Source organism: Pseudomonas sp. B21-021, from assembly GCF_024749205.1.
In the GTDB taxonomy this organism is placed as follows: domain Bacteria; phylum Pseudomonadota; class Gammaproteobacteria; order Pseudomonadales; family Pseudomonadaceae; genus Aquipseudomonas; species Aquipseudomonas paraglycinae.
Window position 1 is genome coordinate 3,622,144 of record NZ_CP087192.1, and the last position, 57,671, is coordinate 3,679,814.

Annotated in this window: 49 protein-coding genes and 1 pseudogene (2 of these 50 only partly in view); 24 read left to right on the forward strand and 26 right to left on the reverse strand. The window is 62.4% G+C overall.

Going from position 1 to position 57,671, the window contains the following annotated elements; all coding sequences use genetic code 11:
* From LOY31_RS16095 to LOY31_RS16110, 4 genes are all read left to right on the forward strand, one after another.
* Nucleotides 1-1,218, forward strand: the 3' portion of a protein-coding gene (locus LOY31_RS16095) for a hydrogenase maturation protein (protein WP_085603214.1). It extends 501 nt beyond the left edge of the window; 1,218 of the gene's 1,719 nt are visible here — the last part of the coding sequence; the start codon falls outside the window, past its left edge; its stop codon occupies nt 1,216-1,218.
* Nucleotides 1,219-1,278: 60 nt separating this feature from the next.
* Nucleotides 1,279-2,142: a LysR family transcriptional regulator gene (locus LOY31_RS16100; protein WP_085603211.1), complete on the forward strand. Its 864-nt coding sequence runs from the start codon at nt 1,279-1,281 to the stop codon at nt 2,140-2,142.
* A 109-nt stretch (nt 2,143-2,251) separates the two neighbouring features.
* Nucleotides 2,252-3,397: a sterol desaturase family protein gene (locus LOY31_RS16105; protein ID WP_258711844.1), complete on the forward strand. Its 1,146-nt coding sequence runs from the start codon at nt 2,252-2,254 to the stop codon at nt 3,395-3,397.
* A 56-nt stretch (nt 3,398-3,453) separates the two neighbouring features.
* Nucleotides 3,454-4,470, forward strand: coding sequence for an SMP-30/gluconolactonase/LRE family protein (locus tag LOY31_RS16110; RefSeq protein WP_256578423.1), 1,017 nt, complete (start codon nt 3,454-3,456; stop codon nt 4,468-4,470).
* Nucleotides 4,471-4,532: 62 nt separating this feature from the next.
* Here LOY31_RS16110 and LOY31_RS16115 read toward each other — a convergent pair whose 3' ends face one another.
* Together LOY31_RS16115 and LOY31_RS16120 are read right to left on the reverse strand one after the other, a co-directional pair.
* The gene (locus tag LOY31_RS16115) at nt 4,533-4,703 is read right to left on the reverse strand and encodes a hypothetical protein (protein WP_007959467.1); all 171 of its coding nucleotides are present in this window, start codon (nt 4,701-4,703) and stop codon (nt 4,533-4,535) included.
* A gap of 109 nt (nt 4,704-4,812) precedes the next feature.
* Nucleotides 4,813-5,055 (reverse strand): YdcH family protein, encoded by a 243-nt coding sequence (locus tag LOY31_RS16120; RefSeq protein ID WP_007959466.1) that lies wholly within the window; start codon nt 5,053-5,055, stop codon nt 4,813-4,815.
* Nucleotides 5,056-5,260: 205 nt separating this feature from the next.
* Between LOY31_RS16120 and LOY31_RS16125 the strand changes: the two genes are divergently transcribed.
* The 7 genes from LOY31_RS16125 to LOY31_RS16155 all read left to right on the forward strand — a co-directional run bounded on the left by LOY31_RS16125 (nt 5,261) and on the right by LOY31_RS16155 (nt 11,438).
* Nucleotides 5,261-5,782 carry a DUF4142 domain-containing protein gene (locus LOY31_RS16125; RefSeq protein ID WP_221534878.1) on the forward strand — a complete coding sequence of 174 codons (522 nt, stop codon included), beginning with the start codon at nt 5,261-5,263 and terminating at the stop codon, nt 5,780-5,782.
* A gap of 229 nt (nt 5,783-6,011) precedes the next feature.
* Nucleotides 6,012-6,863, forward strand: coding sequence for an STAS domain-containing protein (locus LOY31_RS16130; RefSeq protein ID WP_085603203.1), 852 nt, complete (start codon nt 6,012-6,014; stop codon nt 6,861-6,863).
* 3 nt (nt 6,864-6,866) lie between these two features.
* Nucleotides 6,867-7,229 carry an STAS domain-containing protein gene (locus tag LOY31_RS16135; RefSeq protein WP_007959463.1) on the forward strand — a complete coding sequence of 121 codons (363 nt, stop codon included), beginning with the start codon at nt 6,867-6,869 and terminating at the stop codon, nt 7,227-7,229.
* On the forward strand, nt 7,226-7,630 hold the full coding sequence (locus LOY31_RS16140; RefSeq protein ID WP_085603201.1) for an anti-sigma regulatory factor: 405 nt from the start codon (nt 7,226-7,228) through the stop codon (nt 7,628-7,630). The genes LOY31_RS16135 and LOY31_RS16140 overlap by 4 nt, the downstream gene beginning before the upstream one ends.
* The gene (locus LOY31_RS16145; RefSeq protein ID WP_085605127.1) at nt 7,627-8,637 is read left to right on the forward strand and encodes an ATP-binding protein; all 1,011 of its coding nucleotides are present in this window, start codon (nt 7,627-7,629) and stop codon (nt 8,635-8,637) included. The genes LOY31_RS16140 and LOY31_RS16145 overlap by 4 nt, the downstream gene beginning before the upstream one ends.
* Nucleotides 8,630-9,505 (forward strand): sensor histidine kinase KdpD, encoded by an 876-nt coding sequence (locus tag LOY31_RS16150; protein ID WP_085603199.1) that lies wholly within the window; start codon nt 8,630-8,632, stop codon nt 9,503-9,505. Before LOY31_RS16145 ends, LOY31_RS16150 begins: the two co-directional genes overlap by 8 nt.
* Entirely contained in the window at nt 9,495-11,438 is a 1,944-nt protein-coding gene (locus tag LOY31_RS16155; protein ID WP_221534875.1) for a response regulator, read from the forward strand. Before LOY31_RS16150 ends, LOY31_RS16155 begins: the two co-directional genes overlap by 11 nt.
* A 120-nt stretch (nt 11,439-11,558) precedes the next feature.
* Here LOY31_RS16155 and LOY31_RS16160 read toward each other — a convergent pair whose 3' ends face one another.
* The 3 genes from LOY31_RS16160 to LOY31_RS16170 form a co-directional block, all read right to left on the reverse strand.
* Complete coding sequence (locus LOY31_RS16160) at nt 11,559-14,192, reverse strand: excinuclease ABC subunit UvrA (RefSeq protein WP_258711845.1); 2,634 nt, start codon at nt 14,190-14,192, stop codon at nt 11,559-11,561.
* A 28-nt stretch (nt 14,193-14,220) separates the two neighbouring features.
* Nucleotides 14,221-16,332: a PAS domain-containing sensor histidine kinase gene (locus LOY31_RS16165; protein WP_258711846.1), complete on the reverse strand. Its 2,112-nt coding sequence runs from the start codon at nt 16,330-16,332 to the stop codon at nt 14,221-14,223.
* A gap of 132 nt (nt 16,333-16,464) precedes the next feature.
* Nucleotides 16,465-17,154, reverse strand: a complete 690-nt coding sequence (locus LOY31_RS16170) for a GntR family transcriptional regulator (RefSeq protein ID WP_085603191.1) — start codon at nt 17,152-17,154, stop codon at nt 16,465-16,467.
* Between the two features lie 140 nt (nt 17,155-17,294).
* Here LOY31_RS16170 and LOY31_RS16175 point away from each other — a divergent pair, with 140 nt between their 5' ends.
* From LOY31_RS16175 to LOY31_RS16205, 7 genes are all read left to right on the forward strand, one after another.
* Nucleotides 17,295-18,380: an ABC transporter ATP-binding protein gene (locus LOY31_RS16175; RefSeq protein WP_096819984.1), complete on the forward strand. Its 1,086-nt coding sequence runs from the start codon at nt 17,295-17,297 to the stop codon at nt 18,378-18,380.
* A 1-nt stretch (nt 18,381) separates the two neighbouring features.
* Nucleotides 18,382-19,299, forward strand: a complete 918-nt coding sequence (locus LOY31_RS16180) for an ABC transporter permease (RefSeq protein WP_007959454.1) — start codon at nt 18,382-18,384, stop codon at nt 19,297-19,299.
* A complete protein-coding gene (locus tag LOY31_RS16185) occupies nt 19,296-20,084 on the forward strand; it encodes an ABC transporter permease (protein ID WP_007959453.1) in 789 nt (262 codons plus the stop codon). Before LOY31_RS16180 ends, LOY31_RS16185 begins: the two co-directional genes overlap by 4 nt.
* A gap of 18 nt (nt 20,085-20,102) precedes the next feature.
* Nucleotides 20,103-21,155 carry an extracellular solute-binding protein gene (locus LOY31_RS16190; RefSeq protein ID WP_221534872.1) on the forward strand — a complete coding sequence of 351 codons (1,053 nt, stop codon included), beginning with the start codon at nt 20,103-20,105 and terminating at the stop codon, nt 21,153-21,155.
* Nucleotides 21,156-21,464: 309 nt separating this feature from the next.
* Complete coding sequence (locus tag LOY31_RS16195; protein WP_221534871.1) at nt 21,465-22,661, forward strand: amidohydrolase family protein; 1,197 nt, start codon at nt 21,465-21,467, stop codon at nt 22,659-22,661.
* Nucleotides 22,658-24,145, forward strand: a complete 1,488-nt coding sequence (locus LOY31_RS16200) for an amidohydrolase family protein (protein ID WP_221534870.1) — start codon at nt 22,658-22,660, stop codon at nt 24,143-24,145. Before LOY31_RS16195 ends, LOY31_RS16200 begins: the two co-directional genes overlap by 4 nt.
* Nucleotides 24,146-24,156: 11 nt before the next feature.
* A complete protein-coding gene (locus tag LOY31_RS16205; RefSeq protein WP_085603179.1) occupies nt 24,157-24,819 on the forward strand; it encodes a flavin reductase family protein in 663 nt (220 codons plus the stop codon).
* 132 nt (nt 24,820-24,951) lie between these two features.
* On the opposite strand, the gene LOY31_RS16210 is transcribed toward LOY31_RS16205, so the two are convergent.
* The 8 genes from LOY31_RS16210 to LOY31_RS16245 form a co-directional block, all read right to left on the reverse strand.
* Nucleotides 24,952-25,611 (reverse strand): DUF799 domain-containing protein, encoded by a 660-nt coding sequence (locus LOY31_RS16210; RefSeq protein WP_258711847.1) that lies wholly within the window; start codon nt 25,609-25,611, stop codon nt 24,952-24,954.
* Nucleotides 25,608-25,976: a DUF4810 domain-containing protein gene (locus tag LOY31_RS16215; protein WP_258711848.1), complete on the reverse strand. Its 369-nt coding sequence runs from the start codon at nt 25,974-25,976 to the stop codon at nt 25,608-25,610. The genes LOY31_RS16210 and LOY31_RS16215 overlap by 4 nt, the downstream gene beginning before the upstream one ends.
* A gap of 29 nt (nt 25,977-26,005) precedes the next feature.
* Nucleotides 26,006-26,692, reverse strand: a complete 687-nt coding sequence (locus LOY31_RS16220; RefSeq protein WP_162130490.1) for a CsgG/HfaB family protein — start codon at nt 26,690-26,692, stop codon at nt 26,006-26,008.
* A 294-nt stretch (nt 26,693-26,986) separates the two neighbouring features.
* Nucleotides 26,987-30,085, reverse strand: coding sequence for an error-prone DNA polymerase (locus tag LOY31_RS16225; protein WP_221534868.1), 3,099 nt, complete (start codon nt 30,083-30,085; stop codon nt 26,987-26,989).
* Nucleotides 30,061-31,476 carry a DNA polymerase Y family protein gene (locus tag LOY31_RS16230; RefSeq protein WP_085603173.1) on the reverse strand — a complete coding sequence of 472 codons (1,416 nt, stop codon included), beginning with the start codon at nt 31,474-31,476 and terminating at the stop codon, nt 30,061-30,063. The genes LOY31_RS16225 and LOY31_RS16230 overlap by 25 nt, the downstream gene beginning before the upstream one ends.
* A 7-nt stretch (nt 31,477-31,483) precedes the next feature.
* Entirely contained in the window at nt 31,484-32,101 is a 618-nt protein-coding gene (gene imuA, locus LOY31_RS16235; protein ID WP_011334534.1) for a translesion DNA synthesis-associated protein ImuA, read from the reverse strand.
* Complete coding sequence (gene lexA, locus LOY31_RS16240; RefSeq protein WP_039768874.1) at nt 32,101-32,718, reverse strand: transcriptional repressor LexA; 618 nt, start codon at nt 32,716-32,718, stop codon at nt 32,101-32,103. Before lexA ends, imuA begins: the two co-directional genes overlap by 1 nt.
* Before the next feature lie 206 nt (nt 32,719-32,924).
* On the reverse strand, nt 32,925-33,842 hold the full coding sequence (locus LOY31_RS16245) for a LysR family transcriptional regulator (RefSeq protein WP_207982940.1): 918 nt from the start codon (nt 33,840-33,842) through the stop codon (nt 32,925-32,927).
* A 103-nt stretch (nt 33,843-33,945) separates the two neighbouring features.
* On the opposite strand from LOY31_RS16245, the gene LOY31_RS16250 reads away from it, so the two are divergent.
* The 3 genes from LOY31_RS16250 (at nt 33,946) to LOY31_RS16260 (ending at nt 38,405) form a co-directional block, all read left to right on the forward strand.
* On the forward strand, nt 33,946-35,700 hold the full coding sequence (locus LOY31_RS16250) for an amidohydrolase (protein ID WP_258711849.1): 1,755 nt from the start codon (nt 33,946-33,948) through the stop codon (nt 35,698-35,700).
* Between the two features lie 147 nt (nt 35,701-35,847).
* Complete coding sequence (locus LOY31_RS16255; protein ID WP_258711850.1) at nt 35,848-36,585, forward strand: TorF family putative porin; 738 nt, start codon at nt 35,848-35,850, stop codon at nt 36,583-36,585.
* Between the two features lie 161 nt (nt 36,586-36,746).
* Nucleotides 36,747-38,405, forward strand: a complete 1,659-nt coding sequence (locus LOY31_RS16260) for a phosphoethanolamine transferase (RefSeq protein ID WP_258711851.1) — start codon at nt 36,747-36,749, stop codon at nt 38,403-38,405.
* A 7-nt stretch (nt 38,406-38,412) separates the two neighbouring features.
* Here the strand turns inward: LOY31_RS16260 and LOY31_RS16265 are convergent.
* From LOY31_RS16265 to LOY31_RS16320, 12 genes and pseudogenes are all read right to left on the reverse strand, one after another.
* A pseudogene (locus LOY31_RS16265) lies at nt 38,413-38,682 on the reverse strand (DUF971 domain-containing protein); the annotation flags it as partial.
* Nucleotides 38,679-39,641 (reverse strand): HEAT repeat domain-containing protein, encoded by a 963-nt coding sequence (locus tag LOY31_RS16270; protein WP_085603155.1) that lies wholly within the window; start codon nt 39,639-39,641, stop codon nt 38,679-38,681. The gene LOY31_RS16270 and the pseudogene LOY31_RS16265, both read right to left, overlap by 4 nt.
* Nucleotides 39,638-40,486, reverse strand: coding sequence for an ABC transporter ATP-binding protein (locus tag LOY31_RS16275; protein ID WP_085603153.1), 849 nt, complete (start codon nt 40,484-40,486; stop codon nt 39,638-39,640). Before LOY31_RS16275 ends, LOY31_RS16270 begins: the two co-directional genes overlap by 4 nt.
* A complete protein-coding gene (locus tag LOY31_RS16280; protein ID WP_085654177.1) occupies nt 40,486-41,259 on the reverse strand; it encodes an ABC transporter permease in 774 nt (257 codons plus the stop codon). The genes LOY31_RS16275 and LOY31_RS16280 overlap by 1 nt, the downstream gene beginning before the upstream one ends.
* 67 nt (nt 41,260-41,326) lie before the next feature.
* Nucleotides 41,327-42,730, reverse strand: a complete 1,404-nt coding sequence (locus tag LOY31_RS16285; RefSeq protein WP_258711852.1) for an ABC transporter substrate-binding protein — start codon at nt 42,728-42,730, stop codon at nt 41,327-41,329.
* Nucleotides 42,731-42,872: 142 nt separating this feature from the next.
* The gene (locus tag LOY31_RS16290) at nt 42,873-43,835 is read right to left on the reverse strand and encodes an IS110 family transposase (protein WP_064378582.1); all 963 of its coding nucleotides are present in this window, start codon (nt 43,833-43,835) and stop codon (nt 42,873-42,875) included.
* A gap of 297 nt (nt 43,836-44,132) precedes the next feature.
* Nucleotides 44,133-44,378, reverse strand: coding sequence for a ferredoxin family protein (locus tag LOY31_RS16295; RefSeq protein ID WP_007959413.1), 246 nt, complete (start codon nt 44,376-44,378; stop codon nt 44,133-44,135).
* Between the two features lie 25 nt (nt 44,379-44,403).
* Nucleotides 44,404-46,134 carry a fumarate reductase/succinate dehydrogenase flavoprotein subunit gene (locus LOY31_RS16300; protein ID WP_258711853.1) on the reverse strand — a complete coding sequence of 577 codons (1,731 nt, stop codon included), beginning with the start codon at nt 46,132-46,134 and terminating at the stop codon, nt 44,404-44,406.
* A 2-nt stretch (nt 46,135-46,136) separates the two neighbouring features.
* Entirely contained in the window at nt 46,137-46,883 is a 747-nt protein-coding gene (locus LOY31_RS16305; protein WP_085603142.1) for a GntR family transcriptional regulator, read from the reverse strand.
* 95 nt (nt 46,884-46,978) lie between these two features.
* Nucleotides 46,979-47,947, reverse strand: a complete 969-nt coding sequence (locus LOY31_RS16310) for a Gfo/Idh/MocA family protein (protein WP_258711854.1) — start codon at nt 47,945-47,947, stop codon at nt 46,979-46,981.
* Between the two features lie 9 nt (nt 47,948-47,956).
* Entirely contained in the window at nt 47,957-48,844 is an 888-nt protein-coding gene (locus LOY31_RS16315) for a Dyp-type peroxidase (protein ID WP_085710144.1), read from the reverse strand.
* Nucleotides 48,845-48,900: 56 nt separating this feature from the next.
* Nucleotides 48,901-49,935 (reverse strand): AraC family transcriptional regulator, encoded by a 1,035-nt coding sequence (locus tag LOY31_RS16320; protein ID WP_258711855.1) that lies wholly within the window; start codon nt 49,933-49,935, stop codon nt 48,901-48,903.
* A 211-nt stretch (nt 49,936-50,146) separates the two neighbouring features.
* Between LOY31_RS16320 and LOY31_RS16325 the strand changes: the two genes are divergently transcribed.
* The 3 genes from LOY31_RS16325 (at nt 50,147) to LOY31_RS16335 (ending at nt 51,816) form a co-directional block, all read left to right on the forward strand.
* On the forward strand, nt 50,147-51,094 hold the full coding sequence (locus tag LOY31_RS16325; RefSeq protein ID WP_085603133.1) for a transporter: 948 nt from the start codon (nt 50,147-50,149) through the stop codon (nt 51,092-51,094).
* Nucleotides 51,095-51,347: 253 nt separating this feature from the next.
* Nucleotides 51,348-51,542: a stability determinant gene (locus LOY31_RS16330; protein WP_085745848.1), complete on the forward strand. Its 195-nt coding sequence runs from the start codon at nt 51,348-51,350 to the stop codon at nt 51,540-51,542.
* Nucleotides 51,475-51,816, forward strand: a complete 342-nt coding sequence (locus LOY31_RS16335; protein ID WP_258713614.1) for a type II toxin-antitoxin system RelE/ParE family toxin — start codon at nt 51,475-51,477, stop codon at nt 51,814-51,816. Before LOY31_RS16330 ends, LOY31_RS16335 begins: the two co-directional genes overlap by 68 nt.
* A gap of 49 nt (nt 51,817-51,865) precedes the next feature.
* On the opposite strand, the gene LOY31_RS16340 is transcribed toward LOY31_RS16335, so the two are convergent.
* On the reverse strand, nt 51,866-57,671 hold the 3' end of the coding sequence (locus tag LOY31_RS16340) for a filamentous haemagglutinin family protein (protein ID WP_258711856.1). 6,683 nt of this gene lie beyond the right edge of the window; only the last 5,806 of its 12,489 coding nucleotides appear in the window; its start codon lies beyond the right edge, outside the window; its stop codon occupies nt 51,866-51,868.

A 57,671-nucleotide genomic window follows, 5' to 3' on the forward strand; every position in this document is an offset into this window, starting at 1 on the left:
GATCCGACAGTGCGCGGGCGATTGCAGCCGAACATGAAGCAGGACGACCGCACCTTCAGCTGGCACGACTGCTCGCGCTTCATCAAACGCTGCATCGACGCGGCGGACGGTCAGCCCGGCGTACTCGCCAGCCTCGCTGGCGGGCAGTATTACGTGTACGACGCGCACCTCGATCAGCGCACCGGAATGCCCGGCGAGATTCTCGCGGTGCATGACGACGCGGTGTTGGTGGCGACCGGTGATCACAGCCTGTGGATCGGCTCGCTGCGGCGCAAACCGCAACCGGGCGAAGAAACCTTCAAACGTCCGGCGCGGCATGTGCTGGCCGGGCAGTTGTCTGGCGTGCCGGTGCTGGACTGGTCGATTGCCAACGCGCCGTTCAGCGACGAGACGTATCAGCCGATCCGGTATCGCGAGTCCGGACAGGTCGGCGAGCTGACGCTGGAGTTCTACAACGGCGCCATGAGCACCGAGCAATGCCGGCGCATGGTCGAGGCCCTGCGCTGGGCCAAATCCCGCGACACTCAGGTGCTGTTGATCAAGGGCGGACGCGGCAGCTTTTCCAACGGCGTACACCTGAACGTGATTCAGGCTGCCGAAGATCCGGGCGCCGAAGCCTGGGCCAATATCCAGGCCATCGATGATGTGTGCGAAGAATTGCTCAGCGCACGGCAACTGGTGGTCAGCGGCGTTACCGGCAATGCCGGGGCCGGTGGCGTGATGCTCGCTCTGGCGGCTGACATCGTGTTTGCCCGCGCCGATATCGTGCTCAATCCGCACTACAAGAGCATGGGGCTGTACGGCTCGGAATACTGGACTTACAGCCTGCCCCGCGCCGTCGGCCCGGCCATGGCGGAACAACTGACCCAAGCCTGTCTGCCGGTCAGCGCTGCGCAGGCGCTGCAACTGGGCATGGTCCAGGAAATCGGCCCGCGCTGCCCGGACGAGTTCTCGCTGTGGTTGCTGCAACGGGCCAACAGTGTGCTGAGTGATCCGACTTATGCGGCGGTGCGGGAGCGCAAGCTGCGGGTCGATCATGTGTTGATTCGTCAGTGCCGCGAGGCGGAGTTGCAGGAGATGCAGGAAGACATGCTGTACAACCGCAATCAGTTTGCCGAGAAGTGCCGCAACTTCGTCTACAAGCGCAAGACCTGCTGCACGCCGGCGCGGTTGGTGGAGGATTGGGCTCGGGTGCGTGAAGTCGAAGTGGCTGACTGAACAATGACGCGGTCCCGGGGCTGCCCGTACAATGCGGGCACCTCAACCACCGGCCCGCCCATGGACATCGACCTCGCCCGCACCTTTCTGGAAATCGTCCGCCACGGCAGCCTCGCCGCGGCGGCTGAAAAGCTGTTCGTCACGCAAACGGCAATCACCGCCCGCGTCCAGAAACTCGAAAGCCAGTTGGGCAGCACGCTGTTCGTGCGCAACCGTGCCGGTGCGCGGCTGACCGCCAATGGCGAGGCTTTCGTGGTCTACGCCAATCAGCTGGTGCAGACCTGGGAAGCGGCGCGCCGCGACCTGCCCTTGCCCGAGGGCTATCACAATGTGCTGCACATCGGCGGCGAGGTCAGTCTGTGCAACCCGCTGATGCTCAGTTGGGCCGCCGAGTTGCGGGAGAAAATCCCAGGTCATGCGTTGCGCATGGAGATCCGCGACGGCGAAAACCTGCTGCGTCAGCTCGAACTGGGCGTACTCGATGCGGCGCTGGTCTATCAACCGGAATACTGGCCGGGGCTGCAGGTCGAGCAGGTGCTCGAAGAGAAACTGATTCTGGTCACCACGCCCGGCCGCCCTTCCCCCTACGTGTACATCGACTGGGGACCGGACTTCCGTCGACAGCACGACGCGGCCCTGCCGGAAAAGGCCAAGGCTGCCCTGAGTTTCAACCTCGGCCCGCTGGCCCTGCAATACATCCTGGAGAACGGCGGCAGCGGCTATTTCCGGACCCGGGTGGTGCGCACTTATCTGGAAAGCGGCGCGCTGGAGCCGGTGACCAAAGCCCCGGAATTCGGCTATCCGACCTACCTCGTCTACTCTCGCGACCGCGACTCGGCGATCCTGCAACAGGCGTTCGATCTGCTGCGCGAAGTGATCAAGGCCGATGACGACTGGTCGCAGCGCTGGAACCCGTTGAGCTGACGGCCGCTATGCACCGGAGCATGGCACTTGTGACCTGAAGGTTGCCCCTGCACAAACGGCGGGATCGGCTACTCTGCCGGGATAACGACAATATCCGCAGGTGACCGCAGTGAGGCAGACCACCGAGGCATTTCGCAGCCGCTACCGTGCGGCGATTCATCCCCGCTACAACCCGTGGCTGCACGGCGCGTTCGTGCTGCTGTTCGGCGTGCTGGCCATCGGCGCGTTCTGGAGCAGCGTGCACCAGGTGCGGCCGCTGGAATGGCTGGCCGTGCCGCTGACCCTGCTGTTCTTCAATTTCGGCGTGTACATGGTGCACCGCCACCTCGGCCATCATAAAAAGAGCTTCGCGCGGATGTTTTACGCCCGGCATGCCGGCGATCATCACAGCTTCTTCACCCCCGGCCACATGACCTACGACGGCGCCCGCGACTGGCGGGTGATCCTGTTTCCCGCCTGGCTGATCGTGCTGCACACGCTGGCGATCACCCTGCCCTTGTGGTGGCTGTTCGCGCAGGTCAACAGCAACGTCGCCGGCTTGTTCGGCGGCTGCATGGTGTTCGGTTACCTGACCTATGAAGTGTTTCACGCCTGCGAGCATCTGCCGCCGCAGAACCCGCTGACCCGCCTGCCGTGGATCCGCCAGATGCGCCGTCTGCACGAGCTGCATCACCGTCGCGAGCGCATGCAGGAGCGTAATTTCAATATCGTTTTTCCGCTGATGGACTACCTGTTCGGCACCCTTTACTGGGAGCCGGAAACCGCCCCTCTGACCGATTCGAGAACGCCCATGACCCGCATGCAGCACACAGTCGACATCGTCGGTGATCCGATCGCCGTCCTCGCCTACGCCGCCACCGTCAGTCGCTGGCCGGAGTGGCATCCGTCATCGCTGAAGATCGACGGCCCGAGCGGTGCGTTGCATGCCGGTGCGCGATTCGACGAGGACATTCATGCCGGTGGGCGCGAGGGGCATTTGCGCTGGGAAGTCACCGAATACCTGCCCGGCCGGCGCTGGTGCGCGCGGGCCCAGAGTGATCAGGGTCTGTCGTTGCTGCTGACCTATGAATGCTCGGCGCAAAACGATGCCACGCGGTTCGTGCGCACCCTCGATTATCAGTTCGAGGGCATCGGCCTGCGCATCGCCAACCACCTGCTGCTCAAGCGGCGCATCGATCGCGAATCGGCGGCTTCGATGCTGGCCCTTCGTGACATGGCGACCCGGCACCTGGCACTCGCGGGAGCCCACGTGTGAGATGGCGTTATCTGCTGTTGCTGCTGGTTATCGGGCTTCTGGGCTTTTTGCTCTTGATGCCGACCAAGGTCAAGCCCGTGGCCTGGACACCGCAACCGGCGCCCTCGCTGACCGAAGGCCAATTCGCTGACAACCAGCGACTCAAGGGCGCGGCACAAGTCGGCCCGAGCGACATCGAAGGCCCGGAAGCGCTGCTGCTGGAAAACGACTTTCTGATCACCGGACTGCATGACGGACGCCTGCTGCGCACCAGCCTCGACGGCCAGCAGCGCAAGGTGCTGGCGGATACCGGCGGCCGGCCGCTGGGGCTGGCGCGGCACCCCAACGGTTTGCTGGTGATCGCTGACGGGGTCAAGGGTTTGCTGTCCCTTGATGCACAGGGGCAACTGGTGGCGCTGACCACCGAAGCCAATGGCTTGCCGTTCGGGTTTACCGATGACGTGGCCATCGACAAGTCCGGGCATTACGCCTACTTCAGCGATGCCTCGAGTCGCTGGGGTTACGGTCACGATGGCGAAGCGATCATCGAGCACGGCGGCGACGGACGCCTGCTGCGTTATGACTTCCAGACCGGCAAGACCGTCGTGCTGCTCGACAAACTGGAATTCGCCAACGGTGTGACCCTCGGCCCGGAAGACGCCTATGTGCTGGTCAACGAAACCGGCGCCTATCGCATCAGCCGCTATTGGCTGACCGGGCCCAAGGCCGGCACCCAAGACCTGTTCATCGACAACCTGCCGGGGCTGCCGGACAACCTCGCCTTCAATGGCCGGGATCGCTTCTGGGTGGCGCTATACACGCCGCGCAATCCGCTGCTGGATCGCACCGCTGAACACCCGTTCGTACGCAAGATGATCGTGCGGGCCATGACCGTGCTGCCCAAACCGGTGGAGAAGCGCGGGTTCGTGCTGGGGCTGGACCTGGATGGCAAAGTGATCGCCAATCTGCAGGATGCCAGCGCCGGCAATTACTCGCCGATCACCACGGTGCGCGAGTATGGCGAGTGGTTGTATTTCGGCTCGCTGAAGGCCACGCACATGGCGCGGATGCCATTGGACGCCGCCTTGAAGTGAGGCTTTGAGATTTGTGATGAATCGGCTGACGTCATCGCTGGCAAGCCAGCGATGGCGGACGATCAGTTACTGGACCGATCGAACTTGTCCGGATCCTCATCCTCCGGCACTTCCTCGCTCTTGCGTTCCTCTTCAGGATTACGGACGGTGTGCGCCGGACTGTTCGGCTCGGGATGCGTCGGAACCGGGTCGAATGCCCCCTGCTCTTCACTAGGAAATTTTGGATCTTTCATAAGGCACCTCGCTGAGAGTCGCTATGTGAAGACTCTGAACATTCGAGGTGCCGGTCGGGGCTGTCGTTCCAGTCGCTTCACCACCAAAGGCCGGTGGCGCGACTGACGGTCAGGTTCGGGCCTGCAACTGCTCGACGATCTTGTCTTTGACCTGCAGGCGTTTCTCTTTGAGTTTCTTCAGGGTGTCGTCGCTGGGTGCATCCGAGGTCGCCGTCTCGGCCTTGACGACTTCGGCGTCCGCCTGGGAATACTTGTTGATCAGTGCATCCAGATGTGGATCCGCGGTGCGTCGTTGCTGGATCTCTTCCTTCGTAAGTTTCAAGTCCTGTAACAAATCATGAGTCACCGGCATGGAACACCTCCGTCAGTTGATCGGCAGCCAACGCGACCGATTGCGCTGGCCAGGTATCAGAATGGCCTCGGTTGGCAGGTTCTGTCGACCACCTGTCAGACCAGCGGTGCCCGTTCGTCGCCCTTTCGCGAATGCGATAAAACCTTTGTTCGGCCAATTCCCTCCATTGAATAACGCTCACAAAAACCTGCGTGGAGAAACACCAATGGACGGATTCAAACTGCGTCATCTTTTTCTGGCCGTTGCGTTGAGCACCGGCATGGGCTCGGCCTTTGCCGCCACCGACAATGACTTCGTCGACAACGCTGCGGCCGGCGGCATTGCCGAGATCGAGACCAGCCGCCTGGCGCTGGAGAAGAGCCAGTCGGCCGACATCAAGGCCTTTGCCAACATGATGATCACCGACCACGGCAAGGCCAACGATGAACTGGCTACCATCGCCAAGGCTCACGACATCGAGGTGCCGGACACCACGACCCTGGTCAAACAAGCCAAAGAAAAAATACTCGAAGTCCGCGATGAGTCCTTCGATGCGGCGTACGCCAACAATCAGGTCAAGGCCCACGAAGAAACCATTGAACTGTTCAAGAAACAAGCCAATACCGTGACCGACGACAAAGTCAAAGGCGCCACTGAACTCAAAGCCTTTGCCCAGAAAATGTTGCCGGGGCTGGAAAAACACTTGGCTGCCGCCAAGGAATTGCAGGCCAAGCACCCGAGCAAGTAACCGCAACACAACTCAAGAGGCCGCCTCCATTGGACGCGGCCTCTTTGCATTGCACGCGAAAGATCAGCATTCCCGGCCACGCCGACTAGAGTTACCGGTGCGTTCCTTGCGGTAGATCAAAAATATCCTCGCGGGGACAAACAACTATTTCGAACGGCCAAGGTCATTCACTTCGCGCCGGTCATTTTCCGAAGAACCGGCCCCCAATTCGCAATGGAGCAACAGGCACATGGCAGCACTGCAGAACAGCACACTCGATGCGATGAAAAACAAACAGGCACAACTGCTGGGCGAATGGATCAACGGACTGCAAACCAGCGGTGCTACCCGCAACCTCAAAGAACACGACATACAGCAACAGACCGGCGAATTCCTGCAACTGGTGGTCAGTGGCCTGGAAAACGACAGCGGCACCAACATCACCGCGCAGGGCTGGGAAGGCATGCGCCAGTTCCTCGAAAAACTGTCTCAAAGTCGTGCCCAGCTCGGTCAGGATTCGCAACAGACCGCCAGCTTCATATTCTCGCTCAAGGGCCCGTTGTTCGCCCTGCTGCAAAACCATTATCAGGACCAGCCCGCCCTGCTCGCCGAACAGCTTTGGGAAATCTCCGAGCTGTTCGATGCCTTCGGTCTGTACACCATCCGTACCTTCCAGAAATCCCGTGAAGCGGTGATCAAGCGCCAGCAGGAAGAACTGCTGGAACTGTCGACCCCCGTGGTCAAGCTGTGGGACGGCGTGCTCGCGCTGCCGATGATCGGCACCCTCGACTCGCAACGCACCCAGGTGGTGATGGAATCGCTGCTTCAACGCATCGTCGACACCGGTTCGGAAATCGCCATCATCGACATCACCGGCGTGCCGACCGTCGACACCCTCGTGGCCCAGCACCTGCTGAAAACCGTGACTGCGATTCGCCTGATGGGTGCCGATTGCATCATCAGCGGCGTGCGTCCGCAGATTGCCCAGACCATCGTCCACCTGGGCCTCGACCTGCAAGGCGTGGTGACCAAAGCCAATCTGGCCGATGCGTTGAAACTGGCGCTGACCCGCCTGGGCATCACCCTCGCCAAGACGGTTTAACCAATGGAACGTATCCCGATTCTTCAGATGGGCGACTTCCTGCTGGTGACCATCCAGGTCGACATGCATGACCAGCTCGCCCTCACCCTCCAGGACGATCTGTCCGAACGCATCAGCAAAACCTCGGCGCGCGGGGTGCTGATCGACATCTCGGCGCTGGACATGGTCGATTCGTTCATCGGCCGGATGATCGGCACCATTTCCGGCCTGTCGAAAATCATGGACGCCGAAACCATGCTCGTCGGCATGCAACCGGCGGTGGCGATCACGCTGGTCGAGCTCGGCCTGAACCTGCCGGGCGTCAGCACCGCGCTGAACGTCGAGCGCGGCATGAAACTGCTGCAGGAACGAGTACGCCAGCAATGACCGTGCGCAGCAGCGGTACCCAACCGATCAACATCGAGCAGGACGTGGTGCTGGCCCGGCAACAGGCGCGAAAGCTGGCCACCGAATGCGGCATGCGCCTGATCGACCTGACCAAACTGGTGACCGCCGTCAGCGAGCTGGCGCGCAACACCATGGTCTACGGTGGTGGCGGCGACATGGACTGGGAGATCCTCGATGACAACCACAAGGTCGGCCTGCGCCTGACCTTTCGCGATGAAGGCCCGGGTATTCCCGACATCAAACTGGCGATGACCGACGGCTGGACCTCCGGCAGCGGTCTGGGCCTGGGCCTGACCGGGGCCAAGCGGCTGGTGGACGAGTTCGAACTGGACACAGAGCCCGGCAAAGGCACTCGCATAACGATCACCCGATGGACATGAACATCAGCGGGACATTGACCCAAGTGTTGGTGATCGAGGACAGCAGCCAGATCGGCCATGCCCGGCGCACAGCGCAGCGGCTGGCCGAACAGCACGGTTTCGGTGACAGCGACGCCGGCCGCGTGGCGCTGGTAGCCACTGAACTGGCGAGCAATGTGCTCAAGCATGCCGGGCACGGGGAATTGCACCTGCGCCTGGTGCCCCGTCAGGGTGACGACGGCATCGAGATGATTGCAGTCGACCGTGCCCAGGGGTTTGATCTGGACGCGTGTCTGGCGGACGGTTTCTCCACCGGCGGCACCCAAGGCATTGGTCTGGGTGCGGTCGCACGACAGGCGGATGTATTCGATGTGTTTGCCGATCATCGCGGCGCGGTGCTGCTGGCTCGCCTGTATCCGCGCAGCGACCGCCAGGCGGATCTGCCGTATGGTGTCAGCCAGCACTCGCTGCACAACGATCCCGCCTGCGGCGACGTCTGGCATCTGGCGATTCACGGCAGTGACATCAGCGCCCTGATCGTCGATGGTCTGGGCCATGGCGAGGACGCCGAGCGTGCGGCCCGTGCCGGGGAAAAGGCCTTTGCCCTGAGCCCGTTCGGCGCGCCAACGGTCCTGATGGAAGACATGCACCGCGAAATGATCGGGACACGTGGCGGGGCAGTGGCATTCGCACAGTTTCACGCTGACCGGGCCAGCCTGACGTTTGCCGGGATCGGCAACATCGGTGCAAGCCTGATCGCCTCCGACAAATCCCGCGGACTGGCCTCGCACCCGGGGATCGTCGGCGGCCAATACCGAAAAGCCCAGCCCTTTGACTATGCTCACGTGAACGGACATCTATTGATCATGTACAGCGACGGCTTGCAGTCCCGTTGGAACCTTCAAGACTACCCCGGTCTGGTGCATCGCCATCCCGCCGTGATAGCCACCGTCCTGCACCGCGATTTCTGTCGCGGGCGCGACGATGTAACGGTGCTGGTCGTTGCCCTGGAGGCCGCCCATGGCTGAGTCCCCGACCTTGAACAGCGCTGAACAATCAGCGCTGATCGCTCAGTTGCAGAGCGAAACCGCCGCGCTGCGCGAAGAGCTCGACGAGACCAATCAGGGCGTGCTCGCCCTGTACGCCGAACTCGACACCCAAGCCGAACAACTGCGCCAGGCCTCCGACCTGAAAAGCCGCTTCCTGTCGTACATGAGCCACGAGTTCCGTACACCGCTGGGTTCGATCCTGAGCATCAACAGCCTGCTGGCCGACGAACTCGACGGCCCGCTCAGCCCCGAACAACACAAGCAGGTCGCGTTCGTCAGCAGCGCCGCCCGTGAACTCAGCGACATGGTCGACGACCTGCTCGATCTGGCGAAGATCGAGGCCGGGCGCATCAGCATTTCCCCGGCGTGGTTCGACATGTTCGATCTGTTCGCCGCACTGCGCGGGATGTTCCGGCCGATTGTCGACGCCACGGCCGTAGACCTGATTTTCGAAGAGCCGGTGGGCCTGCCACGTCTCTTCACCGACGACAAGAAGCTGGCGCAGATCCTGCGCAACTTCATTTCCAACTCGCTGAAATTCACCACCCGTGGCGAAGTCCGGGTCTCGGCGCGCCTTGAGGGTCAGGACAAGGTGCGATTTGCGGTCAGCGACACCGGCATCGGTATCGCCCCGGAGCTGCACGGCACCCTGTTCGAAGACTTTTCACAGGTCGACTCACCACTGCAAAAACGCCTGCGCGGCACCGGGCTCGGCCTGTCGCTGTGCAAGCGTTTCGCCGAATTGCTCGGTGGCGAGGTCGGTGTCGAAAGTACGCCGGGTGTGGGTTCAAGCTTTTTCGTGATCATTCCGCTGGCGATTGCCCAGGAGAACGTCGATGAAACATGACATCCGTCTGTTGATCGTCGATGACAACGTCGCCACCCGCTACGCCTTGCGCCGACGCCTGGAGCGACACGGTTACGAAGTGCTCGAGGCCGGCACCGGCGGCGACGGCCTGGCCCTGATCGCCAGCGAACCGCTCGATGCGCTGATTCTCGACGTCAACCTGCCGGACATGAGCGGATTCGACATCGTGCGTAAACTGCGCACCGACCCGGGCACTGCGTTGCTCCCGGTGATCCACGTGTCGGCGGCGTCGATCCAGACCGGCGACATCATCACCGGCCTCGATGCCGGTGCCGATGCGTATCTGATTCACCCGGTCGATCCCGATGTGCTGCTGGCAACGTTGCGCACCTTGCTGCGAGTCCGCGACACGGAGAACGCGTTGCGCGAAAGTGAGGCGCGTTTTCGCGAGATCTTCGTCAACATTTCCGCGCCCATCGCGGTGCTCGACGCCGACCTGAAAGTCCACGAGTGCAATCACGCCTTCTCCCAACTGATCCAGGACAACCGCGACCCGCAGACCCTCAGTGAGTGCTTCGCCGAGGATCAGAGCGCGATCCTCGACGAACTACGCTTGCGACTGGTGGACGGCGAACGCTGGAAAGGCACACTGAACATGCGTGTGCAGGGCGAGATCCGCGAAACCCAGTGGCAGATATCGCCGTACCGAACGCCAGAGCTCAGCCTGGTGTTCGTCGAAGACGTCACCGAACACCGCCATCGCGAACGCTCGCACCTGGCGCGGCTGGACGACACCACCACGCAACTGGCCAAGGAAGTCGCTGACCGGGTGCGTGCCGAATCGCAGCTGCTGCAAGTGCAGAAAATGGATGCGCTGGGCAAACTCACCGGCGGCATCGCCCATGACTTCAACAACCTGCTGACCGGGATCATCACCAGCCTTGAGCTGATCCAGAAACGCGTCGCCGATGCCCGCCCGGACAAGGTTCAGTTCTACGCCGAAGCCGCCCTGAACTCGGCGATGAGCGCAGCCTCGCTCACCCATCGCCTGTTGGCTTTTGCCCGCCAGCAACCGCTCGACACCCGCCCGGTGGACATCAACGAACACGTGCGTTCGCTCGAAGAACTGTTGGTGCGCACCATCGGCGAACGCATCGCCCTCAAGCTTGAACTGACCACTAAACCTGCGATTGCGCTGGTCGACCCGATTCAACTGGAAAGCGCGGTGCTCAACCTGGTAATCAATGCCCGGGACGCGTTGCCCAAGGGCGGCAATATCTGGGTCAGCACCTACGCTGCGTACTCCCACGGCGATCCAAACCTCACCGATGGTTCCTACGTGGCGCTGTCGGTGCGCGATGACGGTACCGGCATTGAGCACAGCGTCATCGACAAAGTGTTCGAACCGTTCTTCACCACCAAACCACTGGGCCAGGGCACCGGGCTGGGGCTGTCGACGATCTACGGCTTCGCCCGCCAGTCCGGCGGCGATGCGCACATCCGCAGCGTGGCGCGGCGCGGCACCGAAGTGACGATCATGTTGCCGGCGACCACCGATCCGACCGCCGCCGATCTGGTGCCTCCCGTGATCGACCCGCAGGGGGCCGGCGAGCATGTGCTGATCGTCGAAGACATGCCGTCGGTGCGGCTGTTCGTCACCGAAGTGCTGGAGGACGCCGGTTACCGCTGCACCCAGGCTGGCGATATCGAAACGGCGCTGGAACGCTTGCAGAACGATCCGTCGATCAACCTGCTGCTGACCGACGTCGGTCTGCCGCGCATGAACGGTCGCGAACTGGCGGACGTTGCCCGGGGCTGGCGTGAGGGGTTGCCGATCCTGTTCATGACCGGTTACGCGGAAACCGCGATCAACCGCCAGGTGTTCCTCGGTGCGGGCATGGAGATGCTGGTCAAGCCGTTCCAGATCCGTGAGTTGCTGGACAAGGTACGCCGCACGCTCGACGGCGCCTGATACTCCGCCATCGCGGGCAAGCCCGCTCCCACAGTTTTTTGTGCCGTACACAAATTCGTGAACACATCAGACTCTGTGGGAGCGGGCTTGCCCGCGATGAGGCCGGCCCTGGCGACGTAGTTAGCGGCTCAAGGCACGGGCAAGAAACGGCGCAGTCCGGCTCTTCTTGCTCGCCGCCACTTTCTGCGGCGTCCCGGCCACGACGATCTTGCCGCCCTGATCCCCGGCGCCCGGACCAATGTCGATCACCCAGTCGCTCTGCGCCACCACGCGCATTTCATGCTCGACCACGATCACCGTGTGCCCTGCCGTCACCAGCGTATCCAGTTGTTCCAGCAAGCGGTCAACGTCTCGCGGGTGCAACCCGGTGGTCGGCTCATCCAGCACATACAACGTCGCACCGCGCTGGTTGCGTTGCAGTTCGGTGGCCAGTTTGATGCGCTGGGCTTCGCCGCCGGACAACTCGGTCGCCGGTTGCCCGAGGCGCAGGTAACCAAGTCCGATGTCGCGCAGCACCTCCAGCGAACGGCGGATCGCCGGCTGCTCGGCAAACACCGTCACCGCCTCGTCCACCGTCAGTTGCAGCACCTGCGCGATGCTCAAGCCCTGCCAGAGGATGGCCAACGTCTCGGGGTTGTAACGCGCGCCGTGGCAGGTCGGGCACGGCGCATACACGCTGGGCATGAACAGCAATTCGACACTGACAAACCCCTCGCCTTCACAGGTCGGGCAACGGCCCTTGGCGACGTTGAAGGAAAACTGCCCGGCGTCGTAACCCGCCGCTTTCGCCTCGCTGGTTGCGGCGAACAACTTGCGCACGTTGTCGAACAGCCCGGTGTAGGTCGCCAGATTCGAACGCGGGGTGCGACCGATGGGTTTCTGATCGACCTGCACCAGACGTTTTATCGACTCCAGCCCGGCGCTGACCTGGCCGGTGCTGGCGGTCGGGGTATCGTCTTCCAGATTGAGTTCTTCCGGCTCGGCGTCACTGACGCTGCGCCCGAGTTGTGCGCCGACCAGTTCCAGCAGCGCCTGGCTGACCAGGCTCGATTTGCCGGAACCGGAGACGCCGGTGACCGAGGTAAAGCAACCCAACGGAAATTCGGCGCTGAGGTTATTCAGGTTGTTGCGGGTGACGCCATCTAGCTTCAGCCACCCAGAAGGCTTGCGCGCGGCACGGGTCGACCGTTGCTGTTCGGCGAACAGGTAGGCGCGGGTCTGCGAGTGTTCGATCGCCGCCAGCCCCGGCGGCGGGCCGCTGTAGAGAATCTGCCCGCCCTTTTCGCCCGCCGCCGGGCCGACGTCGATCAGCCAGTCGGCGCGGCGCATGGTGTCCAGGTCGTGCTCGACCACAAACACACTGTTGCCGTCAGCCTTGAGTCGCTGCAAGGCCTCGAACAGCGCCTCGCCGTCCGCCGGGTGCAGGCCGGCGGAAGGTTCGTCGAGCACGTAGATCACGCCGAACAACTGCGAACCCAGTTGGGTGGCCAGTCGCAGGCGCTGCAACTCGCCGGACGACAGGGTCGGCGTGCTGCGCTCCAGGGCCAGATAACCAAGGCCAAGATCGGTCAGGGTGCTGACCCGGTCCAGCAAGTCCTCGGCAATGCGCTGCGCGGCCAGGCGTTTTTCCAGCGACAGGTTCGGCGTATGGCGCACGTCCGGCGCGTTGGCGTGGCCGCTGGCGCCATGGGCCACGCGCTGCTGGCGGGCTTCGCGGGTCTGGCTGTGGGTCAGGGTTTCGCCGGTTTCATCGGCGTGTTCCAGCCAGCTCGCGTCCGCCACCGGCTTCAAGACTTCGGCGACTTGCAGCAGCGGCATCCGCGACAACTCGCCGATGTCATGCCCGGCAAACGTCACCGACAACGCCTCGCGCTTGAGGCGCTTGCCATCGCACAACGGACACAGGCTGCCGAGCATGAATTGCGACACGCGCTTCTTCATCAGCGCGCTTTGCGAATGGGTGAAGGTGTGCAGGATGTAGCGCCGGGCGCCGGTGAAGGTGCCTTGATAACTCGGCTCCATGTTGCGCTTGAGGGCGACGCGGGTTTCTTCCGGCGTCAGCCCGGCGTACACCGGAACCGTCGGTGTTTCCTCAGTGAAGAGGATCCAGTCGCGCTGCTTTTTCGGCAGTTTGCGCCATGGAATGTCGACGTCGATGCCCATGGTCACCAGGATGTCGCGCAGGTTCTGCCCCTGCCAGGCCAGCGGCCAGGAGGCCACGGCGCGTTGGCGGATGGTCAGATTCGGATCCGGCACCATCAACGCCTCGGTGACCTCATAGACCCGGCCCAGCCCATGGCACTCCGGGCAGGCGCCTTGCGGCGTATTCGGTGAGAAGTCCTCGGCGTAGAGCATCGGCTGCCCCGGCGGATAGCTGCCGGCACGCGAGTACAGCATGCGGACCAGACTCGACAACGTGGTGACGCTGCCCACCGACGAGCGCGTGCTCGGCGTGCCGCGCTGTTGCTGCAAGGCCACGGCCGGCGGCAGGCCTTCGATCGAATCAACGTCCGGCACGCCGACCTGATCGATCAGCCGCCGCGCATAGGGCGCCACCGATTCGAAATAGCGCCGCTGGGCTTCGGCATACAACGTTGAAAACGCCAGCGACGACTTGCCCGACCCCGACACCCCGGTGAACACCACCAGCGCATCACGGGGGATATCGACGTCAACGTTCTTCAGGTTGTGTTCACGAGCACCGCGCACGCGAACCATGCCGGCGGCAGAACTGGAATTGCGTCTGGAAGTCATCGGCCAGCCTTGGTCAGGGGATTGGAGCTCAGGTGCTGAGCACGGAACGGATCATCTGCAGCAGTGCTTCGGGGCCATAGGGCTTGCCGAGCAAATGGGTGTCGGGGCTTAGCTGGTGGTTGCGCGAGATGATGTCGCGGGTGTGGCCCGAGGTGAACAGCACGGCCACCGGCGGCATTTGCACCTTGGCCCACGCCGCCAGATCGGAGCTCTTGATAAGACCGGGCATGACCACGTCGGTGAAGATCAGGTCGACCCGAGCGCCTTCCATCAACATCTGCATGGCTGCGTCACCATTACCGGCGGTCAGCACGCGATAACCTTCCTCGCGCAGTAGCTCAACTGCCGAGGTGCGCACCGCTTCGTTGTCCTCGACCACCAGGATTGTCTCGTGACCGCCCGCCTGCTGGTGATTGACGCTCGGCGAGTCATCGAGCACGGGGCGCAGGCTGCGTGGAAAGTACAACTGCACCCGCGTGCCTTCGCCGATCCGACTGTCGATCTCCACATGCCCGCCGCTTTGCTTGACGAAGCCGAACACCATGCTCAAACCGAGGCCGGTGCCCTGACCGTCAGCCTTGGTGGTGAAGAACGGTTCGAACACCTGCTCCAGCATGTGCGGGGCTATGCCGACGCCGCTGTCACTGACCGAAACCCGGACGAAATCCCCCGGCACGATGCCTTTGCCCGAACAGAACGCCCGGTCCAGTGAAAGGTTGGAGGCGCCAAGCACAATCGTGCCCTCGCCCTTCATGGCGTCCCGGGCGTTGATTGCCAGATTGAGAATGGCGTTTTCCAGTTGATTGCGGTCGACGTTGATGTGCCACGGTTCGTCCGGCAGTTGCACGTCGATCTGAATGGTTTCGCCCAGCGCCCGTTGCAGCAACTCACCGACGCCTTCGAAGATCTGCCGGGGATTACACACCGCCGGCGACAGCGGCTGGCGACGGGCAAACGCGAGCAGTTGCGAGGACAGCTTGGCGCCCCGCTCCACCGCCGCCAGCGAGGCGCTGACCCGACGCTGGACGTTGGCATTGTCCGGTTCATGCCGCGCCAGCAGATGCAGGTTGCCGGCGATCACTTGCAGCAGGTTGTTGAAGTCATGGGCCACGCCACCGGTAAGCCCGCCGATGGCTTCGAGTTTCTGCGACTGGCGTAGTTGCTCTTCGGCACTGAGCCGCGCCTCGACCTCATTCGCCACACGCTGTTCGAGGTTACGGGTGAACTTGAGCAGGGACTCCTCGGCGATCTTGCGCTCGTGAATGTCGATCAGCACGCCGGGAAAACGGAACGGCTGACCCTGCTCGTCGAACTCGCAGCAACCGCTGGCCAGCACCCAGAGGAAGCTGCCATCAGCGCGGATCACCCGGTATTCGGCGTTGTATGGCTCGCCGGTGCGCACCGAGTTCTCGACGCATTCCTGCACCCAGCTGCGGTCGTCGGGATGAATGTGCGCCTCGGCGATGTGCTGCGGCAGGTTGGTCAGGTCCTGGTCCGGCGGGAAGGAGAATGTGCGGGCAAATCGCTCGTCGGCGGACAGCACGTTGTTTCTGACGTCCCAGACAAACGAGCCGAGCAATGCCCCTGCATTCAGTGCCAGGCGCACCCGCTCGTTGTCGGCGCGGTAGGCGTCTTCGGCAGCCTGGCGCAACCGTTCGGACTGCACCAGTTCGGTGGTTTCAACCACCATCGCCATCACGCCCGAAGGGATCCCGGCATCGTTGGCCACCGGGCTGTAATACAAATCGAGCCAGACGTCCTCGGGTACGCCATCGCGCAGCAGCACCAGCACCTTGTTGCGGTATTCCAGAGTGCCGCCCGCCAGACAGGTGTCGACCACATGCCGGTTGAAATCGGCAACCTCCGGCCAGCCCAGCTCCACCGGTGATCCGAGCAGGTACGGATGCCGGCCGCCGGCGAATCGCGAATAGGCGTCGTTGTAGATCATGTAACCGGCATGGCCCCAGAGCATGACCATCGGCAGCGGCGAAGCCAGCATCAGCTGGACCGTGCTGCACAGGCTGGCCGGCCAGGTCTCGAGCGGGCCCAGATCAGTCCTGCTCCAGTCAAACGCACGAATGCGCCCGGCCATCTCGCCTTGCCAGCCGTCACACCCATGGCTATCGGATAAAAACTGCATCAGCTGCTTCAACGCCTTGTAGTGGTTCCGGTCCTATCGCCGCGCGTTCAAACGCCACGCCCGTCTGTTTCGAGCGTGTCGGGCAGCGATGGTTTCATTAGAGGTATAGCCGATTTCACCCTGGCTCGACGCTCACACTCCGATCAGGTGTTTGAGCGGATGGTAGCCGGTCTTCATTTTCGCAGCGACGTCGAGGATCGCCTTCTGGATGCCGTCCAGGTGCATGCAGGTCAGCTCGATCGCCGCGCTTTGGTTGCCGGCTTCGATGTACTCGATCAGCCGCAGGTGTTCGTCGTCGCGGCAGGCTTCGTGGCTGTCGTCATCCAGCGCGGCGGCGTACAGCGAGGCGCGGGAGATCAGCTTCTGGAACCAGTCGAGCAACACCGGATTGTTGAGGCTGCGGGCCAGTTTGATGTGGAACTCGCCGAGCAAATGAATCAGCCGCTCGTGATCGCCGGCTTCGTGGGCTTCGTCTTCCAGCAGCAGGTGATCGCGCAGGTCCTGCATCACCGCAGAGTCCTTGCGTCGGCACAGTTCGGTGACGATGCCGATCTCGATCAGGCGCCGGGTTTCGAACAGCGATCGGATCTCTTCATCGCTGGGCAACGACACCGACGCACCTTTATTGGGCTCGGTGGTGACCAGTCCGTCGGCCTCCAATTGCTTGAGCGCGGCACGAACCGACGTGCGGCTGACATTGAACAATTCCGCCAGCGACGCCTCGCCCAGCTTCATCCCCGGACGCAGCGAACGCTTGCTGATTGCCTCGTAAACCCCTTGGTAGACGCGGTCGACCGTGGTTTCCGTTTTCTTCTCGGTCATTCAAAAACTCCTTCAATGCTGGCAACGCTGCCCGACGAACGACTCAGTCAGGGAAATGGGGGGTTGCGCAAGCAGATTAATCCGGGTATTTCTAAATTGCATTCAGATATTGCATACAATAATTAGAGGATTGCACCATTATGGGTCAGCCAATAGCCATTGAAGTGCGTAACGTATCCAAGCGGTATTCTGATGATCCTGGCCTGGCGCCTGCCCTCGACAACGTATCGGTGAACATCGCCGACAACGAGTTTTTCACCCTCCTCGGCCCCTCGGGCTGCGGCAAGACCACCCTGCTGCGCACCATCGCCGGTTTCGAACACGTCAGCGACGGCGAGATCCGTCTGGCGGGCGAAACGGTCAATCACCTGCCGCCGTTCAAGCGTCGGGTCAACACGGTGTTCCAGAGTTACGCGCTGTTTCCGCACATGAGTGTCGCGCAGAATATCGCCTTCGGCCTCGAGATGCAGGGTCTTGATCGCAAGACAATTCCGGGACGGGTCGATGAAATGCTCGCGCTGGTGCAGATGGAGCACCTGGCCGGGCGCAAACCGGCGGAATTATCCGGCGGCCAGCAACAACGCGTGGCTCTGGCCCGGGCCCTGGCGCCGAAGCCGAAAGTGCTGTTGCTCGACGAGCCGCTGTCGGCACTGGACCTGAAGCTGCGCAAGGAAATGCAGGTCGAACTCAAACGCGTGCAGCAAGAAGCCGGCATCACCTTCATCTTCGTCACCCACGATCAGGAAGAAGCCCTGACCCTGTCCGACCGAATCGCGGTGATGTCCGCCGGCAAGATCCTGCAGATCGGCACCCCGACCGACATCTATGAACGTCCTCAGCACCGCTTCGTCGCCCAGTTCATCGGCGACATCAATTTTCTCCCCGGCCAGCTCAAGCGCGGCGAGCACAACGAAAACATCTTCGTGCCGAACGGCATGCCAGTGGAAATCCCCTGCCCGCCGCAAGGCGTCAATGGCAGCAGCGTGCAACTGGCATTTCGGCCCGAGCGCTCGCAACTGGTCACAGCGGATCAGCCACATCATCTGCGCGGGGTAATCGAGGCGGTGCTGTATGTCGGCACCGCGACGCTGTACCAGTGCCGCTTGAACAACGACATCAAAGTCATGCTGCGGGAAAACAACGAAGGCCTGAACCGTGGTCGTGCCGTCGGCGAGCGCGTGGCGGTGCATCTGCCGCCCCAGGCCTGCCTGTTGATGGAGGCCTGAGATGAGCGTCAGCAGCACTTCCCCCTCCCTCAACCGCGCGCTGTTGCTCAGCCCGGTGGTGTTGACCCTGCTCGCCCTGATCGCCATTCCGCTGGGCATCATGGGCTACATCAGCCTGCTGCCGCGCAACACCTACGGCGGCGTCGACTGGCAGGCCCAATGGCAACTGCAGAGTTACGTGCAGCTGTTTTTCCAGGAAGGTTTCGACGGTGAACTGGAACTGAACTGGGTCTACGCCCAGGCGCTGTTGCGTTCGGTGTTCCAGGCCGGCGGCACCACGGTGCTGTGCTTTCTGTTCGGATTTCCGGTGGCGCTGTGGATGTCGAGCCTGACCCCGCGTCGGCGCAACCTGATGGTGTTGCTCATCACCATTCCGTTCTGGACCAACCTGCTGATCCGCAACTACGCGTGGCTGATCATCCTGCGCGAACAGGGCTGGGTCGCTCAAAGCCTCAACGCGCTGTTCCCGAGTGCCGGCGGCATCACCCTGCTCTACAACGACTTCGCGGTCAGCGTCGGTCTGGTCTACAGCTTCCTGCCGTTCATGATTCTGCCGATCTACTCGACCCTGGAAAAACTCGACTGGCGTCTGGTGGAAGCCGCCTATGACCTGGGCGCCAACCGCTGGCATGCGCTGCGCCGGATCATCCTGCCGCTGTCGATGCCCGGGGTGATTGCCGGCGCGTTGCTGGTGTTCGTGCCGAGCCTCGGCGCCTTCATCACCCCGGCGATCCTCGGCGGCGGCAAGACCCTGATGATCGGCAACCTGATCCAGCAGCAATTCGGCACCGCCCGCAACTGGCCGCTGGGCAGTTCGCTGTCGTTCCTGCTGCTGGGGATTCTGCTGTTGTCACTGGTGCTCTACGCCCTCTACAGCCGCAGCGCGGCGAAAACCCTGAACCGGGGAGCGAAAGCATGATCTCTCTGCACCTGAAAAAACTCCCGGCGACCCGGGAAATCAGCCTGCTGATCCTCGCCTACCTGTACGTGCCGATCCTGGTGTTGATCGCCTACAGCTTCAACGCCAACCGCTCGGCGACGGTATGGACCGAGTTTTCGTTCGCCTGGTACGGACGGATCCTGGCCAACCCGTCGATCCAGACGGCGGCGCTGAACTCGATCATCGTCGCGACCATCGCCACCGTGTGCGCCACGACGATTGCACTGCTGGCGGCGCTGGCGACTTACCGGCCGTTCTACGGACAGAAAATGGTCGAAGGCGGGATCAACCTGCCGCTGATCCTGCCGGAAATCGTCACCGCCGTGGCTACCCTGCTGCTGTTCATGGCGCTGGGAATCAAGCTCGGGCTGATGACAGTGATCGTCGCGCACATCGGCTTCTGCATTCCGTTCGCCTACCTGCCGATCCGCGCACGCCTGAACGATCTGGACAAGAGCCTGCTGGAAGCCGCCAACGATCTGTACGCCAACCCGTGGCAGGTGTTCCGCCGCGTGACCTTGCCGCTGTTGTGGCCGGCGGTGTTGTCCGGTTCGGTGCTGGCGTTCGTGGTCAGCCTCGACGATTTCATCATGACCTTCTTCGTCGCCGGGCCCGGTTCGACCACGTTGCCGGTGTACATCTTCTCGGCGATCAAGGCCGGCGTAACGCCTGAGATCAACGCGATTTCGACCCTGATGCTGGTGATTTCCATCGTGCTGGTGGTGCTGGCCTTCTGGCTCGGCCAACGCGGCAAACAACAATAAACCTGGAGCGCTCTGTTCATGAAAACCAAAAGCATGCGTTTGGCTATTTCCGGTCTGGCCCTGAGTTGTTTCACCGCGTTCAGCGCCCACGCCGCCGAGCCCAAGCAATTGTTCTTCTACAACTGGACCGATTACTACCCGGTGGACCTGCTGGCCAAGTTTGAAAAGGAGACCGGGATCAAGGTCACCATGGACGGCTACGACAGCAACGAAACCCTGCTCGCCAAGTTGCAGGCCGGCGGCGCCGCGTATGACGTGATCGTGCCGTCGCAGTCGATCATGCAGACGCTGATCAAGCAGGACCTGCTGCTGGAAATCGACGCCCCGACCCTGAACAACTTCCAGTACGTCAAAGGCCCGTTCCGCGACCCGAGCTTCGACCCCGGCCGCAAGTTTTCGGCACCGTACCTGTGGGGCACCACCGGGTTCTCTTATGACAGCGCCCGGGTGCCGGGCGGCAAGCTCGACGACTCGTGGAAAGAATTCTTCGAACCGCGCAAGGAACTGCAAGGCCAGCTCGCCGCCCTCGACACTTCCAGCAGCGTGATCAACGCCGCCAGCCATTACCTGAACGTCGACGAATGCACGGAAAACCCGCAGGACGCCAAGCGCATCCTCGAACTGCTGCAAAAGCAGAAACCGTTTTTGAAGATGTACAGCTCCGACAACACCGTCGACCGCATGGCCTCGGGCGAAGTGATCATGATGCAGAACTGGAACGGCTCGACGGCCCGCGCCACGTTGCAGAAGAGCACCATCAAGTACGTGTATCCGAAAGAAGGCCTGGCGATGTTCCAGGACAACTTCGCCGTACCGAAAAGCGCGCCGCATCCGGGCAACGCGAAGATTTTTATCGACTGGATGATGAAACCGGAAAACGCGGCGGCCGTGTCCAACGCGATTGCCTATGCCAACGGGATTCAGAGCGATCAGTTGCTGGATGCGAAATGGAAGGTCATGGACGCGATCAACATGCCCGAGGAATACGCCTCGCGACTGCGGCCGGAGAAGGAATGCAGCAACAAGGCGCGGGAGCTGCAGGATCGGATTTGGTCGAAGCTCAAAGGCTGATCGTGGATCGCTGGTTTTATCTGAACGCCGACAACCCAGACCGACCTGGAGAGCCCCCTCACCCTAGCCCTCTCCCGGAGGAAGAGGGGACTGACCGAGGTGTCTTGGGCCGTCCGCCGACCTGAGAGACCTGGTCGATTATGGATTCAGAGACCTGGTCGATTATGGATTCAGAGATCGAGTCGATTATGGATTCGAAGTAGATCGTTCACGTCGGCGTAGCTCTTCAATATCCCCCATTCGGTCCCCTCTCCCTCCGGGAGAGGGCTAGGGTGAGGGAAAAAAATTTCAAAGAACACCGAGGTTCCCATGTCCCACCCCCGCTGGCTCAGAAACATCCGCCCCTACGGCGCCCCCGCCGAAGACCTGCTGATCGAAAACGGCAAGTTCACCCAACGCCGCCCGGCCTCGAACACCCCGCTGGCCGCCACCGACATCGACGGCCAGAACCAGCTCCTGACCGCCCCGCTGGTGGAAAGCCACGTCCACCTCGACAAAACCCTGTACGGCCAACCCTGGCGCCCGAACAGCGCCGGCCCGACGCTCAAGGACTACATCAGCAACGAGCGCCGCGTATTGCGCGAAGTGAAAGCGCCGATCGCCGAACGCGCCGGCGCCCTGCTGGAAAACTGCATCGCCCGGGGTTCGCTGACCATGCGTTGCCACGTCGACATCGACCCGGAATTCGGCCTGCGCCATGTCGAGGCCATGCAACAACTGCGCGAAACCTACAACGACCTGATCGACCTGCAACTGGTGGTGTTCCCGCAAACCGGCCTGATCAGCCGCCCCGGCACCGCCGAACTGATGCGCGAAGCCATGGCCCTGGGCGTGGAAAACGTCGGCGGGCTCGACCCGTGCGGCATCGACAACGACCCGATCGCGCAACTGGATTTCGTATTCAAGCTGGCCAGTGAATTCCAGCGTGGCGTCGACATTCACCTGCATGACAAGGGTGAACTGGGCCTCTGGCAGATCGCACGGATCGCCGATTACACCGAGCGTTTCAACCTGCAGAACCGGGTGATGATCAGCCACGCCTATTGCCTCGGCATGTTGCCGTGGAGCCAGGTCAAACCGGTCGCCGAACGCCTCGCGGCGCTGGGGATTTCGCTGATGAGTTCGGCGCCGGCCGATTGCGCGGTTCCACCGTTTCTGGCGCTGCGTGAAACCGGCGTCAACGTGTGCCTCGGCTCCGACGGCATTCGTGATGCATGGTCGCCGATGGGCAATGGCGACATGCTGGAACGGGCGATGTTGCTGGCATTCCGTTTTGATTTGGGCAAGGACGATGAACTGGCGGCGGCGTTCGACGCGGCGACTGTGAACGGTGCCCGCGCATTGGGTGTTGAAGAGTATGGTTTTGGAATCGGCCGGCCGGCAGACTTTCTGTTGATGCCGGTCGAAACGCTCGGTGAAGCGGTGGTCGCACGGCCAGTACGTCAGGTCTATCGCGGCGGCGAACTGATCGCCAGCGGCGGTCGCCTGCTGGGCAGCCGTCTGTGAAACGCATCGGCCTGAAGGCCAGTTGCGTGGTCGGCTTCGACGGCACGCAGCATGTGCTGTGGCGTGACGGTGAAGTGGTGTTTGCCGGCTCGCGCATCGAGTTTGTCGGGCGCGGTTACCCAGGGCCGGTGGACCAGTGGATCGACTACGGCAATGCGCTGATCGGCCCCGGCTTCATCGACCTGGATGCCCTCGGCGATCTCGATTCCACTGTACTGACTCTGGACAACGGCGACGAACGCGCCATGGGCCGGATGTGGTCGGCGGAGTATCTGGCGGCCGGCCCGAGTGAGTCGTTCAGCCCCGAAGAAGAGGTCTTCAAATACCGCTACGCCTTCACCCAGTTGATCCGCAACGGCATCACCACGGCGATGCCGATCACCTCGATGTACTACCGCGAATGGGCGGAGACCTACGACGAGTTCGCGGCGGTCGCCGATGTGGCGGGCGAACTGGGCCTGCGCACCTATCTCGGCCCCTGCTACATGAGCGGCATGAGTTACTGGCGCGCCGACGGCACTCTCGCCCATCACTGGGATGAGGCTCGGGGCCTGGCGGGACTGGATGCGGCCGAACGGTTTTTCAAGGATTTCGATGGTGCGCATGCCGGGCTGATTCGCGGTGCGCTGCTGCCGGATCGCATCCAGACCTGCACCCCGGCGCTGCTTCAGCGCACGTCCGCATTGAGTCGCGAACTGAACGCGCCGATGCGCCTGCATTGCTGTCAGGCGCTGGGTGAAGTGGCGATGGTCGAACAGTTGCGCGGCACCTCGCCGCTGGGCTGGTTGCAGCAGCTTGATTTGCTCAACCCGCGCAGCCTTTTGCCCCACGGCATCTACACCTCGGGCGATGACGATCTGCAGCGGGTCATCGACGGCGGCGCGAGTCTGGTGCACTGCCCGCTGGTGTTCGCCCGAGACGGCGAGGCGCTGAATTCGTTTGGCCGCTATCGCGCCAAAGGCATCAACTTCGCCCTCGGCACCGACACCTGGCCGGCGGACTTGCTGGCCAACATGCGCCACGGTTTGAACATCGCCCGGTTGATGGAGGGCGGCTCGGCGCTGACCAGCAGCCTCGATCTGTATAACGCCGCGACCCTCGGCGGCGCCAAGGCGTTGGGCCGTGACGACCTCGGTCGCCTGGCCCCCGGCGCCAAGGCTGATATCACCGTGTTCAGCCTGCGCGGCCTGCACCTGGGGCCGCTGTTCGATCCACTGAAAAACCTGCTGCTGGCCGGGCGCGGCGACGACTGCATCGCCAGTTTCATCGACGGTCGCTGCGTGATGCACGACGGTCAGGTCAACGGCGTCGACTACCCCACTCTGCAACGCCAGGCCCAACGCCAATACGAAAAACTGATGCGCAGCCACAGCGACCGGGCCTTTGGCCGACCGGACTGGAAAACCCTGTTCCAGCCGGCCATTCCGTTCGCCGACGACTACAGCGCCGAAGCGCCGTTGAGCGCCATCGATCCACTTCTTTAGAGAACACTGCCATGCACAGCTTCGACTTCAGCCAACTGAGCCCACGGGAAAAGTACAAGATTCTGATCGGCAGCGTGGTGCCACGTCCGATTGCTCTGGTCACCACCATCGATGCCGAGGGCCGGGTCAACGCCGCGCCGTTCAGCTTCTTCAATGCGCTGTCGGCGGACCCGCCCATTCTCGCGCTCGGCGTCGAGAACTACGGCGACCAGAGCCCCAAGGACACCACGCGCAATATCCAGATGAACCAGGAATTCACCGTCAACATCGTCAGCGATGCATTGGTGGAAGCCATGAACGTCTGCGCCGTGCCATTCGCGCCGGGCTTCGATGAGTTGACCGCAGCGGGCCTGACAGCGATTCCCGGAACCTCGGTCAAATGCCCGCGAATCGGCGAAGCACCGGTGGCACTGGAGTGTCGGCGGATGATGGCGCTGAACATCGGCCAATCGCGGGAGATCATTTTTGGCGAGGTGTTGATGGCGCATGTGCGCGACGAGTTGATCGACCCGAAAACCCTGTACATCGATCAATTGGGGCTGGATGCGATCGGGCGCATGGGCGGTCATGGTTACGCGCGGACCCGGGATTACTTCGATCTGCCGACCCGCTCGTTGCAAGCGTGGACGGAAGCGCCGGGGGGTGGCGAGCGGTTCTGGCCGGCAGCCAAATAAATCATCGGATGAACACATTGCCCCTGTGGGAGCGGGCTTGCTCGCGAAGGCGGTCTGTCATTCAACATGGATGCTGACTGAACCACCGCTTTCGCGAGCAAGCCCGCTCCCACAGGGATTTACATCGTTTGCTTAATCAGAGCCGTACTTCGGCGACCGTGGCCCGTACAGCAGGCCCGCCGGGTGCCCGGCCGACAGCAGTCGATTGCTGGCCACGCCGGCAATCGGGTAGCCGGCATCGGTGGAGCTGTTAATGATCTGCTTCACCGCCGCAGTGATCAGCATGCCGATCAGGCCGCCGGCGTTGCTGTTGTTGCCCTCCTCGCTCGACGCCCGTGCCGCTCCGGTCCACAGGGTGACGCCGGTTTTCAGGTCGACCAGTTTGGCGCTCGCGGTGACGGCGGTTTCGCTGCTGATCACCATGTAGCGCGTGCCGTACTCGCTGACGGTGATGTACAGCGCCGCGTCGGCACCGAAGATTTCCTGCAGCTTGTTGGCCGGTGCCGCATGGATGTCATCCGGCGTGGTCAGGCCGTTCTGGCGGAATGTCTCGTCGACCAGGGTGATTGGCAGCACGTAGTAACCGGCTTCGGCCAGCGGGAACGTCACTTGCGACAGCAGGCTGTAGGACGCCTTGACGTCCGGCGAGGTGTTCAGCGGCGGCAGCACCAGAATGGATTTCGGCCGTGCTTGCTTGTACGCCGAATAGTCCACGGTCTTCGGTGCAACGCAGCCACCGAGAACGGTCAGCGCCAGACCTGCGGCCAGCAATTTCAGGACGCGCGAGATCATTGGGCGTCTCCGGTCTTGGCGTTTTTAAGCAGAAAATCCATGTACGTGCCGGACTCGGGGAACAGGGTCTTCTCGGTGCGCAGCTGCTGCACCATCTGATCGTCCTTGCCCATGCTCAGGTACAGCAGACCGAGATGAGCGTGGTAACCCGGCGGTACCGGCTTGCCGCTGGCACGGATCTTTTGCAGATCGGCTTCCAGCGCTTCGGCCTGGGCCTCTTTCGGCGTTTCGCTTTTGAAGTATTCGTAGACTTGTGGCTGGTAGCCTTCCCACTGGTACAGGGTTTGCGGGCTGCTGCAGCCGGCCAGCAAGGCGCTGGCAGTCAGCGTCAAGACCATCAGCGACCGGGACAGGGACAGATTCATGGTGTGTTGCTCCTTGCGATGGGCGTCTATCAGTTGCCCGGTTTCCAGGCACCGGCGTTCATGCCGTCAACCAGACGATTGATCGCCTCGCGCATGGCCAGATCGAGGACTTTGCCGTTGAGGGTGGAGTCGTAGGCAGCGGTGCCGCCGAAGCCGATGATTTCGCGGTTGGACAAGGCGTACTCGCCGGCGCCCTGGGTCGAATACACCACTTCGGAGGTGCTGATGTTGACGATGTTCAGGTTGACCTTGGCGTAGGCGACCTGGGTCTTGCCACGGCCGAGAATGCCGAACAGTTGATGATCGCCGGTCTCTTTGCGGCCGAACTCGGTGACGTCACCGGTGACCACGTAGTCGGCGCCTTTCAGACGCTGGGCCTGGCCCTTGATCGCCGCTTCCTGCTGGATTTCGCCCATGTTGTCGCGATCGAGCACCGAGAAACGGTTGGTCTGCTGCAGGTGAGTGATCAGGATGGTCTTGGCCTGGCCGCCGAGACGGTCGACGCCGTCGGAGAAGATCCCGCGCATGTAGCTCGAACGGTTGTCGAACTTGCCCACGGCCATCGGGATACGCACACCGGACCAGGCCTGGGAGGCGCTTTCCACCTTGGCCACCGGCAATGCGCGGGAGCTTTCGGTGGCGCAACCGGAAAGCGAACCGGCCAGGGTGCCGAGGACGGCAATCGCAACGCCCGAGACCAACATCCGGGAGATCATTCTCACTGTGCATTCCTTCTGAAATTCGATGTGTCCCCGCACGGTGATGTTGTGGGGGATCGGGAAAGGGGCGGCATTATGCCAAAGTGCCATCAGTGAGGACAGGTTTTTTTGACGTCAGCAAATTGGCTTTCAAATCAGCCAGTTGCCGTCAGCTACCGATCGTTCCCACGCTCTGCGTGGGAATGCCGCCATGGACGCTCCGCGTCCACTGTGACGCAGAGCGTCACGGTATGCATTCCCACGCGGACGGTTCGACGCCTCGACGTGGGAACGATCACATTCTTGTGGGTGTCAGTGGAAATCGCGGCTTTGCACCCGAATTCCGTTGAGCAGCGGGCTGAGGTCACTCAAGCGTCCGGCGATCAGATGCCGCACCTCGCCTTCCCGCTCCCAGCGGCCATCGACCTTGAGCAGTTGCGAGCCGACCAGCACCTGACGCTGACGCTCGGCCAGATCGCGCCAGACCACCACGTTGACGTTGCCGAATTCGTCTTCCAGGGTCACGAAGGTCACGCCACTGGCAGTGCCCGGCCGCTGACGCCCGGTCACCAGCCCCGCCACGCTGACCGGCCGGCCATGCTCGACCTCCAGCAACTCCCGGGAACTGCGACAGCGCCGCGCCCGCAACTCGTCACGCAACAGCGTCAGCGGGTGCGGCCCCAGCGTGGTGCCGAGGGTGGCGTAATCGGTGAACAGGTCTTCGCTGACACTCGGTGTCGGCAGCAGCACATCCGGCTCTTCCTGACTCGGCAACCCGGCAAACAACCCGAGCTGTTTCTGCACCCCGGCCACTTCCCAGCGTGCCCGATGGCGGTGCCCGGCCAGGCCGCGAAGCGCGCCGGCATCCGCCAGCAGCGCCTGGGCGCGACTGTCGAGCCCGGCGCGTTCGCCCAGATCGGCGACATCGGCAAACGCGCCCCTCGCCCGAGCGCTTTCAATGCTCCGCGCATCCTCCTCGCGAAAGCCCTTGATCATCCGCAGGCCCATGCGGATGGCCGGCTGCTCGCCGGCAATCGGCTCCAGGCTGCAATCCCAGTCACTGGCGCGCACGTCCACCGGACGGATCTGCAAATGATGCCGGCGCGCATCCTGAAGAATCTGATCCGGGCTGTAGAAACCCATCGGCCAGCTGTTGATCAGCGCACAGGCGAACGCCGCCGGTTCGTGGCACTTGAGCCAGCAACTGGCATAGGTCAGCAAGGCAAAACTGGCGGCGTGGGATTCAGGGAAACCGTAGCTGCCGAAGCCCTTGATCTGTTCGAAGATCTGCGCGGCGAATTCCGGGCTGTAGCCGTTTTTCTTCATGCCGGCGGCCAGCCGTTCCTTGTGCGGCTCCAGCCCGCCGTGGCGTTTCCACGCGGCCATGGAACGGCGCAACTGGTCGGCCTCGCCAGGGCTGTAGTCGGCGGCGACGATGGCGATCTGCATCACCTGTTCCTGAAACAGCGGCACGCCGAGGGTGCGCTTGAGCACCACTTCCAGCTCCGGTGACGGATAGGTTTCCTCTTCTTCCTTGTTCCGGCGGCGCAGGTACGGATGAACCATCCCGCCCTGGATCGGCCCCGGCCGGACGATGGCCACCTCGATCACCAGGTCGTAGAAGGTTTGCGGGCGCAGGCGCGGCAGCATCGACATCTGCGCCCGGGACTCGATCTGGAACACGCCGATGGTGTCGGCGCGGCTGATCATGTCGTAGGTCGGGCGATCCTCAGACGGGATGGACGCAAGGCTCAGGTCCTGATGGCGATGACGGCGCAGCAGGTCGAAACAGCGGCGGATTGCGCTGAGCATGCCGAGGGCGAGGATATCCACCTTGAGCAGGCCGACCGCATCGAGATCGTCCTTGTCCCACTGGATAATCGTGCGGTCGGCCATGGCGGCGTTTTCCACCGGCACCAGCGTGTCCAGCGGTTGCTCGGAAATCACGAAACCACCAGGGTGCTGCGACAGGTGCCGGGGGAAGCCGATCAGTTGCCCGGTCAGGCTCAGTACCCGGTGCAGCAGCGGGCTTTCGGGGTCGAAACCGCCTTCACGCAGGCGCTCCACGGGCGGCGTTTGATCGCTCCAGTGGCCGCAGCAGTCGGCCAGCGCATTGATCTGATCCGGCGGCAGCCCCAGCGCCTTGGCCACATCGCGGATCGCGCCGGAAGCGTGGTAGGTGCTGACCACCGCCGTCAGCGCCGCACGACGGCGACCATAACGACGAAACACGTATTGCAGGACTTCTTCGCGGCGTTCGTGCTCGAAATCCACGTCGATGTCCGGCGGCTCGTTGCGCTCCCTCGACATGAAACGCTCGAACAGCAGCGTCGTGCGGTCCGGGTCGATCTCGGTGATGCCCAAGGCGAAACACACCGCCGAGTTGGCTGCCGAACCCCGGCCCTGACAGAGGATCTTCTGCTCCCGGGCGAAGCGCACCACGTCGTGCACGGTGAGGAAGTAGCTTTCGTAGCCGAGTTCGGCGATCAGCTCCAGCTCATCGTCGATCTGCTTGAGCACCTTGGGTTGTGCGCCTTGCGGCCAGCGCCAGGCGATGCCCTCTTCGGTCAGGTGGCGTAGCCAGGAACTGGCGCTGTGTTCCTCGGGCACCAGCTCTTTGGGGTATTGATAGCGCAACTCGCTCAGATCGAAGGTGCAGCGGCGAGCCAGTTTCACCGATTCGTCCAGCAAGGTTTGCGGATACAACTCGCTCAACACATCGAGGCTGCGCAAATGCCGCTCGCCGTTGGGGTGCAGGCGCAACCCGGCTTCGGCCACCGGAACGTGATGGCGGATCGCAGTCATGGTGTCCTGCAAGGCCCGCCGACCACGGGCGTGCATGTGCACATCACCGCTGGCCACGGCTGGAACTTGCAGCTCGTCCGCCAGACTCAGCAGTGCAACCAGCCGTTGCTGATCGTTCTGCCCGCGATGCAACTGCACCGCCAGCCACAGTCTTTCGCCGAAGGTCTGTTTCAGCCAGCGGCCCTCTTCCACCTCATCGACCGCATCCGGCACCCACAGCACCAGCAATCCCGGCAACGGCTCGCTGAAATCCTCGCGCAGTATTTGATACTGGCCTTTCTGCGTGCGCCGTCGAGCCTGGGTGATCAAGCCGCACAACGCCTGATATCCCTCGATGTTCTCCACCAGCAAAACCAGTTTCGGGCCGTGCTCGATGCGGATTTCGCTGCCGATGATCAGCGGCAACTCAACGGACTTGGCCGCCTGCCAGGCACGGACGATCCCGGCCAGGGTGCATTCATCGGTGATCGCCAACGCCTGATAGCCGTGTTTTTTCGCGCGCTGGAACAGCTCAAGCGCACTGGAGGCACCGCGCTGAAAACTGAAATTCGACAGGCAGTGCAGTTCGGCATAACCCTGGTTCACGCGAACCAGCCCTGCAGCCACAACGGACCGCCCTCACCCACTGCCCGGTACGCCCAGCCTTGCTGGCCGGCGCGGTTCTGGATCAGGTAATAGTCGCGGCGCACGTCGTCACCGTCCCACCAGCCGGACTCGATGCGTTCCGGCCCCATGAGGATGCGCGCCGAACCTTCCGGCACGGACTGCGGCTCGCCCAGCAACCAGCCCGGACGCTGCACGCCCGGCAATGCGGGGCAACGTTGTTTGTCATCGGCGTTCTGCCACGCGCACTCCGGGCGATGATCGGCCTGAAAACGCAGGCCCTGTACCGCTTCATCCCCCAGCCGTGCGCGCAGGCGTTCGCGCAGTTGTTCCCAGGGCAAGGTCTGCTGCGGGCGGTCGTCGAACAGTTCCTGAAACTGCGGCACGAAACTCGGCAGATCCTCGGCGCGCAGACGAAAACCGCGCACCGGGGCTTCGACCTGCACCTGCTCCAGTCGGCCACGGGCCAGTTCAAAGAGCATCGCCGGATCGCGCTCGGCGCTGAGCAGGCCGACTTTGATCAATGTGTCCGGCAGCCCCGCATGTTCCAGGTGCAGATCGAAGCGCTGCACGCCGCTGTCACGCCCGCACAAAAACGCCGCCAGATCGGACGTCAGGCGGCGCAAGGGGAACAGCAGCGCCTGATGGGACTGCACGTCGAAATTGAGTTCGATGCGCACGTCGAAACGGTCCGGCGGCAGGTAGAACGCCAGCGCCAGCGGCCGTGCGCCGAACAGCGTGTCCAGATGCTTGAGCATCGGTGCCTCGAAACGCCGGGCCAGGGCCTGACGCGGCAGGTTCTGCACCTGATGAAGGTTGCGCAGGCCCATGCGCGACAGCGCCGTGGCCACGCTCGGCTCAAGCCCGATGCGGTCGACCGGCAATTGCCCGAGGTGATGGCGCAGGGCTTCACCGTCGGGCACCACCAATCCGTCATAGGCGTTGGCCAACACCCGCGCCGCCACCGGATTGGGCGCGGCGACGATGCGGTGACGAAAGCCCAGCTCGGTCAACTCGGTACGCAACCGCGCCTCGAACTGCGCCCAGGAACCGAACAGCCCGAGGCTCGATTCGATCTCGAACACCACGGTGCGCGGGTAATGCACGCTGACCTGTGCGCTGAAACGATAGGCCCAGGCGGCGAGAAACTGCTGCCAGTGCTCGACCTCGGCCGCGTCGTAATCGACGGTGGCAAACCCTTTGCTCATGGCCTGCGCGGCCGTCATCGACTGCCCCGGACGCAAGCCCAGTGCCCGCGCCGCCGGGTTGACCGCTTGCAGCACCCGGCGCTGGGCCGGGCCGCTGAGCAGCGCCAACGGTTGCTCGGGGTCGGGGCGCTGACGCAGCACAGCGTCGAGGGCCAATTGCGGGAACAGAATGCAAACCCAGCGCATGGTGACCTCAATGCCCCACGGTGAAGGCAATCGGTGCGCTGCGCGCCAGACCACCCCGGCACTTGAGCACGCGCAATTGCGCCGGGCGGGCATCGATGGCAATCCGCAGCGCGGCCGGCGACGGGTTGACCGCTTCGCTCAAAGGTCGCCACGCGAACGCCAGGGTCTGGCCGGTTTCCGCCGCCACCTGCAAACGGCGCAAGGCGCGGTCATCGGCCTTGTGCGGCCAGCACAGCACCGCGCCGCAACTGCCCGAACGCAGGCATTGTTCCGCTGCCCACAACGCATCGCGCTCGCTGGCCTGGATCACCGACAACTGGCGCAGATCGACCCCGGCATTGGCCCACGCCTGCGGGTATGGCACGAACGGCGGCGCCACCAGCACGATGCGCTCGCCCGCCGCCGACAGCCGCGCCAACGTCGGCCACACCAGTTGCAATTCGCCAACACCGGGCCCGGCCAGGAGGATTTCGCTCAGCGCCGCTTCCGGCCAGCCGCCACTGGGCAACGCTGCGTCCAGCGCCGCGTGCCCGGTGGGTTGCGGGCTGGCGGCGGGTGGCGCAGGCCGGCCCTTCCAGACCTGGCCGCCATTGAACAGCGTATCCAGCGCAACGACGGCACCCATCAGCCTTGCCTCACCAGACCGCAGAACACCCCTTCGATGGCCAGGTCCTGATCGGCCCGCACCACAATCGGCTGATACGCCGGGTTGCGCGGCAACAGGCGAACCTCATCGCCGATCCGCTCGAAGCGTTTGATGGTGACCTCGCCGTCGAGTCGCGCCACCACGATCTGGCCGTTGAGCGCTTCGGGGTTGCGCCGCACGCCGACCAGATCGCCGTCGAGAATCCCGTCCTCGATCATCGAATCGCCCTGCACTCGCAACATGTAGTCGGGCGTGCGGGAGAACAGCGCCGGATCGAGCATCAGCCGATTGTGCAGGTCGGCATCGGCGCCGATGGGCGCACCGGCAGCCACCCGCCCGAGCACCGGGACTTCGAGCAGTTCCGGCCGCGCCGGCTGCCCGAGCAGGCGAATGCCCCGGGCCTGATGCGGATTGACCTCGATGAACCCGGCTTCGGTGAGCGCCAGCACATGCTTGCGCGCCACGCTGCGGGAGGCAAAACCAAAAGCCTCGCTGATTTCAGCGAGGCTTGGGGGCTGACCGTGTTCGGCGATGCGTTCGCGGATAAAGGTCAGGATGGCGGTACGGCGGGGAGTCAGAGTCGTCATGGAGTACATTTGTACTCCTGTGGAATTTTCCTGACAAGCACCGCCAGTCAGCTCGAATCCCGCTCCGCCAGAACCCCTCACGGATGATCGTTCCCACGCTCCTGCGTGGGAATGCCTCTAGGGACGCTCCGCGTCCAGTGACGCGGAGCGTCACGGGCTGCATTCCCACGCGGACGGTTCGACGCCTCGACGTGGGAACGATCAGAAGCACGGAGTCAGCTCAAACCGCGCTCCGCCAGAAACTCCGCGATGTAGTCGATAAACGCCACAACCTTGGCCGTCGCCCGTCGATGACTCGGGTACACCGCCAGAATATGTGGCCCGAAGCTGTCCGGGTCGATCTCGTAATCAGCCATGACCCGCACCAGTCGCCCATCCGCGATGTATGGCGCGGCGCTCCAAAGCGGCGTGTGCAGCAAGCCGCGTCCGGCCAGAGCGCTGGCCAGCAGCAAATCGTAATTGTCGCTGCGCAACAGCGGCGCCGCCGGTTGCGCCAGGCTCAGGCGCTGGCCGTCGCGTTCGGCCCACCAGAATTCGCGGCTGAGCAACGGATGCCGGTACAGCAGCCATTCATGTTGATCGAGGGTTTGCGGTGTGACCGGCACCCCCTTGCGCGCCAGGTATTCGGGGCTGCCGCACAGCGCCAGGCGATTGCTGCCGACCACCCGCGCAATCAGCCCCGGCAAATCATCGTGCCCCTCGCGCAACGCCAGGTCGTAACCGCTTTCCAGCAGATTGACGAACTCGTCGCACAAATCCACTTGCAGGCTGATCTGCGGGTATTGCTGCAAAAAGCCGTCACACACCTGATCGAGAAATGCCCGCCCGTAAGCCAGCGGTGCGGTGATTTTCAGGCTGCCGCGCAGACCGTGCTGCAACTGCTCGATTTCTTCGCTGGCCTCGTCCAGCCGTTGCAGCACTTGCCGTGCGGTTTCCAGGTACAGACGACCGATTTCAGTCAGCAGAATCCGCCGCGTGCTGCGCTCGAACAGCCGCGCGCCGAGTTCGGATTCCAGATGATTGACCGCTTTGGTCAGGGCCGACGGGGTCTTGCCCAGTTGCTCGGCAGCGCGGCTGAAACTGCCGAGCTGCGCGGTGACCACGAACATTTTCAGTGCACCGAGCTTGTCCATGCTTTTTCCATTCAGGCAAAAACGTTTTTCGTGAGGGAGGCGTTCTGTCGGGCGTTGGCAGCCACTAATCTGGCCATCAGACGCAATAACAAGGAAATGTTCAATGAAAAGATTCATCCCGCATTTCACAAAAAATCTGCTGATCGCTGCTATGAGTTTTGCCTCGATGGAAGCCATGGCCGCCACCGATCTGGTGCTGCTCAATGGCAAGATTTTCACCGCCGACCGCGCTCAACCGAAGGTTCAGGCGCTGGCCGTGGAGAACGGCAAGGTGCTGAAGGTCGGCACGGATGCGCAGATCAAGGCCTTGATCGAGCCCGGCACCCAGGTGATCGACCTCAAAGGCCAGGCGTTGATGCCCGGCCTGATCGACAGCCATTCCCACGCGATTTTCGGCGGGCTGGAAATGGTCTCGGCCAACATGGAAGACGACGTGGTCAGTCTGGATGAACTGGAAAAACGCCTGCGCGGCTGGCGCGATGACGGCAAGGCCCGGCATGGCGACGTATTAAGCGTGGCCGGCATGAGTTCGGCGTATTGGGCCAAGGCTGAAGCGCTGGGCAAAATCTTCAATAACGGCGAATGGGCCGACGTACCGGTGGTGTTCACCGGCAGCGACCACCACACGGCGTGGGCCAACAACGTGATGCTCAAGCGTGCGGGCATCGACGCCGCGCTGCTGAAAACCCTTCCGGATGCGGAAAAAGACACCATCGGCAAACTGGCCAACGGTGAACCGAACGGCTTTGTGGTCGACGCCGGTTGGGATCGGGTCGCCTCGAAAATGCCGGTGCCGAGCCCGGCCGACATGCTCAAGGCTGCGCAATCGGCGGTGCGTTTCAACAACAGCCTCGGCATCACCGCGTGGATGGACCCCGCCGCCAACGCCGCACCGGGCGAGCCAGTGTTCGCCCTCAAGCCCACCGAGAAAACCGTCGGCGTGCTGCCGGCCTATAAAGCCCTGTCGGACAGCGGCGGCATGACCGCCCACGTCGCCGCGCTGCTGGTGGCCAACCCGAAAAGCGTCCCGGCCGATCTCGACACCCTCGACAAGGTTCGCCAACAGTTCCAGGGCATTCCCAACCTGACGCTGCCGGGGATCAAGATCTTCGCCGACGGCGTGATCGAATACCCGGCCCAGAGCGCGGCGATGATCGATCCCTACAGCAACTCGCACAAACAGGGCGAGCTGCTGATCGATCCGCAGCACTTCGGCGAACTGGTCAGCGCCATCGACCAGCGCGGCTGGCTGGTGCACATCCACGCCATCGGCGACCGTGCGGTGCGCGAATCCCTGAACGGCATCGCCCAGGCGCGCAAGGATCGGCAGAGCGGCGTGACGCACTCGATCACGCACCTGCAAATGGTCAACCCGAAGGAGTTCGCCCGCTTCAAACCGCTGAACGTGATCGCTTCGATGCAACTGCTGTGGGCCAGCGCCGACGATTACACCACCGACATGATCAAGCCTTACGTCAGCGCCCTCGCCTTTCGCTATCAATACCCGGCGCATTCGCTGCTCAAGCAGGGCGCGACGATTGCCGGCGCGAGCGACTGGCCGGTGTCCTCGCCGAACCCGTGGAACGCCATGGCCCAGGCCATCACCCGCACCGGGCCGCTGGGCGTGCTCAACGCCGACGAACGCCTGGACCGCGAAACCATGTTCTACGCCTACACCGCCAACGCCGCGCGGACCATCGGCCTGGAACAACAGATCGGCTCGCTGAGCCCCGGCAAACAGGCCGATTTCATCGTGCTCGATCGCGACGTGTTCAGCGTCGACGACAAGACCCTGCATGACACCCAGGTCCTGCAAACCTGGTTCGCCGGCCGTCAGGTCTACGCCCCTACCCTCTAGCAACACAGCTTCCTTGTGGGAGCCAGCCTGCTGGCGATTGCGGTCTGACATTCAACTCATATGTCGCCTGACTTACCGCAATCGCTAGCAGGCTAGCTCCCACAGGCTTCCGCGCGCCCCATAACAACCACAACAACGGGACTTCACATGAAAGCCTTGCCCCTGCTCGCCCTCACTTCCTTGAGCCTGCTGCCTTTGAGCAGCCACGCGATTCCCCTGAACGATGATTTCGCAGTGCTGGTCGACCTGACCCTGGCCAGCGATTACCGCACCCGTGGCATCTCCCAGACCCAAAACGACCCGGCCGTACAGGCCGGCCTGACCCTTGCCCACAGCAGCGGTCTGTACTTGGGCGCGTGGAGCTCGAACGTCGATTTCGGCGGTGGCCTGAAAACCCGTCAGGAAGTCGATTACTACGCCGGCTGGCTGTGGCAGGCGACCGAGGCCGTGAGCCTGGATCTGGGCTGCATCAAATACGCGTATCCCAAGGAGAGCCAGTTCAACCAGAGCGAGGTGTACTCGATTCTCAGCGCCTACGGCGTGAAACTCGCGGCCTATTACTCCAGTGACGCGCCGGGCATCGACAGCAAACAGAGTTCGCTCTACAGCTACATCGGCTATGAAACCGAACTGCCGTTGGATTCCGGGCTGAAGCTGCGCTACGGCAACATGGACTTCAAGGACCCGCATATGTATTCGGCGTCCGGGCATAGCGAAGAGTCCTACCGGGAGTGGGAAGTCAAACTGACCCACAGCCTGGCCGGCATGGTGCTGGGCCTGAGCTACATCGACACCGACCTCTCGCAGAGCCAGTGCCTGAGCAGTTGGGGCTTCAAGGACGTGTGCACGGCGACGGTCGTCGCCAGCGTCAGCAAATCCTTCTGACCCGCCGCAAACCTCCCGTGGGAGCCGGCCTGCTGGCGCCCACATTTTTTGCACTTACCGTGATTTTGTTACCGGATGTTTACGGAATTTTTACCAATGCTCTTCTACAGTTACGCGCGTAACCGTATGGGTTTTCGACTGACGTAGAGGAAAGTATCGAAATGGCTTTGGGCAAAGGACTGCGTTTACCGTCCATCACTCCGACCCGCCTGGTGCTGCTGTTTTCGCTGGCACTGGTGGCGCTGTACAACCTGGCGACCTGGAAGGCGCTGGGAACGCTGATCACCTTGCAAGGCGTGCACAAACTGGCGTTTTTCGCGTCCTTCGGGCTGTTTCTCTGGGCGGCGATCACACTGCTGCTGACGCTGATCTCGTTTCGCTGGACGCTGAAACCGGTGCTGACGCTGGTGGCCCTGCTCTCGGCCTGCGCGGCGTATTTCATGAACGAATACGGGATCACCATCGACACGGTGATGATCCAGAACGTGTTCGAAACCAATCCCGGGGAAGCCACGGCGCTGTTCAGCGGCAAATTGCTGGCTTACGTGCTGTTGCTCGGCGTGTTGCCAGCCGTGCTGATCTGGCGCTGGCCGGTGGTTTATCGGCCGTTCTTTCGGGGTTTGCTGAACAAGGTTCTGGTGATCGCGGCTTGCGTGCTGGTGATCGGCGCTTCGGTGGGCGCGTTCTATTCGACCTACGCGCCGATCTTTCGCGAGGAAGACAAGCTCACCCACTTCATCAACCCGACCAACTACATCTACGCGATCAGCAAATACACCAAGCAGCGGCTGGGGATCAAAAAGCATTTCGTGGTGCAGGCCATCGGCGAAGACGCAGTGATGAGCGCCAAGGCAGCCGCTCGCGAGAAGAAATCGCTGATGGTGTTCGTGGTCGGCGAAACCGCCCGGGCCGACCACTTCTCGCTCAACGGTTATGAGCGCGAGACCAATCCCGAGCTGAGCAAACTCGACATCCTCAATTTCACCAAGGTGCATTCCTGCGGCACTTCGACGGCGGTGTCGGTGCCGTGCATGTTCTCGATGTTCCCGCGCGAGGACTACAGCGACAAGAAAGGCAAAACCTACGAAGGCCTGCTGGACATCCTGCAACGGGCCGGCGTGCAGGTGCTGTGGCTGGACAACAACAGCGACTGCAAGGGCACCTGCCTGCGCGTACCGAACCGCGACATTGCGAAGAACCAGCCGGGGCCGTTCTGCGACGGCAACAACTGCCTCGACGAGGCGTTGCTGTCCGACCTGCAAGGCTACATCGACAGCCTCAAGGGCAACGCGATCATCGTTCTGCACGCCGACGGCAGCCACGGCCCGGAATACTACGAGCGCTATCCGAAAGACATGGAGCGCTTCAAACCGATCTGCCACACCAACCAGCTGGGCAGTTGCAGCCGTGACGAACTGGTCAACGTCTACGACAACACGATCCTCTACACCGACCATTTCCTGGCCAAGGTGATCGAGTTGCTCAAACGCAATCAGGACCACCTCGATACATCGATGCTGTACGTGTCCGACCATGGCGAATCACTGGGCGAGAACGGCCTCTACCTGCACGCCGCGCCCTATGCGCTGGCGCCGGAAGCCCAGACCCATGTGCCGATGGTGATGTGGTTCGGCAACAACACCCTGGCGCAACTCGGCATCGACCGTGGCTGCCTGCAAGGTAAAAGCAGCCAGCCGGATCTGAGCCATGACAACCTGTTCCATTCGGTGCTCGGGTTGTTCGAGGTCAGGACGTCGCTGTATCAGCCGGGGCTGGATATTTTCCATGGCTGCCGGCCGGCGATGACGGCGGGCCAGTGATCCCCTCCAGCTGCGCCAGATAGGCCCACGGGAAAATCCCCCGCTGGTGACCATCGCTGAACACCAGTTGCAGGCCGTAGCCCTGAGCGTTCAATTCGATGACCCGCACACGCGGGTCAACCATTGGCGGCGAGCCCCGCAGGCGAAACGCCCGGCATTGCGAGCACGGGCATTGGCGGCGCAGTTCGGCATGGTCGAGCAACTGCTCGCGGCCATCCGGCCAGCGCAGCCGCAACCGGTGCTCACTTTGGGAATTGCCAACCGACAGCGGATTCATTGCAGCTGACTCAAGGCAATCCTAACGGCCTTGCGCACTTCAGGGTCGCCATCGTCTTGCGCGGCCTGCAATGCAGCCACGGCCCCGCGATCATTCAGTTCGCCGAGGGCCAGCGCAGCTTCCTTGCGCAGGTTGCTGATGCGATGGCCGAGGGTGTCGATCAAGGCGTCGAGGGCAGCGACGTACTTGAGGCGCCCGAGACTGCGGGTCGCGCGCAGGCGCACTTGCCAGTAGTCGTCGGCCAAGGCTTCGATCAGCGCCGGCCCGGCGTCGGTATGGCCGACCTTGCCGAGGGTGGTCGCGGCTTCTTCGCGCACTTGCCAGGCCTGGTCCTGCAGGGCCTGACGCAATGCGGGCAGCACCTCGGCATCACTTGCCAGGCCCAAGGCGCCGGTGGCGGCGCGACGTACTTCAGTGTCCGGATCATCACTCGCCAATCGGGCCAGGGCCGGCAGTGCGTCGAGCTGCTTGAGCCAGCCGAGCACGCCGACGGCTTCGCGGCGCACACTGGCATCGGCATCGTTCAGCGCCTGAATCGCGGACGACGCAGCGCCGGGGAAGCGCAATTCACGCAAGGCCCGGAACGCGGCTATACGCACGCCGGTTTCGGCATGACTGGTCCACGGCAGAATCACCCTGCCCGCGGCTTCGGTCTTGAGCAGGCTCAGGCTCTGCGCCGCAGCGGCTTGCACTGCCGGCGATGGATCCGTCAGCGCCTGGCACAGCGCTTCAACCACCGGCTCGTCTTCCCAGGCTTCCAACAGACGCGCCGCTTCGGCACGCACTTCTTCGGCGGGGTCTTCAGCCAGGCGCTCGACCAGCCAGAGCAGACCGTCCGGCTCTTCGAGGTCGGCCAGATCGATCAGGGCAATCCGCCGCACACCGGCGTCATCGGCGGTCAGGCGCGGTTGCAGGGCGAGAATGTCGTCGTTATCGGTCACAGCAAAAAATGAGGTCATAGGGCAAATCGCGGCAAGGAGTTTTCAGGAGGCAAACCGAGCGGATTGAGGCGCGGCAGCGGTCGGTCGTTGTCGTGACGCAGCAGGTCGAGGCAGTGGCGCTTGAGGCGCGAGAACTCGTGGCTGGTCACCAGTTCGGTGGTGCGTGGCCGGGGGAAATCCAGGCGCAAGTCTTCGATAATTCGCCCCGGCCGTGCGCTCATCACCAGCAAGCGATCGGCGAGGAACAGCGCTTCATCGATGTCATGGGTGACGAACACCACGGTGGTGCGAATTCGCGTCCAGATATCCAGCAGCAGTTCCTGCATGTTCAGTCGGGTCAGCGCATCCAGTGCGCCGAAGGGTTCGTCCATCAGCAACAGCCGGGGGCGATTGACCAGCACCCGGGCGATCTCCACCCGTTGCTGCATGCCGCCGGAAAGTTGATCGGGCCAGCGTTCGGCGAAGCCTTCGAGGCCGACCAGTTTGAGGATGTCGTCGGCGGCGCGATGGCGCTCGGCCTTGCCGATGCCGCGCATTTTCAGGCCGAAGGCAACGTTGTCGCGCACGGTGCGCCACGGGAACAGCGTGTGATGCTGGAACACCATGCCGCGCTGCGGTGACGGGCCAGACACTTCGGCGCCATCGACTTTCAACTGCCCGCCATGGGGCTGCAGATGCCCGGCCAGCGCACCGAGCAAGGTTGATTTGCCGCAACCGGACGGGCCGAGAATGCACACGAACTGGCCCGGCTCGATCTGGCAATCCAGGCCCTGCACCGCTTCAAAGGCTTGCGGGCCTTCGCCAAGGACGATGGACAACTGTCGGATGTCGATCCGCCCTTCCGGAGTTTGCATCACGCTCATCAGGCTTTTCCTCGTGGTCGGTGCCAGGGCGTGAACAGCCCGCCCAGGCGTTTGATCAGCAGGCTGCTGCCCATGCCCAACACGCCGATCAGCAACATGCCGACCACGATGTCGGCGTAGTTCTGAATGGTGTAGGACTCCCAGGTGTAGTAACCGATACCGAACTGGCCGGAGATCATTTCGGCGGTCACCAGACAGAACCACGACGTGCCCATGCCGATGGCGAGGCCGGTGATGATGCTCGGTGCGGCGCCCGGCAGGATCACTTCCAGCAGGATCGCCCGACGCCCGGCCCCGAGGCTTTTGGCCGAGGCGATCAGGCGCGGGTCGACGCCTTCGACGCCGTGCACGGTGTTGAGCAGGATCGGGAACAGCGCGCCGGTGAAGGTGATGAAGACCATCGACAGTTCCGACGACGGGAACATCAGGATCGCCAGTGGAATCCAGGCCACGGCAGGGATCGGGCGCAACACTTCCAGTGGCGGCAGCAGCAAGTCTTCGGCCCACTTTGAACGGCCGATGGCCAGGCCCAGGGCGATGCCGATCACCAGTGCGGCGAGGTAGCCGGCGAAGACCCGGCCGAGGCTGGCGGTCAGGTGCTGGATGAGCTTGCCTGAGTCGCCGAGGCCGAGGGCGGCTTCGATCACGGCCAGCGGGGTTGGGACGTTGGCGAAGGTGACGAGGCCGAGGTTCCAGTGGTGGCTGGCGGCGAGTTGCCAGAAGAGCAGGCAGAGCAGCAGTGAGGCGGCTCGGGGGATCCAGCGTGAAAACATATATCACCTCTGATCGTTCCCACGTCGAGGCGTCGAACCGTCTGCGTGGGAACGATCTACGTTTGAGTTAACGGATGGCCACGGCCTGGGCGGTGGCGTCGGTGAAGTCGAACACCTTCCCGCCCTGCGCCGACGCGTATTGCTGCGCCTGCCCCTTGAGCAAAAACGCGCTGAGGCGCCCCTTCGCATCACTGGCAAACCACGCCTGCTCCGCCAGCAACTTGATCCCGCTGTCACTCGCCTGCGCATACACCGCCCGGATGTTCTTGCCTTCCGACTTCAGGCCGGCCAGCGCCGTGAACGCCTCTTCAGCCGAGGCATACCGCCGAACCTTGTCCTCACCGCGCACCCAGATTTCCGCGACATGACTGAAGTCCGAAATCGCTTTCCCGGTCGCCGCATCGACAGACCTCAACGGCGTCTGCGCGTAGTTGGCCAGTTGCGCCGTGTAATCCAGATTCGAAGCCTTGAACGCCGCACGGATGTACTGATCGTCGATAAAGGTATTCAGGTCGAGCCCGCGATCCGCCTTCTTCAGTAGCTTCAGCGTGTCGATCGCGGTGCCCACGGCCTGGCGATACTCCGGTTTCCAGCTCAGGTCACGGGTCTGCACACCGAGCGGGCCGTGGAACAGGTAATTGACCTCGGCATCGACGCCGGTGACCTTGGCGATCAGTTCGCTGTATTTCTCCGGTTCGGCGGCCAGCAGTTGATTGGCCTCGATGCTGGCGCGCAGGTAAGCAACGACGATTTCCGGGTACTTTTTCGCGTAAGCCTGATCGACCAGCGCACCGTGGAAGGTCGGCGCATTGGCCTGGGCGCCATCGTAGATCTTGCGGGCGAAGCCACGGCTCGGGAACAGTTCGGCGAACGGCACGAAGTCGGCGTGGGCGTCGATCTTGCCGGCCTGCAACGCCGAGCCTGCGACCTCTGGCGGCTGGGCGATGATGTTCACGTCCTTGAGCGGATCCCAACCCTGCTCCGCCACGGCGCGCAGCAACATGCCGTGGGCGGTGGAGGCGAACGGCACGGAAATGGTCTTGCCCTTGAGCTCACTCAGCGACTGCACGCCCGACGCGCTCGGCACCACGATGCCGTTGCCGCTGCCCTTGATGCTGCCCGACAACACGCTGATGAACAGGCTGTGTTTGCCGGCGGTTTCAAACGCCACGCCGTTGAACGCGCCGGGGAAATCGGCCATGGCGCCGAAGTCGAGTTTGCCGGCGACCATCTCGTTGGTCAGCGGTGCGCCGCTGGTGAAGTTCTTCCACTGCACGTCGTACTTGGCGTCCTTGTAGGCGCCGTCGTGAGGCAGGTATTTGTCGAGCAGGCCCAGCTCGCGAATCAACAGGCCGCCGGCGGCGCAGTTGATGGTGGTGTCCTGGGTGCCGATGGCAATGCGGATGGTTTCGGCCGAGGCCGACAGGGTGAACGAAGCCAGTACCAGACCGGCGATTGCTGCACGCAACATGGTTGAATCCCCTCGAATCATTTATAGGATGTTCGTCTCCGCCGCGATCAGGGCGCGGTGGGAAACGAGGGGTGTTTGGTGAATCCAGCGTCCGGGTTCACCGGATGGCTATCGGCTCGCCACAAATCCCCTGTGGGAGATTCTATGTTGCAGGGGAACCCTGCAATCTTAGATTCGGTTGGTATTCGCTCTGATTTTTCATGAGGGCGAATGCCACCCGGCAAAGCTTACGGGCGAGGATGACCAAAGCCTGGGTTCTGGCTAGACCTCTTGCCAGATAGGATTCATAGAACGGTTTCCAAACAGGGGACCGACAAGCTGCCATAGCTGCATTGTGTGCAAGACGCCGTAATTCCCCGTCACCTTTTTTGCTCAAGTGGCGAGGACTGTGTTTCTTGCCTGAGTCCTTTGCCTTCAAATCCATTCCCAGAAAGGCGATGAACGCATCGGCGCTGGCGAACTCACCTCGCATATACGTAGTTGCCAAGCCCGTTGCCGTGAGTTCACCAATCCCTTCAATCGCTTTGCAGCGTCTGATGTTTTCGCTAATGCCGGCCTCTTGGCTGACTTTGCGAAGTAATTCCTGAATGGCCTGATCAAGCTGTTTGAAATGCTCCAACCCATGGGCCAAAAGATCTTCAAGGAGAGGTTCGTTTGACCAGCTCAGCATGATACTGACTCGGGCCTTCATCAGCTGCGCACGCTTGTTAAGCAGACTTTTCAACACCGTGTAGTGCCGTGGTGGTGGGCTCCAGACCCGCAGCCGGTGCTGTTCACTGGTTAGATAACGCGCCAGAAGACGTGCATCACAAGGGTCGGTTTTTGCACGCTGACCGATGCTTTCGCGGTAATGGCTCACCCGGTAAGGGTCCACGACGTAAACCCGATGCCCCATACCATGGGCCAGTTCGGCCGTGTCCAGGTGGTAGAGATTAGTGGCTTCCAGGGCGATCGAGCTTTGTGCGGGCAAGGTCTTCAGCCAACGACCTACAGACGTGCGGTCATTGTTGATGACCTGGGTAATTTCCAGATCTTCGCGATAAACAACGATTTCGGCCTTGGCCACATCGACACCAATCACCGTTGGCGAGGTAAGGATTGTCATGACGAATCCTCGGAGATAGGGTTTAAGAGCTTGTCGGGGTCTACCGTAGCGCTGGCTTGCCTCTATCGTCGGTTTTACCGATGAATTCCTTATCGGCGCTTTAGGTAGAAAGGGCGGGACGAGAAGTCTCCCACGGTCCGTACTGGCTAGAGTCGGAATCGAGCTTTTAGTCCCGCCCACCCCTTCAAGTCTAAACATACAAGCGGGCTTGCTCGCGAAAGCGGTGTTTCAGTCAATAGTGATGCCAGCAATGCCGGCCTCTTCGGGAGCAAGCCCCCTCCCACAGTGGATTTGGGGTCAACGCAGTAAATATGGGATTTCGACTTTCACCGCACCGGTCGGGCAGTCCTTTTCGCACGGCATGCAGTACCAGCATTCATCGAACGCCATGTAGGCCTTTTGCGTGGCCGGGTTGATCGCCAGCAGGTCCATCGGGCAGACATCGACGCACACGGTGCAGCCCTTTTCGGCGATGCATTTGTCCTCGTCCACGGTGACGGGGGCATTGGAGCGGAAGAAGATTTCCTGGGCTTGATAGGCCATGGTTCGGACTCTCTCTAGTGGTGCATCAAGCGGCGAAAGCGCCGACCCGCAGACGGTCGTAGGCCTGCATTTCCTCGGCGTCGAGCGGGATGATGTAAGGCTCGACGGCTTTCTTGAAACTGGTCATGCGTCCGTCCTCGCCCTTCTTCAGGTGGCAGTGGCAGAACCATTCGCGGTCGTCCCGTTGCGGGTGATCGACGCGGTAGTGGTACAAGCCCCAACGGCTTTCGGCGCGGAACAGTGAGGCGCGCGCAGCCATTTCGGCGCAGTCGCGGATCACGCTGGTTTCCATGGCGCGCATCAGTTCGTGGGCGTTGTTGGCCTTCATCTCGTCGAGATCGCGTTCGATGTCGCTGAAACGTTGCAGGCCGATTTCCATTTTCTTGGTCACTTTCGGCGGTTGCAGGTAGTCGTTGACGAAGCGCCGCAGCTTGTACTCGACCTGTGCCGGCGGCAGGCCGTGTTCGCGATCCAGCGGTGCGTAGACCCGGGCCTTTTCCTTCTCGACCTGCTCGGCATCCAGCGCAGAGAACTCGCGCCCGGCGACAAACTCCGCCGCGTTGTTGCCCGCGAACCAGCCGTAGGTGAACGCGCCGAGCATGTAGTTGTGCGGCACGGCGGCCATGTCACCGGCCGAGTACAAACCCTTCACCGAGGTTTCGGCGCGCTCGTTGACCCACACGCCGGACGCCGAGTGACCGCTGCAAAAACCGATTTCCGAGATGTGCATCTCGACCATCTGCGTGCGGTAGTCGGTGCCGCGATTGGCGTGGAACTGGCCACGACTCGGGCGCTCGTTGCTGTGCAGGATTTCCTCGATGTTCTGGATGGTTTCCTCGGCCAGGTGATCGAGTTTGAGGAACACCGGGCCGTTGCCGCTCTCCAGTTCCTGGTGGAATTCCCACATCATCTGCCCGCTCCAGTAGTCGCACTCGATGAAGCGTTCGCCCTTGTTGTTGGCGGTGTAGCCGCCCAGCGGGCCGGTGACGTAGGCGCAGGCCGGGCCGTTGTAATCCTTGATCAGCGGGTTGATCTGGAAGCACTCGAGGTTCGCCAGCTCCGCACCGGCGTGATACGCCATCGCGTAACCGTCGCCGGCGTTGGTCGGGTTTTCGTAGGTGCCCATCAGGTAACCCGAGGACGGCAGACCGAGGCGCCCGGCCGCGCCGCAAGCGAGGATGACAGCCTTGGCCTTGATCACATGGAAGTCGGCGGTGCGGCAGTCGAACCCCATCACACCGTTGATGGCGCCCTCCTCGTCGGTCAGCAAACGGGTGCAGACCAGTCGGTTGGTGATGGTCACCCGCGCGCGCTTCAACTGGCGATAGAGGACTTTCTTGATGTCGTGCCCTTCCGGCATCGGCAGCACATAGGCGCCCATGTGGTGGACCTTTTTCACCGCGTAATCGCCGGTTTCGTCCTTCTCGAACTTCACGCCCCAGCGGTCGAGCTGCTCGATGGTTTCAAAGCTGTGGGTGGCGTAGGCATAGACCGCCGCCTGATTGACGATGCCGTCGTTGGCGATGGTGATTTCCTTGGTGTACTGCTCGGGCGTCGAGTGGCCGGGGATGATCGCGTTGTTCAGGCCATCCATGCCCATGCTGATCGCGCCGCTGCGTTTGACGTTGGCCTTGTCGACCAGCAGCACGCGCAGTTCCTTGTTCTTTTCCTTGGCCTTGATCGCGGCCATCGGGCCAGCGGTGCCGCCGCCGATCACGACGATGTCGTATTCCTGTTCGAGAGTATTGCGGGTCATGTTCAGGCCCCTTTTTGCCGGTCGATCCGCAGGCGGTACTGGAACGCATCGCCACGGTAGTAAAGGTGTTCGAAGTCCAGCGGCTGGCCGTTGGCGTCGTGGGTCAGACGTTCGATGCGCATGATCGGTGAGCCGGCCTCGACGTTCAGCGCCTGGGTCAGGTCGCTGTCGGCCAGTACCGCATCGATGGCCAGATCGGCGTGGCCGAGGGCGATGCCGCAGTCGTTTTCGAGGATCAGGAAGATGTCGCGGGTCACCAGATCGGCCTTCTCCAGCCGCTCGCCGACGGCTTTGGGCAGGTAGGTGATTTCCAGCGAGATCGGCTCACGGTTGATCAGGCGTACGCGTTTGATCTGCGCGACGATTTCGCCTTCGGCAACCTGCAAACGCTCGGCCACCAGTTTGTCGGCGGCGATGAATTTGAAGCTGCGCAGGCGGTTGATCACCTCGTAGCCACGGCCGGTCATGGACTCGGCGAGGCCTTGCAGGGTGCTGACGTTTTGAAAGGTCTTGGGTTTGGCGACGAAGGTGCCTTTGCCGTGGATCTTGAAGATCAGCCCTTCTTTCTGCAGATCGCCCAGGGCCTGACGCACGGTGATGCGACTGACCTTGAACAGCGTGCCAAGCTCGCTTTCGGACGGCATCTGGCTGTCTTGCGGGTATTCGCCGTCGAGAATCCGGGCGCGCAGCACGTCGCGCAGTTGGGTGTGCAGAGGAACACTGCCAAGGGAGAGAACGTTATCGGTCATCACGGGATCACTTGTTATAACGAGTTATGACGTGATCTTAGAGACGTTATGACAAGCTTGAGAAATACCGAATGAGCATAAGGTTAGATGCGCCTTCAGTGGCGCTTGAGGATCTGATCCATGACCCAATCGGTCTTGAGGGCTTCGGCGGCGATTGCCGGGTGCTGCGACTCACCGCGAATCTGCGCGTTCATGCCCAGCACGTGGTGCCACTGGATGTGTTCGTGATGGGGGATTTCCAGGCTGATGTCCTCGTCGGCATGCAGTTCGACCGGATGCTCGTCGAACACCGAAAAACCGATCCGCCCTTGGCTGCCGATGATCTCGACCCGATCCTCGCGCCGGTCCGCAACGAAACTCCAGCAGCCCATGCCCAACGCCCCCGAGGCGAATCGCCAACTGGCGCTGACCGCATCTTCCGCCGCATAAAGCCCGGCCTGACGCGCGGTGAAGCCGGCGACTTCGACGATGTCGCCGAGCAGGTACTGGAACAGGTCAAAGCCATGGCTGGCCAGATCCGCGAAATACCCGCCCCCGGCCACCGCCGGATCGGTGCGCCAGTTTGCGCTGCCGTCCAGATCCTTGGGCGATGGCGCCTTGGTCAGCGTCCAGCTCAGGTGCCGCACCTCACCGATGCGCCCCTGTTCCAGCCATTGCCGAACTTGCTGGAAACGCGGCAACGAACGGCGGTAATAGGACACGAACAGGTGCAGGCCGGCGTCGGCAAATACCCGCTGCATCTCGCGGCTTTGCCCGGCATTGAGGGCCATGGGTTTTTCCACGCAGCAATGCTTGCCGGCGGCGGCGACTTTCAGGCTGTAGGCGTGGTGACTGTCGGGTGGCGTGGCGATGTACACCGCGTCCACCTCGGGGTCGTTGATCAGGGCATCGACGTCGGTGTAAGTCCGGGTAATGCCGGGGCGCGCGGCGTAATCGGTCACTGCTTCGAGGCGTCGCCCCATGACGGCCACCAACGCCGAACCGGGCGCCTTGTAGAAGGCCGGCCCGCTCTTGCGTTCAGCGACACTGCCGCAACCGATCATGCCCCAACGCACCACGTTCATGCTTGTGCCTCAGCCGATGCGCAGTGCGCGCAGATCGAGGTGGCCGTTTTGCAGCGGCGGGCACCAGTAGTAACCGCCGGTGATCGGCCGGCTGATGCGGTACAGACCGTCGGTGATGCCGTCTTCCAGACCGCTCATGCGGCGCAGTTGTGCTTCAAAGGCATCGAGGGAGAAGCCGAACGCCAGGAACATCAGGCCGGCACGGTCACCTTCGATCCACGGCATCGAACGTCGTACGACGAAGGCTTCCGGAGCGAAGCTTTCCTGGGCGGTGCGCTTGACGTGGGCGGACACCGGGGCGTCGTCGATCTCTTCGTTGTCGCTCAGGCGACGGCCCATGATGTTGTCCTTGTCCTCGGCAGACAGCGCATGGAAACCCTTGAGGTCATGCTGCCATTGCTGGATCGCGGCGAAGCTACCGCCGACCAGTCCGTCAGCGCCTTCACTTTGCAGTGCGGCGGCGATGGCGGCTTCGTCATGCGGGTTTTCAGTGCCGTCTTCATAACCGGTGAGGTCGTGACCGTCCTTGTGGCGGAAGGCTTCCTGCATCTGCACCAGACGCAGCGCCGGGGCCAGTGCGGCCTCAAGTGCAGTGCTGCGGTTGAGCAGATCGCCACGATCGACGCCGTGCAACCAGACCCACAGGGCGTGCTGGGTTGACGGGTTTTCCACGCCGACGCCGGTCAGCGCCGGGAAGCTGCGCAGGCCGTCGATGTTCACATTCAGGGCCTTGGCAAGGGATTCACCGAAACCGACCACCGCCGACTTGCCGTCCACCAGATTCAGCAGGTTGTCGATCGCCTGCGGCAGCGCTTCAACCGACTCGAGGGCGAAAAACAGATGACGTGCTTGCGGCGGAACTGGGGTGGCGAGGATGCCCGGCTGGTAGTAACTCATGTCGACTCCTTGGAAAGAGCGCGGAGTTTAACTGTAGCCGGAGGGTTTGTGTGGGATCAGATGACGCACTCGCTGCGCCACGCACTCGGACTCTTCCCCGTCCACCGCTTGAACGCCCGCCGAAAACTGCGCACATCGCTATAGCCGACTTCCTCGGTAATCCGCTCGATCGGCATCTCAGGATTGGCCAGCAAACTCATGGTGCGCGCCTGACGCACTTGCTCCAGCAGCGCCTCGAACGTCAGCGAATGTTCAGTCAACCGCCGACGCAAAGTACGACTGCTCATGTTCAAGTCACCAGCAATCTTTTCGATGTGACTGCCCCGGCTCAGATCCCGGGCAATCGCCCGCTCCACGGCCTGGATCAGATCAATCTTCTGATGAACCTGCGCCGCCTCCAGTTCCAGCAACTTGACCGCCTGACGCAGCGCCAGCGAATGGTGGTTGGGCAGGTTCACATCCAGCCACTGCACATCGATCAGCATGCGATTGTGCAGGCAACCGAAGCGCACCTCCGGCCCCAGCAGCCGCCGGTATTCATCGACGTAATCCGGCGCGGCGTGCATGAACTCCACGGCTATCGGCTTGAACGTCTCGCCCACCAGCGCCCGGCCGTAGACCAGCAGGCTGGCGAAAAACTCTTCAACCGCAAACACCTGCACTTCGGCGAATGGCAACCGGCATTCGACGTCGACGTACACCTGATCGCCCACCACATCGACGCTGGAAACCACGATCCCGCCGGAAGTGTGCTGATGCCGAACCCCGATTTCGAACGCGTCGCGCAAGGTCTTGCACAGCGACAGTACATGCCCCAGCAGCCCCAGCGTCCCGAGTACGTTCTGCGCGCCGACCCACAGGCCCAGCCCCTGATTGGGCAAAGCTTTAAGCGCACGCTGGATCATGGCAACGGCCTGGCGGTAGGAAATCCGCTGCGCCGGATCCTGCAAGTCTTCGAAATCAAAACCCAGGCCACGGCACAGGCTCTGCGGCTCGATGCCCTTGTTGGCGGCGACCTCGGCCAGGGTTTGCAGGAGAAATGGCGACACCAGCGCCAGTTCGAAGGTCGGGTCTTGGACTTTTACGTTCATGGAGGCTGACATTCCGGATCACGCTGAATTGTTATTTTTGTTACCGGTTATGTCGAAGGAAGTTAGCACAGGGTTGACGGGCTGTCCGCAGAAGCCCCCTTCCGTGTCCGCCAATACCCTGCCCTGTCGTGCGCCAAGGGCTTATTTCTATAGTGGCCGGGCGCCCTGCGTGCCGGCGTTGCGCCCAAACACAATAATAATGAGGACGGACATGACCCCGAACCGCGCGACATTCCCTGTGCGACTGGCGCTGAGCCTGCTCGGCTGCGCCGCGACCCTGCCGGCACTGGCCACCGAAGCCGGTGTCGACAACATCGGCCCCGGCACCGACGGCTTCTTCATGTTGCCGATGGAAGTCGACAGCCTTCCGGAGAACATGGTCGCCTTCAACCTCTACTACAACCACTACAAGGCGCGGAAGCTCAACATCAGCTCGTTCGGCGGCAAGGTGCCGAATGTCGAGATCGAGTCCACTGCCGTGATCCCGCGCCTCGACTACCTGAGCCCGGTGCGGATCTTCGGCGGGCGCCTGGCCGGTTACATCGCCCAGCCGTGGCTCAAGCAGGAAGTCTCGGTGTTCGGTCTGAGCGATACCCGCGAAGGCATGGGCGATACCACCATCGCGCCGATCATCCTGTGGGACATGGGCAAAGACCTGACCCTCGGCGCCGCCGTGGAAATCACCGTGCCCACCGGCGAATACAGCGTCGATCGGCTGGCCAACACCAGCAACAATTTCTACACCTACAAACCGCTGTTCTCCTTCACCTGGCTGCCGACCGAACGCACCGAGGTGTCGATGAAGACCACCTACAGCTTCAACGAGAAGAACAAGGACACCGACTACAAGTCCGGGCAGATCTTCCACTTCGATTACTCGGCCAGCTACAAGATCACCGACGACCTGATGCTCGGCATCAACGGCTACTACCTCAAGCAGACCACCGACGACAAACAGTTCGGCCACACCGTGCAGTTCGCCGGCGAAGACGTGAACGACGGCGTACGCGGTAAGGTGTTCGCCATCGGCCCGGCGCTGCACTTCACCTTCCTCAAGTACGCCAGCGCCGAGATTCGCTGGGCCAAGGAGTTCGACGTAGAGAACCGGCCGGAGGGGGAAATGTTGTGGGCGAAGGTGAGTATTCCGTATGCGTTCTGAGTGCGTTTGTAGGAAGGCGCGCGCGGATTTGTAGGCTGAAAACCTGAAAAACAGAGGGCAGGAATAGGCCTACAGCGGCGGTCGAGATTGCCGGACAACGGAGGGAAACGTCCGGCAGATTTCAAAGGGGTGCTTGCAGATACTGGGCTTCGTTATCCCATGGTTCTTCAAGGGCTCATGGGGTACATCGTCTGCCAGTGACGACAATGGGCCATTCCCCCTTAAACTGCCGAGATTGATCACGGAGATCACTATGAGCTTATTACTTTCCCCGTATTACTCTGACTTCGAATCCGAAGAAGAGGCCGAGAGCTACGATCGCTGGTTTCGTGCAGAGATACAGGATGCACTGGATGATCCAAGTCCTGGCATTCCCCATGATGAAGTTATGGCAATGCTCGACCAGATGCTGGAAGAGATACGCAGGAAGCGCCGCGCTGCTGCTTGAATGGAGCAGCAAGTCCTCGCGTCAACTGGCTGACATCTTCAAATACATCGAGCAACACAATACCAACGCTTCAATTTCGCTAAGACACAAGGTGGGTGCAGCAGCACAGCGACTTTCATCAATACCTTATGGTTACCGACCTGGCCGAGTACCCGGCACGCGCGAAATGGTGATTCATCCGAACTATCTGCTGGTCTATCGAGTGAATGGCCACATCAAAATACTGAGGGTGCTTCACGCCCGACAAAAATACCCTTCAACTTCATCACCATAAAAAAAGGGCGGCCAAATGGCCGCCCGAAGCGTACTACACGAGAGTCCTTTTACAACGTCAGCTGCCCCCGCTCCTCTTCGGTCAGCTGCTGTTTCGCCTGTTCATCCAGCGCCCCGGCGCCCAGCACCTGCACCGGGCTGTTGGGGTTGTAGCCCGGTGTCGGTGCGCGGCTGGCACCGTCGCGGGTCGGGGCCAGTTGTTCGTTGCCGAAGCTGAGCACCTGCACGGTGAATACCGAGGCCTGGTTCTGGCGCGACGCGGCTTGCTGCTGACGGGCGACGTCTTCCGCCGCCTGGGTTGCCGACGATGCAGCGGAGCTGGCAGAGGTGATCGCCCCGGTGTTGACCGCCAAAACCACCGGCACGCCGGTCGCCTTGCCCTGCACCGAGATGTTGGCGGCGTTGACCACCGTCAGCGCAGCAATGTTGACGTTGCCCGAGACGCGAATCCCCGCCTCGCCCGCATCGATGGTGCCCAGCGGCGCGATCAGGTCGATGTCCCCCGGGGCCACTTCGGCAATCGGGTTGAGCGTAGCGATACCGGCGCCGGTGCTCGGCACAGATGGCGACAGGGTCACGTTGCCCCAGGTGTCGTACACGCGTTTCGGCGGGGTGTAGACCACAGTGGTTTTCGAACCGCGACCGGCGTTGATGTCACCCTCGGCGGACCAGCCGAGAATCGAGCCACCAAACGTGGTCATGATCCGGCTCTGTCCGAGCAGAATGCTGCCCTCGGAGTAGAGCTGAATGTTGCCCGAGCCCTGGGTGATGATCCCCGCCGTCGAGGGCGGCGCCGCGCCTTCAATGCCGAACACCTGACCACCGCCCGGCGTGAGCATCTGAATATCGCCGCCGAACAGCGTCTTGACCCCGGCGCCTCCATAAAGAGTGATGTCGCCGTCGTAGCGGATCGGATTGCCGGCCACATCGGTAGTCGGGAACAACGAAGCAATGGCGTTGCGACCGCGCAGATAACTGCCTTTGCGCGGGCCATCGGCGTCGTTGTATTCCAGGCCACCGGCTCGCAATTCGGCGAAGTACACCTGGCGGGCGAAGATCGCCTGCTCGGCACTTGGCAACGCGGCGAAGAAGGCTTGCGCCTGTTCGGCGTTGCCGCTGAAGCCATAGCCGAGGGTCAGCCAGCTCTGCAGCTCGTCGAGGTAAGTCTTGACCACTTTGCCCGGTTGCCCGTTAAGCGACGCATTCGGGTCGGCGAGGTTCTGCGGGTTCAGGTAACGGGCGATGAACCGCGAATAATCCGGACCTTGCGCCCCGGCCCCCGCCTGCAATACCACGCTGGCGCCCGGTTGTTTATCGCCTGCGACCAGCGAGCCGAGGCTGGTGATGCTGGCGCGGTTTTCCATGAGGATGTTACGCCCTGCATTGATATCGAGGACACCGGGCCCGGCGATATCGAAGCTGCTGTAGAGAATGTCGCGACCCGCCGACACCCGCGATACGTCTCGTGGGTCATTGTGGACGAACAGGTTGCCGGTGGACGTGATGTTTTCGCGGTTGATACCCATCTCTTCGGGCTGCACGGAGGTTGGCTGTCCAAGATTGGTCCCTGACGCGACGATGTCACGACCGGCGATCATCCAGACCGGCCCGGCGGCCTCATACCAGGTACGTTTGGATATTTCGAAATTCAAGGTCTCACCTGTGCGTACACCCACAAGATCACCGGTCAACGCATAGAAGCGTGCAGGCTGCTGAACATTGCTCAATCCCGAATAGCTGTTGGGGCCGAATGCGAACAGCGGGTAACGCGTGTTTCCGTCCGGAACAACACCGTCGCGGCTGTAATTGCTGGCCACCAGTGAGCCTGGTGAATTGGCATCAAAGCGATTGAACGCCGGATTGAATGGTGTAGCGATGGCCAAAGGACTGGCACCGGATTGATTGATCGCATAGCCACCCGCGTAGATCGAGTCACCCGCCAACAATTCCAGCTGACCTGACTGCGCCGGCGCCAGCAGCAACGAATAGGCTTTAAACGGGTTGTTGCCAAGTCCGCCGTCAAAAGCGGCGGACGGACCGGCATAAATGGACCCCTGCCCCGCCACTGCCCGAAGGATGGAGGGATAGACGAACCGGCCGTCCGTAGGCGAAGTGTTTCGCCCAGTGATCAGATTGTTGGAACCGTCGAACTCTGCGATCTGCGTACTGGGCGTGAGATTGCCCCCCGCCGAAAACAAGTCGATCGCCGTATGGTCGGTCCACAACGAAAAACCGCTCAGGATCCCGCCTCTCTGGATGTCCCCATTGCTGTCGAAAACAGGGGTTGCGTTCTGCAGGCTCACTCGCCCCGGATCGCCGGCCCCGCCCAACACCAGATCGCCACGGGTGCTCAGGCTCATGCCCGAGTCGCCGGGAATCAATACCAGGCCACCGGAAGCTTTGCTGAGCGTGGAAGTAAACGGATCGAAAGCGCGCGTCTCCCGCGGGTCATTAAATTGCGAGGCCGCGCCGTATTGCAGATCAATTCCGCCCACAGCCCCGCCACTCAATTGTGCCGCGCCGCGCAGGTTGATCAGCGCACCTTGCAGATCGTGGAATGGTCGCGCCGTGCCGGTATCACCCGCCCGGGCTTGCAGCGACGGGTTGAGCTGACCGCCTATGCGGATATCCATGTCACCGCCACCGGTCATCTGCACGCTACCATCGCTGCCGATTCTGCCTGTGCTGCCGACTGCCACGATCAGCCCTTGACTGCGCAGGTAATTGCGCGAATCGCCCATGGGCTTCAACAGGCCCGCGTCAGCCCCGGCGCGCAAACTGATGTTGCCGCCGCCCAGCGTACCAAAACCGGTAAACCCCACCAGGTACGGATCGGTGCTGGTTGAGTTCGGTATCGGCTGAGTGATGTAACTGCCGAAGTTGATCCACCAGGCGGTTGGAACATCGGCGCTGCCCGTCCCCTGGCGCCACAGCCAGTTACCGACGGCGACGCTGGCGATCTGGTCGCGGAAACCGCCGGAAGTGGTTTGCTCTTTATGCCCTACCGAGTCGCCGGAAATCGATCCACCGGCATTGACCGTGAGGTTACCGCCCAGCTGTGGGTACCAGGCCTGATAGAGGCTGTCAGTACCACCGTTGACCCATTTTTCGTAGTCGGCCCCCGTGCTGCCCAGAACCGAGTTGGTATCGGAAAGGTGCCCGCGTGGCTGGTTATAGAGCGGATCGACATTGGCCGACTGCGTCCCTGCGGTGTACACACCAAAAGGCGAGTCCATGCTCAGATTGCCCGCCGCGATCAAGTCGAGATCGCCCGTACCGGTGCGCAGCACACTGAACATCTGGGTGTGAGCCTTGGCGGATTTTTGCGGATTGTTTTCCAGGCACAATTCCGGCATCAGTTCGCAGAGGATCAGGTAGTCATCCGGAACGGGCTCGTAATCGGCGCCCATGCCACTGCCCGGTGCCCAGACCCAGCGTGCCATCGGCGCGCAATCGCCAGGGCCGATCTCGCACAGAATCAGGTACTCCTCGGGGATCGGTTCATAGGCGGGGAAGCCATACTGGTTGCCGACGGCCCAGACCAGTTTCGCGGCACCTTGAGTGACCGTCACGCCATAGTGCGTATCCGCCAGTCGCAAATTGCCTTCGCTGGTCACCGGTTTGACCATGCGGTTATCGGCGGCCTCAAGATCGGCACCGGCCACCACACGCATCGACCACGACGCACTGCCCGACGGCAACATGCTCGCCACTGCCCAGTTCTTGCCCTGCTGCGTACCATTGAACGGGCGCAACTCGATCAGTGACGTACCGTCGGCCAGCTTCACGTCCGTCATTGACGGAATCAGCGACCCGCGCAACAAGGCCAGTGAACCGCTCAACAGAACGCCGCCAGTGTTGCCGGTGTCTGCATCGACAGTCCCGGGAAGCGGCACGCCCTTGGGCCAGGTCATCGCGTCCAGTGCGGTCGCCTTGTTCAGGCGAATGCCTGCACCCAGACGCGTAGTGGCTGGCATGGTCACGCTGTCGCTGAGCAATGTTCCTGCGGCGTACAGCAGATTGCCGTTCTGGTCGTGAATGGCGCCAGCCAGCACCGTACCGGCGCTGAAGGTATAGGATTCTTTCAAGGTCACCTGACCTGGCAGCAACGTACCGCTGGCGAAGGTCGCACTCTGAATCGCCACGTCATAGTTCAGCGTTGCACCCACCGGGAACCTCGTCCCCTCGGCCAGCGAAACACCGGTGCCCGGAACGATCAGATCGCCGCCAAACGGCTGTACACCGGCAATCAGTTTCCAACCGGCATCATCGACGGTTTCCGGTGGCGGGGCGAAGCCGTCGTTGATGCTGCCGTAAATATCGAGGTTGCCGCCGGCACGGATCACCAGGCTGCCGGCCTCCCCTGAACCGTAAACGGCAGGGTTCAGCCGCGTGTGCGGATTGAGACTGGCGTAGCGATAGCCCGAAAGGTCCAGATCGCCCTCCACCACCAGATCACCGTCGGCAGTCTTGCTGGCGATTTCCACGCCCGGCCGCAGATGGAATGCATCGGCGTAGGTGGCGTTGTTCAGCCCGGCCAGTTTGCGTTGCAGCAGATCGCTGTTGCCCAGCGCGGCGTTGATGAAGTTGTTGCTGTCACCGTGAATGCGATCGAGCATGGCTTGATCGATGACCTGATAAGGCCGCCCGCTGACGGCCTGATCGACACCATCACGGGCATCGGTGTAACGGCGCACACCATTGAGCCCGATAGAACGCGCGCCCTGAATGGTCAGCGCACCACTGGCGTCGATGGCGATGTCATTGCTGCCCAGGCGTGGCGCGTTCAGTTCCAGCGTGCCGCGCAGCATTCCGTCATGTTGCCCTGCGAGGAAACCGGGCACGGCATCGGTGCCGTGACGCAGGTCGATGCGTGCGCCGCTGCCCAGCGTGAGCACGCCATCGCCGGAACCGAGTTCGACCGTGGCACGGTTCGGCGCATCGATGATCTTGCCGTAGCTGTCCACCCGCAGCACGCGACCATGGGCATCGAGCACGCTGTTGCCCGCGAGGGTCAGACCGTTTTTCGCCGACAGACGAATGCTGCCGACACGTTCACCGCTGGCATCGATCAGACCGGCCACCGTCAGGCTGCCATTGTCCACCGACACATTGACTTCGCCAGCCTTGAGACCGTCGCCGATCACCAGATTGCCCTGCTTGAGTTGCAGGCTGCGACTGCCGAACACCTGACCTGCGTTCAACCGCTGATTGAGCGCCGCGAACTGCTCAGTGGCGTCACCGCCCAGGCGTTGAGCACGAATGTCCACGCCCCCGGCCTTGTACGGCACCAACGTGCCCCCGGCGTCGTAGTAACCGCTGCTACCGCCGACAATCTCGCCTTGCAGGTCGACCATCCCGGCTGCGTCCGCCAATGCGACGACGCTGAGGTTGCCGGCCTGATTGTTCTGCGCCGACAGATCGATGCGCGAGCCCGCAGCCTGACGGATATTTCCGTTGGCGCTGTACAGCGAAACATCGCCGCCCCAGCTGTACTTGCTGACATCGTTGAACGGCAAGGTGCGCCCGGCCATATCCAGCACGGCTCCGCTGCCCAGGGTCAGATCGCCCTCGGACTTCACCGTCAGCTTGCCGCTGGCCAATGCGATACGGCTGTCGAGCACGACGTCGCGGGCTTCAAGGTTCAACTCCGCCCCCAAGGCATTGGCCACTCCGACAGCCCCGGCGCCACTGAGCGTCAGGCTGTTGCCGGCCTTGAGCAGACTGACCGATGCCGCTTCACCGGTCAGCAACGGTGTGCGCAGATTCAGATTGCCGCCACTGTAGGTGTAGCCTTTGACCGGGTCGTAAACGCCCTGCTGCTGATAAACCGCCAGGCTGCCTTTGTGATTGGCG

Coding starts and splice junctions, on each gene's coding strand:
- LOY31_RS16100 (WP_085603211.1), top strand. CDS start 1,279: ATGGACATCGACCTCGCCCGCACCTTTCTGGAAATCGTCCGCCACGGC.
- LOY31_RS16110 (WP_256578423.1), top strand. CDS start 3,454: ATGCCGACCAAGGTCAAGCCCGTGGCCTGGACACCGCAACCGGCGCCC.
- LOY31_RS16115 (WP_007959467.1), bottom strand. CDS start 4,703: ATGAAAGATCCAAAATTTCCTAGTGAAGAGCAGGGGGCATTCGACCCG.
- LOY31_RS16120 (WP_007959466.1), bottom strand. CDS start 5,055: ATGCCGGTGACTCATGATTTGTTACAGGACTTGAAACTTACGAAGGAA.
- LOY31_RS16125 (WP_221534878.1), top strand. CDS start 5,261: ATGGACGGATTCAAACTGCGTCATCTTTTTCTGGCCGTTGCGTTGAGC.
- LOY31_RS16130 (WP_085603203.1), top strand. CDS start 6,012: ATGGCAGCACTGCAGAACAGCACACTCGATGCGATGAAAAACAAACAG.
- LOY31_RS16135 (WP_007959463.1), top strand. CDS start 6,867: ATGGAACGTATCCCGATTCTTCAGATGGGCGACTTCCTGCTGGTGACC.
- LOY31_RS16140 (WP_085603201.1), top strand. CDS start 7,226: ATGACCGTGCGCAGCAGCGGTACCCAACCGATCAACATCGAGCAGGAC.
- LOY31_RS16145 (WP_085605127.1), top strand. CDS start 7,627: ATGAACATCAGCGGGACATTGACCCAAGTGTTGGTGATCGAGGACAGC.
- LOY31_RS16150 (WP_085603199.1), top strand. CDS start 8,630: ATGGCTGAGTCCCCGACCTTGAACAGCGCTGAACAATCAGCGCTGATC.
- LOY31_RS16155 (WP_221534875.1), top strand. CDS start 9,495: ATGAAACATGACATCCGTCTGTTGATCGTCGATGACAACGTCGCCACC.
- LOY31_RS16160 (WP_258711845.1), bottom strand. CDS start 14,192: ATGACTTCCAGACGCAATTCCAGTTCTGCCGCCGGCATGGTTCGCGTG.
- LOY31_RS16165 (WP_258711846.1), bottom strand. CDS start 16,332: ATGCAGTTTTTATCCGATAGCCATGGGTGTGACGGCTGGCAAGGCGAG.
- LOY31_RS16170 (WP_085603191.1), bottom strand. CDS start 17,154: ATGACCGAGAAGAAAACGGAAACCACGGTCGACCGCGTCTACCAAGGG.
- LOY31_RS16175 (WP_096819984.1), top strand. CDS start 17,295: ATGGGTCAGCCAATAGCCATTGAAGTGCGTAACGTATCCAAGCGGTAT.
- LOY31_RS16180 (WP_007959454.1), top strand. CDS start 18,382: ATGAGCGTCAGCAGCACTTCCCCCTCCCTCAACCGCGCGCTGTTGCTC.
- LOY31_RS16185 (WP_007959453.1), top strand. CDS start 19,296: ATGATCTCTCTGCACCTGAAAAAACTCCCGGCGACCCGGGAAATCAGC.
- LOY31_RS16190 (WP_221534872.1), top strand. CDS start 20,103: ATGAAAACCAAAAGCATGCGTTTGGCTATTTCCGGTCTGGCCCTGAGT.
- LOY31_RS16195 (WP_221534871.1), top strand. CDS start 21,465: ATGTCCCACCCCCGCTGGCTCAGAAACATCCGCCCCTACGGCGCCCCC.
- LOY31_RS16205 (WP_085603179.1), top strand. CDS start 24,157: ATGCACAGCTTCGACTTCAGCCAACTGAGCCCACGGGAAAAGTACAAG.
- LOY31_RS16210 (WP_258711847.1), bottom strand. CDS start 25,611: ATGATCTCGCGCGTCCTGAAATTGCTGGCCGCAGGTCTGGCGCTGACC.
- LOY31_RS16215 (WP_258711848.1), bottom strand. CDS start 25,976: ATGAATCTGTCCCTGTCCCGGTCGCTGATGGTCTTGACGCTGACTGCC.
- LOY31_RS16220 (WP_162130490.1), bottom strand. CDS start 26,692: ATGATCTCCCGGATGTTGGTCTCGGGCGTTGCGATTGCCGTCCTCGGC.
- LOY31_RS16230 (WP_085603173.1), bottom strand. CDS start 31,476: ATGCGCTGGGTTTGCATTCTGTTCCCGCAATTGGCCCTCGACGCTGTG.
- imuA (WP_011334534.1), bottom strand. CDS start 32,101: ATGGGTGCCGTCGTTGCGCTGGATACGCTGTTCAATGGCGGCCAGGTC.
- lexA (WP_039768874.1), bottom strand. CDS start 32,718: ATGTACTCCATGACGACTCTGACTCCCCGCCGTACCGCCATCCTGACC.
- LOY31_RS16245 (WP_207982940.1), bottom strand. CDS start 33,842: ATGGACAAGCTCGGTGCACTGAAAATGTTCGTGGTCACCGCGCAGCTC.
- LOY31_RS16250 (WP_258711849.1), top strand. CDS start 33,946: ATGAAAAGATTCATCCCGCATTTCACAAAAAATCTGCTGATCGCTGCT.
- LOY31_RS16255 (WP_258711850.1), top strand. CDS start 35,848: ATGAAAGCCTTGCCCCTGCTCGCCCTCACTTCCTTGAGCCTGCTGCCT.
- LOY31_RS16260 (WP_258711851.1), top strand. CDS start 36,747: ATGGCTTTGGGCAAAGGACTGCGTTTACCGTCCATCACTCCGACCCGC.
- LOY31_RS16270 (WP_085603155.1), bottom strand. CDS start 39,641: ATGACCTCATTTTTTGCTGTGACCGATAACGACGACATTCTCGCCCTG.
- LOY31_RS16275 (WP_085603153.1), bottom strand. CDS start 40,486: ATGAGCGTGATGCAAACTCCGGAAGGGCGGATCGACATCCGACAGTTG.
- LOY31_RS16280 (WP_085654177.1), bottom strand. CDS start 41,259: ATGTTTTCACGCTGGATCCCCCGAGCCGCCTCACTGCTGCTCTGCCTG.
- LOY31_RS16285 (WP_258711852.1), bottom strand. CDS start 42,730: ATGTTGCGTGCAGCAATCGCCGGTCTGGTACTGGCTTCGTTCACCCTG.
- LOY31_RS16290 (WP_064378582.1), bottom strand. CDS start 43,835: ATGACAATCCTTACCTCGCCAACGGTGATTGGTGTCGATGTGGCCAAG.
- LOY31_RS16295 (WP_007959413.1), bottom strand. CDS start 44,378: ATGGCCTATCAAGCCCAGGAAATCTTCTTCCGCTCCAATGCCCCCGTC.
- LOY31_RS16300 (WP_258711853.1), bottom strand. CDS start 46,134: ATGACCCGCAATACTCTCGAACAGGAATACGACATCGTCGTGATCGGC.
- LOY31_RS16305 (WP_085603142.1), bottom strand. CDS start 46,883: ATGACCGATAACGTTCTCTCCCTTGGCAGTGTTCCTCTGCACACCCAA.
- LOY31_RS16310 (WP_258711854.1), bottom strand. CDS start 47,947: ATGAACGTGGTGCGTTGGGGCATGATCGGTTGCGGCAGTGTCGCTGAA.
- LOY31_RS16315 (WP_085710144.1), bottom strand. CDS start 48,844: ATGAGTTACTACCAGCCGGGCATCCTCGCCACCCCAGTTCCGCCGCAA.
- LOY31_RS16320 (WP_258711855.1), bottom strand. CDS start 49,935: ATGAACGTAAAAGTCCAAGACCCGACCTTCGAACTGGCGCTGGTGTCG.
- LOY31_RS16325 (WP_085603133.1), top strand. CDS start 50,147: ATGACCCCGAACCGCGCGACATTCCCTGTGCGACTGGCGCTGAGCCTG.
- LOY31_RS16330 (WP_085745848.1), top strand. CDS start 51,348: ATGAGCTTATTACTTTCCCCGTATTACTCTGACTTCGAATCCGAAGAA.
- LOY31_RS16335 (WP_258713614.1), top strand. CDS start 51,475: ATGAAGTTATGGCAATGCTCGACCAGATGCTGGAAGAGATACGCAGGA.